The following is a 57,671-nucleotide window of genomic DNA, read 5'->3' on the forward strand; positions in this document are numbered from 1 at the left end:
GAATATCAGCCATAGCCAATAGATGGCAGGTTGCAGTGATAATACCAAACAGCACAACGACAACGATTAATGGCGTACCACCAGGCACTTTAAAACCTGTAGAGTCAGGATACAATTGACGCACTTTATACGCTAATAACGCTGGCACAATCACGGCCCAAACCGTTGCGGCTAGTGCGGCAAACCCAATGGCGATAATAAAACCATTTGGAAATAACAAACCTAAAATCGTTGGCGGTATAAACGTGATTGCAGCGGTTTTCATTCGCCCAGCACGAGAATCATCAAAGCCAAATAAATCAGCCAGGTAGTCAAATAACCCTAAGGTGACCCCTAAAAATGATGACGCTACCGCTAGGTTAGCAAATAAGGTCAGCATGCTATTTAACCATTGACTCGCCATCGCCCCTGACAACGCCTCAACCAACACGCCAATATTGCCACCTTTAGCAATAACATCGGTAAATTGACCACGAGGAATATTTCCCATGGTCGCGATAAGCCAACATACATAGATAACTAAGGCGATAGACGTGCCAACTAGCAGTGCTTTAACTATGGTGCTGGCATCTTTACCGTAATATTTCACTAGACTCGGCACATTACCGTGATAACCAAAGCTGGCTAATCCAAAAGGGATTGCAGCAAATAAATACGGTAGATAACGGGTTTCACCATCTGGCGAAAGTAATTTAGTGGTATCGATTTCAATCAGTAAATTGCCAATCGCTAAAAAGAAGGTAATCACCATACCACCGAGCATAATGGTGGTAATACGGTCAACCGCTTTAGTGCTAATTAAAACGATAAACGCCAACACAGCAGCAAAGACTAAACCAGCAACACTTTGAGGTAAAGTTACACCAAGCGCTGACAAGCTATGATTAACGATTGAACCACCACCACTGATGTAGGCGTAGGTTAAAATGTACAATACAAACGCAATGGATACGCCGTTAATCACTCGCCAAAATTGGCCTAATGTTTCACGGGTTAACGTATCAAAACTGGCGCCGGGCTCAAAATGCAAGTTAGCTTCAAGTAATAATAATCCCGACATTAACATGCAAAACCAAACACCTAGTAGCATGGCCATAGAATAACCAAACCACATGCCAGCACCCACAACCGGCAGTGAAAACATGCCTGCACCTACAGTCGTACCGGCAATAATCATGGCGCCGCCCAATAAAGATTTACTTTGTGGACGGTGCTTTGCCGCATTCATATGATTAGCCATTATTGTCCATGCTCCGCGTGCACACTATCAACAATGGTTTGTCTAACTGCTGAGCTTAATAATTGATTAGCATGATCACGAATTCGAATCACTTCTGCGCGGTGTTCAACACTGCATAGATACCCTAATTCTTTAAGCTTAACGCTTAGGGTATTGTAGAGTTTTTTATCGTAAAACTCTGGCGCAGTAATACCATGCAATGCACCTAAACGCTGGGCCAATAAGTGGCTGTCGGTTTCGAGTTCTGAGCGCTCTAAATCAGGCTTAATTGCCAGTAAGTTAAAGATAATGGCATAACGCTGTAACGTTTCACTGATGGTTTCAGCCATTAATAATAATTGCGCAGTGTAGTTGGGATTGACTTCAAATTGCGTGTCGCCACTGAGTAAACCTTGGTCCACCATAAAGTCTAAAATACTGTCGACATGTTGCTGCACATCTTCAATACCCATAAATAACTCAGCTTTAAGTAAAGGATAAAAGTCCTTAACAACGGCATGTATTGTATTACGGTCGCAAATATCATATTGCACCAAACAGCTAGCGACCAATGACGGCACAGCCATTAAATGAATGATATTGTTACGATAATAGCTCATGGTGATGGCAATTTTTTCATCAACAGAAATAATCTCACCAATCGCATCTTTGGTGCTAACAAACTTATTGAGCGATAAACAATGATCAACAATGGTTTTACCATCGCCTTCGGCAACCGAAGCATAATTGGTATAAGGTACTGCTTTAAGCAATGCTAAATACAAATCTAATTGACGCTCTAACAAGCTGCGCTCTAATGCATTACGCTCAGAAGCAAGCAACACTAAGCTGGTTAAGGTAACTGAACTGGCAGCAGCAGCCCCGTTAATATTGGTCATCACGCGATTAGCCAGCAAATTAACAGACGGTGTAAACCAGGTTGGTTTTTGCTCGGGGTCGTTGGCCACTTCTTCACGCCAATCTGGTGCTTGTTGGTTTAAAAAATTTTGTAAGTTAATAGGCTCACCAAAATTAACATAACCTTGGCCAAAATTACCTAATTTACGAATAGCGCCAAACACTTGCCAAACAGACTCTTTTTGCTTTTTCTTACCGCTGAGCTCTTTGTGATAGGTTGCCACTTCCATAACATGGTCATACCCTAAATACACAGGCACTAGGGTTACAGGGCGTTCAATTCCGCGCAGTACGCTATTGATGGTCATGGCTAACATGCCGGTTTTAGGCGCAAGTAAACGCCCAGTACGCGAACGGCCACCTTCGGTGAAGTATTCAACCGAGTAACCTTTAGCAAATAATTGGTCCAAATATTCACGAAATACTGCGGTGTAAAGCTTATTACCATTAAAGCTGCGACGAATAAAAAACGCCCCACCTCGGCGGAACATAGGGCCAGCAGGCCAAAAGTTTAGATTAATCCCCGCTGCAATATGCGGTGGCACCATGCCCTGGTAATACAAAATGTATGACAGTAATAAGTAGTCCATGTGACTACGATGACAAGGCACGTAGACAATTTCATGGCCATCATGATGGAGCTGACGAATTTGTTCAGCACCTTTAATGTTGATACCACTGTATAATTTGTTCCACAACCAAGTTAAAAAGCGTTCTGCAATACGGACTAAGCTGTCAGAATAATCTGCGGCAATTTCATCTAAATACTCAATGGCTGTTTCGCGCGCTTTTTCTGGCGACACTTTTTTACTAACAGCTTCTTCTTCAATGGCTTTTTTAATTGAATCCGACTTAAGTAACGAAGCAAAAAACATCTGTCTATTGGGTAATTGCGGGCCGGTCATCACTTTACGTTGGCGACTAAAATGCACCCGAGCAACTCGGGTGAGCTTATGAGCTATACGCTTATCGGAACCATGTTCATCGGCCATATAACGCAATGATAATGCATTAGAAAACTGCACAAAGTTATGGCGACCTAAAAACAAAATCATTAGCCATTTACGTAACCACGTAGGGCTTTCACGCTCAAAAACAGCCGCTTTCATGCTGTCGTCTTCTTTGCCGGGTGTGCGCCCCCAATATAAGCTAACAGGCACCAGCTGAATGTCTAAATCCGGACGCTGACGATGAAGTGCCAGTAAGCTGATAAAACAATTGATAAACTTTTCGCCACTTTCGCGTTTGCCAAAAAGAGGTTTACGTCCCTCAAGGCAAACAATACGCGGTACTTTTAATCCATCGACGATTAAAGGCTCATATGGGCTAGGCATACCAAAGCCTTCGGTGATTTCGCTTAAAGCCGCAGCATCACTAATTGACTCTGTTTTCATGACATAAACCAGTGGCTTAGTCGGGTCTAAATTAAGATCATCAAATGGGTCATGCGGCACAACAATGGTATGCACCATCCATTTTTGCACCCATTTTAATGTCCGTAAAAATATTGAATTTGGTTTTGACATGGTTAATTTCGCAATATAAGCCACTGTAATATTGCTGCATAGGATACCAGAAACCACCCTTGTTACACTATCTGGCTGTTTTATCTTTACTTTGTGAACTATCGCCAATGACAGTTCTCAAATAATAAAACCAATAAAACACTTACAAAACATATGGATAACAGCATAACTGCTAGCAAAGAATAAAAAACAGTTGGTTAATACTTGCGCGAACAAAAACACTGTATATAATGACAGTCACTGTATAAAAAGACAGGAATCATCATGAGACCGTTAACGCCACGCCAAGCAGAAATTTTAGACCTAATTAAAAACAATATCGCCGAAACCGGTATGCCACCGACTCGCGCTGAAATTGCCAACCGTCTTGGGTTTAAAAGTGCAAATGCTGCCGAAGAGCATTTAAAAGCATTAGCCAAAAAAGGCTTTATCGAGATCATGCCTGGCACTTCTAGGGGGATCAGATTACCCCAAGAAGACGAACAAGAATCTGGCTTACCGCTTATTGGCCAAGTGGCTGCAGGCGAGCCTATTTTAGCGCAAGAACATGTTGAGCAATATTATCAAGTTGACCCAAGCATGTTTAAACCTGCCGCTGATTTTTTATTACGGGTTCGTGGTGACAGTATGAAAGATATTGGCATTTTAGAAGGTGATTTACTGGCCGTACATAAAATGCAGCAAGCACGAAATGGCCAGGTTGTTGTGGCCCGCGTTGAAGACGATGTTACGGTTAAACGTTTCGAGAAAAAAGGCAATGTGGTGTATCTACATGCTGAAAACGAAGCCTATAACCCAATTAAAGTAGACTTAAGTTGCCAAAGCCTAACCATTGAAGGGCTTGCAGTTGGCGTTATCCGTAATGGAGATTGGTTATGAATAAACTAATGGGCACAGCCCCACGCCACCCAGGCTTATGGGTCGATTTAACCGAAGCTGATATGTACGGCAGCCAAACCATTCAAACATTACAAACCGTGACTCAAGGTGAGTCTGAATTGGGTCAGTTGTGCAGCCAATTAGCTAGCTTGAGCCAACAAGGACGCTGGATTGTACTCATTAGTCCACCACACATTGGCTATAAGCATATGCTTGCTAGCGCTGGCGTAAGAATGGACCGTATTTTATTAGTGCACACTAAAGATGAAGTCGAAACCTTATGGGCCATGGAAAAAGCGCTAACCAGTGGCACGTCAAGTGCGGTTATAACCTGGACCAGCTCATTAGATGCCCGTGACAGCCGCCGTTTAGAAATCGTTGCTAAAAGTGCCCGAGCATTAGGAGTTGTAATCGAAGATGTGAATACTCACTCACAAGAAAAGCACCAAATGGTTAATCCTTCGATGACAACAGCTTCAAGTAATTTTTCAGCATTTCATTAACAACGAACCCATAAACACCAAGCCCTGCATTCAATTCAGGGCTTTTTTTTACATTTTTTCAGACGATTAGCGAACAAAGTGATCTTGATCAAAGTTTGATCTACAAGTAATGTTGTTAACAAGGATGAAACATTGTCTATCCTTAATATGACGTGTATTGGCCGACACAATAGCCATCGATGGGAACACGTCAACATAAATTGATTAGTTCAGTCGTAGGTACAGGTGTGGTGTTCAGCTAACAATAAATGCATAGGCTTAAATGTCTACAACCACCAGTGTACTTTGAAGTCATCAAACTTTTTTGGGAATCGAAGAGTTTGCATAGAGCAGAGACTTACTGTGTGACTCTTCTTTGTAATTGCGGTTTGCAATTAGCAGAGGAGAAGTCTTGTGAAGCAAAGGTGGTATTGTTTATTGGTAGTGCTGTTAGCACTCCCGTTAGGGGCAGCAGAAATGCCCCTCAACATGACTCAAGGTGTGACAGATATCAGTGGTAGGGTTTACGACCTCCATATGACTATTTTATATATCTGTTGTGCAATTGGGTTAGTGGTATTTGGGATCATGATTTACTCAATGATCTATCACCGCAAATCAAAAGGCGCTGTTGCGGCCAATTTTCACGAAAGTACTAAAGTAGAAATTGCCTGGACAGTCATTCCATTTATCATCTTAATTGCGATGGCAATTCCTGCCACCAAAACCTTAATTGCAATGGAAGATCCTAGCAATGCTGATCTGACCATTAAAATTACCGGGTCGCAATGGAAATGGCATTACAGTTATTTCGATAAAGATATCGAATTTTACAGCACACTTTCAACGCCAAGAGAGCAAATCGATGGCGACCAAACCAAAGGTGAAAATTACCTACTTGAAGTAGATAAACCATTAGTGTTGCCGATAAACCGAAAAGTCCGCTTTTTGATGACTTCAGATGATGTAATTCACTCTTGGTGGGTGCCCGCATTTGCCGTGAAAAAAGACGCTAACCCAGGTTTTATTAACGAAGCCTGGACACGTATCGACAAGCCCGGCATTTACCGCGGCCAATGTGCAGAACTGTGCGGCAAAGACCATGGGTTTATGCCCATTGTGGTTAATGCACTGTCTGAAGCGGACTTTGAAAACTGGCTAGTAGAACAAAAACAACTTGCCGAAACCGAAGCCGCAGCAGCGGCTGCCTCCATGTCACAAACCTTATCACTTGCAGAATTAAATCAGCAAGGTGAGCAAGTATACCTTGCCCGCTGTGCAGCGTGTCACCAACCTAATGGAGCAGGCCTTCCTGGTGTATTTCCATCACTTATTGGTAGCCCAATGATTAAAGGCCCTGTGCAAGGTCACCTTGATATAGTGATCAACGGTAAACCCGGTACAGCAATGCAAGCCTTTGCCAAACAGCTATCTGCACAAGAAATTGCCGCAGTTATTACCTATGAGCGTAATGCGTGGGGTAATAACAGTGGCGATGCCGTGCAAACAGCAGATGTTGGCCAATTTTTAAATAGTGGTGCGGCGGTGTCTGAGCCTGTTACAACACAGGTCGCCGACACGGCAACTGCGGTTACTAATTCTGTCACTGATGCGCTAACCGAAACAGTCAACCAGGCCGAAGAAGTGATAGCGCAAGTGGTAGAGCCAAAAGACTTACCCACTCTCACCATGGAACAGCTCATGGCAGAAGGTGAACAAGTTTATGCTACAACCTGTGCAGCGTGTCACCAACCTACTGGCGCAGGTTTACCTGGCGCTTTCCCCTCACTCATTGGCAGTCCTTTAATAACAGGACCGGTTAGCGGGCATATCGATATTGTTATGCACGGTAAACCGGGCACTGCAATGCAGGCATTTAGTAGTCAGCTCAGCCCTCAACAAATGGCTGCGGTGATTACCTATGAGCGTAATGCATGGGGTAATAATTCTGGCGAGGCAGTGCAACCTGCCGATGTCGCAAGCCATGGACAGTAGGGGAAAACCAATGAGCACAACAACGCACGATACACTCGACAATGCGCATGATGAGCATCACCACGGTGCCCCTAAAGGGCTTATGCGCTGGGTACTAACCACTAACCACAAAGACATAGGCACTCTGTATTTATGGTTTAGTTTCATTATGTTTTTAACCGGTGGTGCCATGGCTATGGTCATACGCGCCGAACTATTTCAACCCGGATTACAGTTAGTTGAACCAAACTTTTTTAATCAAATGACTACGGTTCATGGATTAATTATGGTGTTTGGAGCCGTTATGCCGGCCTTTACCGGTTTAGCCAACTGGTTAATTCCTATGATGATTGGTGCCCCTGATATGGCACTGCCGCGAATGAATAACTGGAGCTTTTGGATTTTACCTTTCGCCTTCACCATATTGCTGGCTTCATTATTTATGGAAGGCGGCGGCCCCAACTTTGGCTGGACATTCTACGCACCGTTATCAACGACTTACAGCCCTGATTCAACAGCATTATTTGTCTTTTCTATCCATATTATGGGTATTAGCTCAATTATGGGCGCAATTAACGTGGTGGTTACCATTGTCAATATGCGCGCGCCCGGCATGACATGGATGAAACTACCACTATTTGTATGGACCTGGTTAATCACGGCATTTTTACTCATTGCCGTAATGCCAGTACTTGCAGGTGTCGTAACCATGGTACTGACCGATAAGTTTTTTGGTACTAGCTTTTTTGATGCTGCAGGTGGTGGCGATCCTGTGATGTTCCAACATATTTTTTGGTTCTTTGGGCACCCAGAAGTGTACATCATGATTTTGCCGTCTTTTGGCATTATCTCAGCAATTGTACCTACCTTTAGTCGTAAGCCATTATTTGGCTATTCGTCAATGGTTTATGCAACTGCAAGTATTGCTATTTTGTCATTTTTGGTTTGGGCACACCATATGTTTACTACCGGTATGCCGGTATTTGCTGAGCTGTTTTTCATGTATTGCACCATGCTCATAGCGGTGCCGACAGGGGTAAAAGTGTTTAACTGGGTTGCCACAATGTGGCGAGGCTCTATGACCTTTGAAACTCCAATGTTATTTGCTGTCGCCTTTATCATTTTATTCACTATTGGTGGGTTTTCTGGATTGATGCTCGCCATTACCCCGGCGGATTTCCAATACCATGACACCTATTTTGTGGTAGCTCATTTCCATTATGTACTGGTGACGGGTGCCATTTTCTCCATTATGGCAGCAGCGTATTACTGGCTGCCAAAATGGACTGGCAATATGTACAGCGAAACCTTAGGAAAATGGCACTTTTGGTGCTCGGTAATATCGGTAAATGTGTTGTTTTTCCCGATGCACTTTTTAGGTTTAGCCGGAATGCCACGCCGTATACCTGACTATGCGATTCAATTTGCTGACGTTAATCAAATTGTCTCCATAGGCGGCTTTGCTTTTGGCTTATCACAATTGATCTTTCTAGCGGTCGTTCTTAAGTGCATTAAGGGTGGTAAGCCTGCGGGAGACAATCCTTGGCAAGCCGCCGATGGCTTAGAATGGTCAATTCCTAGCCCTGCGCCTTATCACTCATTTACTACCCCACCGGAGATTAAGTGATATGAGCCCAACGCAAAAATCAAACCGTAAATTACTCACCATGCTTATTTTAGGTTCTATAGGCATGTTTGGGTTTGGTTTTGCCTTGGTACCGCTTTATGACGTGCTGTGCGACACCTTGGGAATTAACGGCAAAACCCAAAATAGCGCCAGCACTTATGACTCGGTAGTTGTTGATAAAAAACGCACAGTGACCATTGAATTTGTTACCCAGGTGCAATCGGGTATGCCATGGGAATTTTCGCCTAAAGTGAACCAAATCACCGTTCACCCTGGTGAGCTAACCCATGCTAAATTTGAAGTTAAAAACCTGTCGGCAAAAAATATTATTGGCCAGGCAATTCCATCGGTTTCGCCTGGTCAAGGCGCGGCATATTTTAACAAAACAGAGTGCTTTTGCTTTAATCAACAACCTCTCGCCGCTGACGCAAGCGCTGAACTACCACTGATATTTTATGTGGACGCTGATTTACCCGCGTCCATTAATACTTTGACTCTCTCTTATACCCTTTACGATATCACCGACAAACAAGCGGTATCGGCAAAGCAAGGAGCAGCAAGATGACAACAAAGCATCAAACTTATTACGTACCAGCCCAAAGTGGTTGGCCTATTATTGGCGCCATTGGTTTATTTTTAATTGCCTTTGGCGCGGGTAATTATATTCAACAACTAGCCACTGAAAAAACCTCTGGCGGTTACATATTATTAGCCGGTATTGCAGTGATAATTTTCATGATATTTGGCTGGTTTAAAACTGTCATTGACGAGTCAATGGCAGGCTTATACTCACCACAAATGGACCGGTCGTTTAGACAAGGCATGAGCTGGTTTATTTTTTCTGAGATAATGTTTTTCGGCGCATTTTTTGGCGCTTTATTCTATGCACGTATGATTTCAGTACCCTGGTTAGGTGGCGCGTCAAACAATGCCATGACCCAGGAAGTATTATGGCCAGCATTTGAAGCCGCATGGCCGCTACTTAAAACCCCAGATGGCACCACAACCGAAGCCATGCCATGGACAGGCTTACCACTCATTAACACCATTATCTTACTGACATCTTCAGTCACCTTACACTTTGCACATGTCAGTTTAGAAAAAGCCAAGCGTAAACCATTAATTATTTGGCTCAGTTTAACGGTGATACTAGGCGCGGCGTTTCTTGCCTTACAGGTAGAAGAATACAGCCATGCTTACCAAGAAATGGGCCTCACACTCACCTCGGGCGTTTACGGCAACACCTTTTTCTTGCTCACGGGTTTCCATGGCATGCACGTCACCATAGGCACCCTATTTTTGATTATTTTGTTGCTCAGAATTATCAAAGGCCATTTTTCCCCAGACAAGCATTTTGCTTTTCAAGCCGGTAGTTGGTATTGGCACTTTGTCGATGTGGTGTGGTTATGCTTATTTATTTTTGTGTACGTGTTGTAATTGCAGATTAATAAGGCCGAGTGTTGGGTTGAATATAGCCCAACCCTAAGGCCACCAGCAGTACCACAATAACCACCACAGAAAATAAAACACGACGACCTAAATACTGACTCATTGATTGCTGATGCTGTCCTTTAACCATAATAAACAAAGCTCTACCCAGGTTAAAAATTATGAATACGAGCAACGAGACTAAAACTAACTTAACGATCAATGGTGTTGTCACGGGCAATCCTTTTGGTGGAGTGAGTGTGTCTCGGGTGTTATTGGTATTGATTACTTTGGTCGTGTTTACCCTTTTGGTCAAGTTAGGGTTTTGGCAACTATCACGCGCGGAGTTTAAACAACAATGGCAACAAACTTTAGTTTTACGAGAGCAGCAAGCCGCCATCAACTACACGCAATTGCTGTCACTAACCCAAACTGAACCAACAGATGCTGAAGAAGCCGCTTTACTGACGGGCTATCGCTTGTCGATAAATGCAACCCCTGTAAAGCAACCCTTATTACTACTCGATAATCAGGTGTATCAAGGTCAGGTTGGGTACCTTGCCTACCAATTATTTGAAGTTACACCCGATAGCCCATGGATTCTAGTGGAGTTAGGATTCGTATCTGCAGGTAAAGATCGTCAAATATTGCCAGCGTTAACGCCTATCACAGCAGGACAATATCAATTAACAGGTCGGGTATATCAAAAACAAGCCAATCCATTAAGTGACGGACTCCACCCAGAAATGCAAGTTGATAAACCTATACGGTTTCAAAATTTAGCCATGCCAGCGTTAGCAAAACTACTACACCATGACATTGCCGCAGCGGTATTACAGCCCGACAGCGTACCGCAATACTCACTGCCGCAACCTTGGGTACCCATTCCGCTGTCGGCGCAAAAACATCAAGGCTACGCATTGCAATGGTTCACCATGGCAGCAGTATTTTTAGGGCTGATGATCTGGGTCGCCTTAAGGCAATTTAGACATCAATAACAACCGTAACACACTAAAATTAAAACGATACGAGGAGATACAATGAACTCCCAACCTAAAAAAAAGAATAACGCATTACTCATATTGCTGGCGGTATTTGTGTTACCCATTGCCGTCGCTAAGCTAGTATTAAGCTTTGATCTTTACAACGGTGGTGCCACAAATAAAGGAATATTGCTACCTAGTGATATTAACTACTCAAATTTAGCCATGCCCAATCCCAAGCCGCACACATGGCAAATGCTGTACTTGTTGCCAAAACGCTGCGAACAAACATGTCAGGACCAATTATATGTGCTGCACCAAAGTTATATCGCTTTGGGTAAAGATCGCGACAGAGTGGTACCTATCATATTAATTAACCATGATAGCGATACTCGCACACTCAACAACTTAAACATGGCTTTTGAACAGGTCACTGCCAATAAAGCCCTAGCAGACTTATTAACGCAACAACAATTAGTGATTGTCGACCCACTTGGTAGCTTAATAATGCAATATAACCAAGTTGCCGGACGCGATGCCAACATAGCACAAGGCAAAGCCATGATTGCCGATTTACGCAAAATGCTTAAATTATCGAGGGTTGGCTAATGGCAGTAAAAAGGCTTATTAAGTTCACCTTAGTATTCACCCTTGCGGTGATTTTAATGGGTGCCTACACCCGCCTATCAGATGCTGGATTAGGTTGTCCTGACTGGCCGGGGTGCTATGGTCATTTAGCTGTACCCAGCGCAAGCCATGAACTGGCAAAAGTAGAGCAGCATTTCCCAGAGATGACTATTGAGCCAGAAAAAGCCTGGCTTGAAATGATCCACCGCTACATAGCTGGCACATTAGGGTTAATGGTATTAGCGATTCTTATTTTGTGCCTTAAGCAGCCGCAGGCGCCTAAAAAATTACCCAGCTTTATTGCCATACTCATTATCTTTCAAGCCGCTCTCGGTATGTGGACAGTCACCATGAAGCTTATGCCAATTGTAGTGATGGCACACCTTATCGGCGGCTTTAGCTTATTTGCCTTACTGTTACTACTGTATTTACGCCTTAAGCCGCTGCGGATCCCCAACGGCGACAATCAAGCACGTAAACTTATGCCATTAGCATTAGTGTGTTTAGGCGTGTTGGTGGTGCAGATTATGTTAGGCGGTTGGACATCATCAAATTACGCCGCACTCGCCTGCACAACATTACCCATTTGCGAAGGCAACTGGGTTGATAACCTCCGTTTTGCCGATGCATTTTCGCCCTTTCAAGGTGAACACCCCAGTTTTGAATATGGCGTATTGGACTACCCAACGCGGATGACAATTCATATTACTCATCGCATTTGGGCTGTCGTCACCGCCGTCATGTTAATTTGGCTTGCATTAAAATTACGTTATTCGCATTCGCAAATCATGCGTAACAGCGGCTATTTATTACTGCTGTTAGTCATAGTGCAAGTCGGCCTTGGGATCAGTAATGTGGTAATGAATTTACCCTTAGGTATTGCGGTCTCCCACAACGCAGGGGCAGCATTTTTACTGCTCAACTTAGTCTTTATTAATTACGCCCTGTGGCGTAAAGCATAAGCGAGGATTGACCATGACAAAACCTCTTACCCTAAGCCAACCACAACAAAAATTATCTTTGTCTTGGCGAGCCTATTTTGAAATGACCAAACCCAAAGTGGTTGCCTTAATGCTACTCACGGTGTTAGTGGGCATGTGCCTAGCGGTGCCAGGAATAGTGCCATTGCAGCCGCTCGTAGCAGGAATGGCAGGGATTGCCATGATGGCCGGTGCAGCTGCAGCTTTTAATCACTTAATCGACCGTAAAATTGATGCCTTAATGGCGCGCACTTACAATAGACCACTCCCTAAGGGTAAAGTCTCCACCACCAAAGCCGCGGTGTTTGCCGTTATGCTAGGGCTCGTTGGTTTTGTCGTATTGTATACCTTGGTTAATCCACTCACCGCCTGGCTCACATTTGCCAGCCTAATCGGTTATGCCCTTGTGTATACCGCTTATCTTAAACGCGCAACGTCGCAAAATATTGTCATTGGCGGGTTAGCCGGCGCAATGCCACCGCTACTTGGCTGGACCGCTGTCACTAACGAGTTACATGGTTATGCCTTACTGTTAGTGATTATTATCTTTACCTGGACCCCACCGCACTTTTGGGCGTTAGCGATACATCGCCGTAAAGAATACGCCAAAGTCGACATTCCTATGCTCCCCGTTACCCATGGGGTAGAATTTACCAAAACCTGTATTTTGCTATACACTATTTTACTGGCCATTGCCTGCTTATTGCCGGTGTTAGTTGGTATGTGCGGGCCGGTATATTTAGTCGGTTCAACGATTCTTAGTTGCGGGTTTATTTATAAAGCGTGGCAACTTAAATACCATGACTATCCAGGCTTGGCGATGAAGGTGTTTACCTTTTCAATCTACCATTTGATGGTGTTATTTATTGTGCTATTGGTCGATCATTATTTTTGGGTTGCATAGAAAGGATTTTGCATTGAAAAAACGTATTGCTGCAGGTGTATTCATATTGCTGGCTGCCGGAGTTATGGCCTATCAAATGACCCAACAACGGCCACTTGATTTGGCCACCAGCTATGTATTTGAAACCCCTAGAGCATTGGCACCTTTTACCCTTGAAGATCAATACGGTAATCAATTTACTAATCAGTCTTTACAGGGTAAGTGGAGTTTATTTTTTATTGGCTATACTGCCTGCCCTGATGTGTGCCCAACAACACTCAACAAACTCGCAGCGGCATACCCTGAGTTGCAAAAAATATCTGATTCATTTCAGGTGGTATTTGTGTCAGCCGACCCTAAACGAGACACGCAAATTAAGCGCCTCGATTACATTAACTTTTTCAATAAAGAGTTCAAAGCGGTCAGTGCAGAGCACGCTGCACTATTTCCGTTTAGTCGTGACTTAGGGTTTGTTTATGCCATGGTCGGTGAAGACAGTGACTATCAGGTAGACCACAGTGCTTCGTATGTGTTGGTGTCCCCTCGAGGCGAGAAAACTGCCGTGTTTAAAACTAAGCCCGCTCCTGGGCAACTGCCGCAAATTATCAATAACGAATTGATTAGCGATGTGGATAAGATTGTTAGCGCTTGGCACTAACAATCTATTTTGATCATCGCAATAGGCTTACTCTTGTGGCCACTTGCCATCATCTTTAGGCCGAATCCACATTTGCGAAAACCAGTAATAGCCTGTACGGGTTTTACTGGGCACGGTGCAATTATATCTTGAACGACCTGGCGCCATATCAGCAGTAGCCTGAATGCTAAAGGTATCTTCTTCGAGCCAAATTGGTTTTTTTGCGCCCTGGCCTTGAATAAAGCACATCAATTGATGTGGATATAAATCAGAAGTGTCTAAGGTAACGACTAACTTAGGTCTAAATTTGTCAGAGGTTAACACAGGCTCACTGATATTCTGCTTTAACACTGGCATCGGCAAGCTTGAAAATTTCACCGTTAAGCTAGATAAATCGGCATAAGCATTTGCCACCGGGAAACGCGGCAACGCAGTGATAGACGAATACTCACCAGCAGCGCCAGATTGCTGCCCAAAACCTACAAAGCCATGCTTAACTAAAATAGCCTCTAACGCTGCGGTATACTCACCATAAGGATAAGCAAAAAACTTCACGCTTTGGCCAGTGTGCTTTAGTAATTCCGCCTCGGTTGATAAAATATTATTTTCAACCCTATCATGCCATTGTTCTGAGGTTTCTTTAGGTAGACGACGGATTAAATGTTCATGCCCCCAACTGTGGTTTGCAACCGTAGCGCCTTGTTTGGCTAACGTTTTAATCTCGTCCCAGCTCATCATGCCGTCATAGCCTGCAATAATTGGCGCAGGCGACACAAATACCGTAAAAGGAAAGTGATGCGATGCTAAAATGGGCGCAGCATTTTCAATGATGCTTTCGTATGCATCATCAAAGGTGATCACAATGCTGTTATTGGCAATTGCCGTGTTATTCTTAATGGCATCAACGGCATCCGTTAACGACATCACAGTAAAGTTATTGTCTACTAAATACTGCATTTGCTCGGTAAATTGAGCGGGAGTCACGCTCGTGCTTTTGGGCGTACTGTCAGATACATGATGATATTGCAAAATCACCACCGCGTTAGCGTTAAGGTGAATAAAACTAAAACAGATAACCATCAAGCCTAAAACGATTTTTTTAACCATGATTACTCATACCTATGTCAGTTAGCGCATTACTATTAAATCGCCATAAGCATCGTCAATTATTGGCATTAGCGACACCAATGATACTGTCGAATATCACTATCCCACTTTTGGGGTTAGTAGATACCGCAGTAATAGGCCATTTAGGTCAAGCTTATTATCTTGGTGGGGTTGCGCTAGGCAGCACAATTATCACCTTGATGATTTGGTTGCTCGGATTTTTAAGAATGTCGACAACCGGACTCGTTGCCCAAGCTTACGGAGCAAACGATAGAATAACTCAGCAACAATTATTGTTACAAGGTTGTATCTTAGCATTAACACTGGGGTTTGCCTGCGTGATGTTGCAGTCTCCCATCGTAAATTTTGCATTAAGCCTTAGTGATGCAAGTGAACAAGTCATATTTTACTGTCGTCAATATGTCGATATTCGTATTTGGTCCCTGCCGTTTGCCTTAGTCAATTTAGTATTATTAGGCTGGTTACTCGGCCGCCAAGCTCCTAAAGCCGCCATGTGGCAACTGATCATCGCCAATGGCGCCAATATTATTCTCGATGTAGTGTTTGTTATTGGTTTTCAATGGGATGTACAAGGCGCAGCGCTTGCCTCTGTTATTGCCGATATTTGCGCCTTTTCTGTTGCTTTTATTATGGTTAAACGCCAATTGACTAAAATGGGCGACGTTCATTTAACACGCAGTCTTAGCCAATTATCCTTGCGCGGTTTTAGCCGCTTATTGTCGCTAAATCGTGACATTTTTATTCGTAGTTTGTGCTTACAAGCGGCGTTTAGCTTTATGACATTCCATGGCGCAGGGTTAGGCGACAACATCATTGCGGCTAATGCGGTATTACTTAATCTGTTAATGCTGATCTCATATGCCCTCGACGGAATTGCCTATTATGCCGAAGCTGAAGTTGGCCGAGCATTTGGACAAAAAAACCAAGTATTACTTCAAGATAGTGTTCATCTTGCCTTTTATTGGTCGGCTGCAATTGCCGTGTTGTTTAGCCTGTTATTTTGGGGCGCAGGAGGTGAAATCATTCAATTGCTCACCAATGTAGAACCTGTACAACAAGCAGCAAACCAGTATCTTATTTGGCTAATCTTTATGCCCATTTTAGCATTCGGCTGCTATCTATTTGACGGAGTATATATTGGCGCAGCACAAGGCCAGATTATGCGTAACAGTATGATTATTGCTACCTTTGGAGTGTATTTCCCGTGCTGGTACTTATTACAAACATGGGGGAATCACAGCTTATGGGCGGCAATGTCTGTGTTTATGCTATGCCGCAGTATGACATTAGGCTGGCATTATTTTTATCAGCTTAGATACAGACTAGCTTTGGCATAATAATCATTGATAGCTACAATGCAAATATGTAACATGCTGACAACATTATTATTTTTAACGGACTGTTAATGAAACGGATTTTATGGCTCATCGCCTTTATGTTTGTGCAACTCCCAAACATTATTCAAGCTAACTCCCTACCTGTTGACGCTTTTGCCAGCCTACCTGATGTAAGCTTTGTAACCTTATCGCCTGATGGTACAAAAATCGCGTCGTTAATTAGGATTAACAGTGACACAGTCGACGGGCAAATATTGGGCATTCGCGACATTAACACCAATAAAGATATCTTCCCGGTACAAACCGACAATCAAAAATTTGTTATCTTGTCGCTCACCTGGGCAAACAACGATATTGTCTTAATCAAAGCCAAATACCCTGCTATCCGTCGCGGCGTACCCACAACAGAAACACGCTTAATGAAATACAGCTTAAGCGACGATAAAATCTCTAGTGTGTTTTCTAAGCGGACCTTTTCCCGCTTCCAATTTGTGCCGCAAATACAATCGTCTATTATAGATTATCTTGAAAACGATCCTGACCATATTCTTATGGAAATAAGCGGTTTAGGCTCACAAGCACAATATGAAAGTGTGGTTCAAGTCAGCTTAAAAAGCGGTGGAATCAAGCAAAAGCAATACGCAGAAAAATACATTGAAGATTGGATAACCGATAGACAACATCAGGTACGCATTGGCATTTATCGCGACGATACAAGCTACCGTATTTATGAACAACAAAAAGCCAATGGTGACCTGCGATTATTATGGGAATTTGAAGCCTTTGATGAAAACGCCATCTGGCCAATGGGCTTTGACCATGACCCCAACATCCTTTATGTCAGCGCTTATCATCAAGGCTTAAAAGCCATTTTTAAAGTCAATTTAACCGACCCCGATCTCACCAAAGAGTTGGTATATCAAAACGAGAATTATGACGTAGAAGGCCAACTCATTTATTCCAAGTTAAAACAAAAAGTCATCGGCATTGATACCAATATTGAAGGTGAATTCCTATTTTGGGACCAAGACTATATCAAGCTCAATAATGGATTAAACCAAGTATTGCCAGAGTCACATAATGTCATCAATCAACTCAGCGATGATGAGCGTCGTTACCTCGTTTATAGCACAGGCCCCATTGAATCTGGCACCTACTTTTATGGCGACCGGGACAAAGGAGAGCTTTACCCAATTGCCTATCGTTATAGTCAATTAACACCAGAAGTGTTATCTAAACCTAAAAAAGTGAATTACAACGCCCGTGACGGTTTGGCTATCGAAGCGTTTTTAACTACTCCTAAAAACACAGAAGCCAAACACCTCCCAACCATTATTTTCCCGCATGGCGGTCCGATTAGTTACGACTCAACTTCATTTGATTATTGGGCGCAGTTTTTCGCTAATCGCGGCTATGCCGTGTTGCAAATGAACTTTCGAGGATCAGCAGGCTACGGCTATCAGTTTATGACCTCAGGGCTAAAAAACTGGGGCCTTGAAATGCAAAATGATGTTGAAGATGGTGCTCACTGGCTTATTGAACAAGGTATTACTGACCCTAAACGTATCTGTATTGTTGGCGCCAGTTATGGTGGCTACGCAGCATTAATGGGGGTAGCTAAAACACCCGATTTGTATAGATGTGCTATTAGCGTAGCAGGTGTGACAGACCTTGAATATTTAATTAAATCATCACGTAGATACGACAACAGTAAAATTGTTAAAAAACAAATTGGCGATGACTATGACGATTTATATCAACGCTCACCAATAAGTAAAGCCGCCAGTATAAAAGTGCCTGTATTGTTAATCCACGGCACAAAAGATCGCGTCGTAAAAGTAGACCATAGCGAAGAAATGTACGATGAGCTTAAAGGATTAAATAAAGCCGTAAAGTACGTTGAATTAGAAAATGGCGATCATTATCTCAGTAACAATGAACACCGCCTAACCACATTTATTGAAATAGAGCGCTTCCTGGCAACCCATATTGGGGTAAAATAACCGCACATTTTTTAAAGGCCAATTAGCCCAAGATGAGTAGAGAAAACGATGACCCAAGAATTGATAATAACCGATCTTGAAGTCGGCACGGGCAAAACCGCAGTAAAAGGCGCGCTAATAACGACCCGCTACAGTGGGCGATTAGCAAATGGAACACAGTTTGATGCATCTGATGCCTTTCAATGTGTCATCGGTACTGGCCGAGTCATTAAAGGCTGGGATCAAGGCATTATTGGCATGAATGTCGGCGGTAAAAGGCAATTATCAGTACCGGCGCACCTAGCTTACGGCGAGCGACAAATTGGCGATCGTATTCCGGCTAATTCAGATTTGTTTTTTGAAATCGAATTACTTGAAGTGCTCACACGAGACGATTAACCCATCTATATATAAACAAAAACGCGACTCAAAAGTCGCGTTTTTATTTGCTCACACTCAACACTCTTAAGCGTAAGAATGCTCACCATGTTGGTGATCCGTCACGTCACGCACACCGGTTAACTCACCAGGGAACATATCTAATAACTGCTTTTCGATACCATCTTTTAGGGTGATATCAACTTGCGAACAACCGTTACATCCACCGCCAAACTGCAACACAGCAACACCCGCATCGGTAATTTCAACCAACATAATGTTACCGCCGTGGCTGGCTAATTGTGGGTTAATTTCTGACTGAATTACATATTCAATACGTTCAACTAATGGTGCATCACCCGCCACTTTACGCATTTTAGCGTTAGGTGCTTTTAGGGTTAATTGTGAACCTAACTGATCGGTAACAAAGTCAATGCTAGCATCATCTAAAAATGGTGCGCTTTTTTCATCAACCATGGCGCTAAAGCCATTAAATGGTAACTCAATATCGTCAGCTTCTACTGCATCTGGCGGGCAGTAAGACACACCGCACTCAGCTTGTGCAGTACCTGGGCTGATAACAAAAACACGAATATGAGTGCCTTCTGGCTGATCGGCCAATAATTTAACGAAATGGGCCTGAGCTGTATCGGAAATGGTGATCATGAAAACCTGCTCCCTCAGGGTATACCCGAGTAATTTAGTAAGAATTAAGCACATGATACTCCGACTTGGATTTGCTTTGTAGTCTCTGAATGATTTGATCTTGAAAAAATGATCCACTGCAAAGTTTTTAAGCACAAAAACCATCTAGCTAAGACTAAAATAAATACATGCAATGCACTGATTTTATAACAAAATAAAACCGTTATTACTCAAATCGAATTAATCTAATAACCCTGGGGCCTCAGCACGCGCTAAACACCAGGTTTGCACATAAACATGTTGTTGAGTAAACAGCCTCGCAATTTCTTCCACTGTGGTACCCGTTGTCACCACATCATCAATAAGTGCGATACGCTGATAAGGAAAATGCGCACTTAATGAAAATGCATTACGGCAATTTTTACGCCGCTGCTTGCCCGATAAGTCAGCCTGTGGGGCGGTATCTACCATCCTAGTTAAACTACCATCATCAATAGGGATACCTAATAATTGGCTCAACCTATGCGCGATTAACCAGGCTTGATTAAACCCACGCTCACGCAAACGATTAGGGTGTAAAGGAACGGGGACTAACACTTGTGGCGCGCGGATGAGTTTATGCTCTATTAACTGACTCACTCTTGTTGCGAGTTGTTGAGTTATGGCATTAATTGGCGCGCACTGTTGCTGATATTTTATCGCCGCAATCAACGGCCCTAACCCCTGATGATAACTGCACGGCGCCACCACCAACATCGGTGTATGTTTTAAGCATTTACCGCAATACGCTTGTAACTGTGAAATTTCACGACCACAGCCCAAACACACTTCATGTTGATATAAACTGGCTGCCAAGCACACCTGACAAATACCGCTCAACACCTGGTTAGGAAATAACCTTTGATAGTCAAGCTGCTCAACTCGGTGCTGGCACAGCTGGCAACGGTTGGGTAAACTGCTCAGCAATGCCACACTTGCAAACTGATAAACAGATTTACTGCGCCTCACTAAGCCGGACATCTTACGTTTAAATACAGTTACAGACATAGGCAATTCATTCCATTAAAAAGAGAGATTAATGTGAGCTTTCCTGCACTGCATATCGAGATTGTTGGCACCCAAGGGCCAGATGTTGTCCTACTGCATGGATGGGGGGTCAATAACGCCGTATTCAGTCCATTAAAAAACGCATTACATCAGTATAGAGTGCATTATGTTGACCTGCCGGGTTTTGGCCTAAGCCCAAATATAGACGGTGATATCAATCAATGGGTGCAAGCACTGGCGCAGCAGCTACCGAAAAATGCCATATGGATAGGTTGGTCGTTAGGGGGATTGCTCGCCACTAAAGTAGCGATAGATTTTCCAGATTCAGTCTCAACGTTAGTCACCCTCGCCTCATCACCCTGCTTTATGGCCAGAGAGGCCACCGAAACAACCCCTGCCTGGCCAGGAATATTACCAGCGGTATTAGGGCAATTTTCAACACAACTCAATCGCGACTTACCACGCACAGTTGAGCGCTTTTTAGCAATTCAAGCCATGGGCAGTGATAACGCTAAAGCTGATATTAGCCAAATAAAACAGCTGGTACTGAGTAAACCCATGCCAAGTAGACAGGCATTAGCACAGGGATTAACTATGTTGGAAGAGGTTGACCTGCGCGGCCTGTTAAGCCAGCTACAACAACCCTGGTTGCGCGTTTGGGGTAAACTCGATGGCCTCGTTCCACAACGCGTCATTAAACACATGCCACAGGCTAGTCATATTACCGATGCGATCATCCCAAAAGCATCTCACGCGCCGTTTATTTCGCATCAAGATGAATTTTTGCACAATTTATTGCCTTGGATCATAAAATATCAGCAATAGCACTTTAGCTAATGAACGAGTTTGGCTATAATTTAGCCACGGTTAAATACAATAGCGACTGCGATGATCATTAACACTCATTATCCGCAAGTGCCTTTAGCAACATCGAATGTTGCGACGGATCTTGCACGAGTGGACAATCAACAAAAACCGCCGATTATTCCACCTCAAGAACCCAGCAAAGGCCACGAAGAACGCGCGTTTAATCCACAAAATGAACGGGCTCAAGCTTTTGTCGTGGCTGAAAAAAAACAGCAACAAGATCAATCTCAGCGCCAACAGCAAAACCTAACCCAACAGTCTGTTGACCCAAAAGCATTGTTGCAACAAGCCACACGACCACAAACTGTGCGCATCATGGCAAGCAACACACCAGCTCTGCAACGCAAAGACATTCAAATTAAATCACAATCGGCCACGACAAAAAGCTACATAGAGTCAACGCCACGCCAAGCCGATAGCAGCATGACCAACGCTACCGCTCAACAGTTTGGCATGCGAATTGGCCAGTTTTATCAGCAACAATCCGCACCCAATCTCGAGTCGCAATTACAAATATTAGCGTGACACTTTCTTTAAATTTTTGCCTGTTTCAACAGTGCTTTTTTCTGGTTTAAATAGCATTTTGTTGTACGCCAAACTCCCCCACAATGCCCAACCCAAAGCCGTTTCAGCTTGTTTACTATCGAGTTCTTTAGGGATTAAATGCTCACTGGCAAAGTCATACGTAAAGCTTTCTGCTGGTAATTCTGGCTGTAAAATAGTGACCAGGTTACCCTCTAATAAGCCAAAGTTTTTGTCATATTGCATCATCGCCCGCCCCTTCCAATCGCTTGGAACCTGGGTTAAATCTCGACCTAACATTGGATAACTGTCAGACACGCCCATCAGCGACAATAATGTGGGTGCCATATCGATTTGGCTTGTCACCCGTGAGTCACGTTTGACGTCAATACCTTCGCCTAAAATCAGCCCTGGGATCCTAAAGCGAGAAACTGGCACTAAGTCTGAACCACTGACACGGCTGTCATGATCTGCCACAACTAAAAATATTGTGTCTTTCCAATACTCTGATTTTTTTGCTTTTTTGAAAAACTCGCCCACAGCATAATCGGCATATTTTACTGCGTTATGCATGGTGTATTGTGGTTGCTCATAAAGCTCAATCCGATTATCAGGAAACTCAAATGGATCATGATTACTTGAGCTAAACACTAAACTAAAGAAAGGTTTACCTTGTTTATGCATTCGCGAAAACTCTTCATCAGCTCTGAATAACAAGTCTTCGTCTGACACTCCCCAAGACGCAATAAATGCAGGATTTTTATAATCACCTTGATCAACAATATTGGTGAAACCATTACCTAAAAAGAAACTGCGCATATTATCGAAATGACTTTCGCCACCATAAATAAATTGGGTTTCATAACCATGTTGCTTTAATAAATCTGCAATCGTAAAAAAGCCTGTCTGACTCTTACCTAGCTTAACCACTGCACGCGCTGGTGTTGGTGTAAAACCAGTAGTAATCGCTTCAATCCCACGTACAGAGCGAGTACCTGTGGCGTAAAGGTTTTCAAAAAACCAGCCTTCCTGCGACAACTTATCGATATTGGGTGTTAACGGTAACCCACCTAAACTTCCCACAAAACGTGCGCCTAAGCTCTCTTGTAAAATAATCACCAAGTTTTTAGGTTTACCACTATAGCTTGCTTGATTGAAAGACAACGTCGGTATTTCGGTTGAGGTAAACGCCTCCATGGGGCGGCCACTTTCACGGCGCACAATATCAATAATTTTATCGGCAGATAGTTTGCCATACACTTTTGAAGCATCTTCTTCGTTATTCATTTGCGAAATTGCAAACATTAATGAAAACGATGAATTAAGCACTAATGAATTGACTAATGGGTCATTGGAAAACGCCACTAACGAAGGGTTTAACGGGCGGTGTCCTAAAGATGAACGCGCGCCTAATAAAATCACGACTATGACTAATATGGTTAATACAGGCCGCCAATACCATTTTGGGTATGTAATTTGTTGCGTTAAACGGCCACCGAGCCACCAACCACCAGCTAACGTACCAATTGTGATAAGTGAAGATAAAATAAGCTCAGCTTTGCGCCCAGCCCATAACATCGATAAGACTTCTTTTGGATATATCAGATATTCAACATATAAACGGTTTGGCCTAAAACCATATTCGGCGATAAAAGACGGCGTAGACACTTCTAAAAATACCAGTACCCATAAACCGAGCGTAAGCCACACACGTAAAATGACTAACCAGACACGGCCAACAATATGTTCACCCGAAAAAATAACAGTACCCAGTGCTGCAATGCCAAAAACCCAGCAGATAGAAGCAATATCAACCCGTAACCCCTGGCTTAAAATATAACCCCAACCTTGCGCATCGGTGACACGCTCGGCTTGCCATATCGACAAACCTATACGGCTTAAACTCATCACGATAAGCGAAATAATGCTAAAAGCGAAAATGGCTTTGAATAAACTGGGTGAGAAGTATTGTTTTTGTGGATTATGATTAACACCCACACCTGAGAAGCTAGTCGTCATTTAGACTCCATTATTATTATTTTTTATGCTCTTAACCAAATTTTGTGCGCAAAAAGCTAACCCTAAATAACAATGGTTATTAGGAAAATCTCATCAGCGACTATTAAAAAGGCAAAAACGTTAACAGTACCAACAACTTTATTTTTAACGGCAAAACAAGTTCATTTTTATCGTTAAAAAAGTCTACTGGGTAAATTTCAATATTTTTATGTATTTCAATTGCTAAAAAGAATGTGACCCTTTTTAACGATATACTCATAAAAAATTGGCACCAAAAGTAGTTAAACTTAAGACTTACGTTTAGGTAAAAAGTTCACTCTCAAGGCCATTTTTATTAACATTTAAGCTGGGGCTGGTTTTATTGTAAATACCATGGTTTGCGCCTATAAGTGACTTAATCTACATTGGGAATGTGAACAGTAAACTTAATCCGGTCTTCTGCCATTAACCCAAAACTAAATACAAAACCATTTACCTTGGCGATATTTTCCACAATCGCCAAGCCTAATCCATGACGCTCGGTATTAGTACGCGACTGTTCAGCCTGGAATAACGGTTGAGTTAGGCGCTCTAAATCATCGGTTTTTAAACTGGTTAGAAGTTGATTTTCTACACTCAGGGTTACGCCGTTAGCGTCACTGCTTAATCGAACGGTTATTACCGACTTTGGTGGACTGTAATACAACGCGTTATCAAATAAATTAGTAAGAATAAGATGTAATGAAAACTCATCGACCAAAACACTGCTATTACGCAGATAATTTTCCACCTGCATACGCTCAGTTATGGTGTTGTACTTAAATGTTAAGGCTTCAATAATTCGATCGACTAAATCGGTAACATCAAGCTGCTGTCGATGCAGATGCATATTTTCAGACGAAGCTTGCTGCAGCAGTAATAAGTTACTCACAATGGTCTTCATCCGCAGACTAATATTAAGCACATCTTGTTTATAGGTAGCACCAATACGCTGATCATCCGGGTAGCGAATATAAATCTCACTTAAACTAATAAGCTCACTAATGGGTGTTTTCAGCTCATGGGCAATATCGGCGGTGATCCGCTTTTCAGTTTGCAAATATTGCTGGCTAATTTTAACGAACTTATTCAATTCATTACGTATCGGTTCAATCTCAAGATAACGCTCAGACTCAGTTGATAACGGAATATATTTTTGGGTGACATCAACACTTTTTAATGCGTTATTAAGTTCATTTAACGGCACTAAACCCCGAGATATCACCTTGACCACCGCCCAGCGCATCAACACAATTACCAGTAACAAACCAATGGCTAAACTGGAATCAATTATCACCAAAATTTGAGTTAAATCTTCAGAACTAATTGCCACGGTTAACCACATTGGCTCAACCGAGTACCCCACCACATTACGTAATGAATTTGGCACTTGAGGTTCAAAATATGACACCATTGCACGCCCTGAACGGCCGTCGGGTAATTCTACGTCAGCAAAAACAGCACTATTAATTGGTATGTCTTTTTTGAGTAAATCAATACCCGGAAAATGACCCAACGACTCCGATCGCTCAAATACGGCATCACCTTGCCATAGTTGGAAAAAGCTGGCTTTAGTTGAGGTGCCAAATTCAGGCATAAATTCGCCCGCAAAATCAAATTCAGTACCTTCAGGGGTTACTTTTACTAACGTTTTTAAATAATTAGATTTATCAGTGAGTGCATTATCAAACTCAACATCAACCCAATTATCGATACTGATATCAATCGCCAAAAATACAATAATTAAAATTGCTGTCACCACATAGGTCATGGTGTTCATTAGTTTAGTGGTTAAAGACTTCATGCTTGCGTATCCACAAAATAGCCAAAACCACGTTTATTTTTAATCGGTAACATTGCCCCTACAGCTTTGGCTTTTTTACGCACCGACGATAAATGCGCTTCAATCGTATTTTTAGATAAGTGACTAAACGATCCCACCACTGCCTCGCTGATTTGTTCAGGATTTAACACTTGTTTAGGGTTGTTAAATAAGTATTCCACTATCTTAAATTCGTTTTTAGTCAGATCGATAAAATGACCATTAACCCGCAAAGACTTATTGCTACTATCAAGCACAAAATCGGCGATGCTAATTGTTTTTGCTTGTTGATTTAACTCACCACGGCGCCCCATGGTAATTAATCGGGCCTGGAGCTCATCAAACGAAAATGGTTTGGTTAAATAGTCATCCGCGCCAGACAATAATCCGTTAACGCGGTCTTCCGCCTGAGATTTAGCCGATAAAATAATGACCTTAGCTTGATTACCTAGCTTACGGATACTTTTCAATAAGCTAATGCCATCGACATTAGGCAGCATTAAATCCAAAATAATAAAGTCATATTGATTGGTGAGCGCCATGCTCAAGCCTTCAGAACCGTCACCGGTTTCATCAACGGTATAACCCAAATGGTCTAACCCAACCCGAATACCACGGCGAAGTGCCTCAGAGTCTTCAATTAACAACACTTTCATTGAGCATCCTTTATCATTTTTATGCTTTATCCATGAAACTAACCACTATTTTGGCACATCGGTGTTCAGCCGTTACGAATAGTTTATGGCCATAAAACCGCCCACCAAATAATCGCAGCCATCAGCATGCTCACAAATACAAACGCTGATGAGATGTCCTTGGCCAAACCTGATAACGTATGAAACTCAAGGCCAATTCGATCGACAACGACCTCTATAGCAGTGTTAACCAGTTCGGCAAACAATACAAACAGTAGCGCTAAAACTAACATAGTAGTTTGTACTGCTGTGATATTTGCCATACATGCAAACACTGTCAATGGCACAAACAGCATCAACTCTTGTTGAAAAGCCGCCTCGTTACGACACATCCACTTTAAGCCGTTAAAGGTATGTTTACAGGTATATAGTAAGCGCATTAGCCCTTGGCGCTTAACCACTATTTTAGGCGATTCAGTTGATTGAGCTTTATTTGCCGAGCTTGATGATGTCATGGAGCGTTCCTAATTCAATTTACAGTTGCTGGTGATATCTAATTTAGCATCACGCGCCGAGGTATTTACGCCATAGAGGCCTAGCAAGCTGTGAAACAAGTTGTCGTGTGAGTAGCTTGCTGTTTGGGCATGATCAGCAATACATTCACGGTCGACACCTTTGGCTTGGGTGTATTCTTGCGGCAACCACATAAACCAAGGCACATGTGTTTGCTGGCTAGGCGCAATACTGTAAGGCGTGCCGTGTAAGTACATGCCACTTTCACCTAACGATTCACCATGATCAGACAGGTAAACCAATGCCACATTATAGTTGTCTTGGTATTGCTCAAGCACCTTAATGGTTTTAGCTAACACAAAGTCGGTATAGGCAATGGTATTGTCGTATACGTTGATGATTTCTTGGTCACTGCAATTTTCAATATCACTGCGGCTACACTCAGGGGTAAATGAAGCTTTGTCTGCGGGGTATCGTTGCCAGTAAGTTGGCCCATGGCTGCCAATAGTATGTAACGCAATAAATTGGTTAGTTAACCCTTTACCCGACGCAGCACTTGTCTGAGCATCTTGTTGTAATTTTTGCGTGAGCTTTTCAACTAAAATTTCGTCATAACAACTTAAACCATCACACAATGGGTTGTTTTCATTAGGTGATATGTCAATGGTGTTAATCCGTGCACCCACCGCTTTATCGCCACCGTCATTGTCAAACCAGGTCACTTCAACGCCTGCCGCTTTAATGACATCAAGCACATTATTTTGCGCCTCTGCGGCTTCGCGGTTGTAGCTATTGTGAGTCAAGTTAGAAAACATACACGGCAGAGAGTGCGCCGTTGCCGTGCCGCACGACGACACATTTTGCAATGCAATAATGCTTAAGTCTTGGGTGTATGGGTTGGTATTACGCTGATAACCGTTATAAGCCATGTTTTGCGCTCGCGCCGTTTCGCCAACCACCAATACCATTAAGGTAGGCTTGCCATTGGCAACTGGCACTAACTGCGCATCTTGGCCTATAGGGTTAAACGTCAACTTCTCGCTAAAAAAACGCTGATTAATATACTTAGCTGTGTTGTAAATGTGCGCAGGAATAATCATCTTATTCAGGTATTGATTATTGCGTCCTACAGAGGCGTAATCCTTGTAAAAAAACACAATCATTGCACCAATAACGGCCAAACCTAATACCACAAAGCCAACGCGACGAATTACGGTTTTAGCCACCGAAGCGCGATCTGTTACATTCGTGCTCAATAACCAAATCGATGGCAATACGCCAAACGCCAACACATAACCCACTGAGTAGGCATTAATGTATGAGTATGCCTCGCCAGAGTTAGTCTCAAAAATATTTTCAATCATGCTGTAATCAATCATCACGTTGTACTTGAGCATCGCATACATCGCCGCAGATGAGGTCAGCAGTAACACAACCATAACGGGCTTAAACACAAATCTAATCGTAAATAAACTGAAAATAACCATAAAGCAGCCACTGAGCAAAATAGCTGGAGAGAGCGAAAATAGCACATGGCCCTCTGTCGATAATTGGTAAATTTTACGAATAATAGGGAAGTTTAATACCAGGCCAAAATACACCGCAATAATGAGCGTCATCACTTCATAACTGATGCTTTTGGGGGTAATGCGTGAAAGTGTTTGGGTTAATAATTTCAAAATTGCCACTCGCGTTAAACTCAACTGGCGCTGATATTCAACTAAAACACTTAAGATCCACTGAATAAAAACTGAATTATTGCTGACTGTAGAAGTTCAGTTTTCTAAGGCAATAAAAAAGCCCCTGCATAGCAATGCAAGGGCTTATTAATCAATAGTTTAATTCAGCTCAATCTTGTGTAAGCATAGGCAAATTATTTCTTCAGTTTGGCAAAGGCATCAGCAAACGCATTACCCATTGCGGCATTCTGAACTGGTTTAGCTGGCTTGTTTTGCTGTTTTTGCTGCCCACCTTGTTTAGGTTTACCGCTAAATGAAGTTTTTTGAGGTGCAGATTTAGCTTGGCCCGTTTTGGCAGGTGCTGGTTTTTCATCGAGGCGCATACTTAAGGCAATGCGGCGACGCTCAACGTCCACTTCCATCACCTTCACTTTAACTACATCACCTGCTTTGACCACGGTATGTGGGTCGCTCACAAACTTGTCAGTTAATGATGAAATATGCACTAAACCGTCTTGGTGCACACCAATATCCACAAAGGCACCAAAGTTAGTCACGTTGGTCACCACGCCTTCTAAAATCATTTCAAGCTTAAGGTCATTTAAGTCTTCAACACCGTCTTTAAAGCTGGCTGTTTTAAACTCTCCACGCGGATCTCGTCCTGGCTTATCAAGTTCTGCCAAAATGTCGTTAATGGTTGGCACACCAAAGCTGTCGGTCACAAAGTCAGCGGCGCTAATACTGCGCAGTAAATCTGTGTTACCTATCAACTGTGCAACCGGTTGCTGCTTAGCTGCAGCAATCGATTCAACTAAGCTATAGGCTTCAGGGTGAACCGATGAGGCATCAAGTGGGTTGTCGCCATTGCGGATACGTAAAAAACCTGCTGCTTGCTCAAATGCCTTTGGCCCAACACGCGGCACACTCAATACTTGCTTACGGTTAGTAAACTGCCCATTGGCGTCGCGGTAATCAACAATATTTTTGGCGAGGGTTTTATTTAACCCAGCAACTTGAGCCAGTAACGGTGCAGACGCCATGTTTAAATCAACACCCACGCCGTTTACACAATCTTCAACAACAGCCTCAAGCGATTGCGACAACATGCTTTGGCTCACATCATGTTGATATTGGCCAACGCCGATGGCTTTCGGTTCAATTTTAACCAGCTCAGCTAATGGGTCTTGTAAACGACGAGCAATCGATACTGCGCCGCGAATAGACACATCTAAATCCGGAAATTCATTGGCAGCAAACTCAGATGCTGAATACACCGATGCACCCGCTTCGCTTACCATCACTTTGGTTAAGTTGGGTTGCGAGTCTTTAACAGCCGCAATCAGCTCACCAGCTAACTTATCGGTTTCACGCGAGCCCGTACCGTTACCAATAGCAATAATTTCAACCTTGTGCATAGTGACAAGGTTGCTTAGCGTACGAATGGATTTGTCCCACAGGTTTTGTGGCGCATGTGGGAATATCGTTGTGTGTGCCACCAGCTTGCCAGTGTTATCAACAATGGCCACTTTAACGCCAGTGCGGATCCCAGGGTCAAGGCCCATGGTGGCTTTCGCGCCCGCAGGAGCTGCCATTAACAAATCGCCTAGGTTGCGGGCAAACACTTTAATAGCTTCTTCTTCTGCGCTTTCACGCATTTTGGCAATAAACTCGGTTTCCATTTGCAAGGCCACTTTAATGCGCCATGTTGAGGTAACAACCGTTTTTAGCCAGCTATCAACGCTAGAGTCAGTCAGCGCTAACTTAAAGTGATCGCTAATGATCACTTCACAATAGCTGCCCTGGGTGGCTTCGGTATCTGGGTCGGCATTCATCGACAAGCTCAACACGCCTTCGTTACGGCCACGCAGCATGGCTAATGCGCGATGAGATGGGATTTTGCTCATCAGCTCGTTGTGTTCAAAATAGTCGCGGAACTTAGCGCCTTCTTTCTCTTTGCCTTTGACCACACGGCTCTCAAGCACAGCTTGTTGGCTTAAGTGTTGGCGAACTTTACGCAACAGCTCAGCATCTTCTGCAAAGCGTTCCATTAAAATATAACGCGCGCCATCTAACACGGCTTTTGCATCGGCAAAGCCTGCATCTGCATTAACAAACTCAAGGGCTTTGCTGTCAATATCTAATGTGCGATCAGCTAAAACTGCTTCAACTAAAGGTTCGATACCGGCTTCGATAGCAATTTGCCCTTTAGTACGGCGCTTAGGTTTGTATGGTAGGTATAAATCTTCAAGGCGGGTTTTACTGTCGGCTTCATTAATCGCTTGCGACAGGGCTGGGGTTAACTTACCTTGCGCTTCGATGCTCGACAACACCACCTGGCGGCGGTCATGTAACTCACGTAAATAGCCAAGGCGTGAAAACAAGTTACGCAATTGGGTATCATCTAAGCCACCAGTGGCTTCTTTACGATAACGGGCCACAAACGGTACGGTAGCACCATCATCTAACAGCGCTATGGTCGCAGTGACCTGTTGTTCACGAACGTTCAGTTCTTGAGCGATAATCTGGGCAATATTATGCATAATCAGTAGAATTCGGCATGGTTTAAAATAAAATTATGCCAAAGATACCATAAAGACTACTAATTCGCTGCTAGTACTAAAAGCTTTATGATCCTTAGCAGACAATGCGCAGCCTACATACTGATGATATGCTTCACGCAAATACTGTCTTAAAAATAATACACAGATAAAAGAGTAGCAAAAGTGAAAACCAAGTTAATCACCCTCGAAGGTTACAACAAGCTCAGACTTGAGCACGATTACCTCTGGAAAGAAAAGCGCCCTGAAGTGACCAAAATTGTTACCTGGGCGGCCAGCCTTGGCGACCGCTCAGAAAACGCCGACTACACCTTTAATAAGCGTTTATTAAGGCAAATCGACCGTCGAGTACGCTACTTACGTAAGCTATTACCTGAGCTAAAAATCGTTTATTACGCCCCAGAGCAAGAGGGAAAAGTGTTTTTTGGTGCCACAGTTGAAATTGAAAACGACGCCGGCGACATCAAAACCTTTAAAATTGTTGGCCCAGAGGAAATCTACGACGAACGTAAAGATTACATCTCTATCGACTCCCCAATGGCGCGTGCACTGCTCAAAAAAGAAGTCGACGACGAAGCGGTGGTCAGCACGCCTCAAGGCGATAAAACCTGGTACATTAATAAAATTACCTATACCAAAGACTAAAAGTGCATTAGCGTTGGGCATATTTATATTCGGTGAAACGCCAGACACCATGACGCTACTTGGCAGCCTACTCGTGGTGGTCAGCGGCGTTTACACGCTCAGCCAAACACGTAAAAAAGTCAGTTCTAGAGTGGTGAATAGTGAAGCTTAATGGGCCGTGGGATTAAGATATGGCCTGCAAGCATTAAGGCCGTCTGCCTTAAATAATACCAATCAGCACAACCAAGTCATAAACAAAAAACCACCCCGACACACATTGCCGGAGTGGCTTTTAACTCGCATGATTACTATTTAGCTTTTAACTGTCTGCTATCTGCTATCTGCTATCTGCTACCAGCAATCCAATATGACTAGCGCAATAGTAATAACGGGATTTTGCTTTTGCTGATCATTCTGGTGGTGTTGCTTCCGACAAAAAATTCACGAATACGTGAATGGCCGTAAGCGCCCATAACCATTAAGTCGATGTTATGCTCAACTTGATAGGCTTCTAAAGCCGCTTGCACTTCACCCTGACACACTGCGGTGCTTACGTTAAAATCTGCACTGCTTAAGGTGTCTGCTGCCGCGGCCAATTCTGCACTGGCTTGCGTCAGATTGTCTGACACCATCACTAAGTGACACGCTAAACCTTTAAGCAAAGGGCTGGCTGCCACGCGAGCTAGGGCTTTTTTCGCCGTTGCACTGGCGTCGTAAGCAAAGATAAAACGCTTAGGTGCGGTAAACTCAGGCATAACCACTAAAATAGGTTGCTTAAGCGTGCGGATAACACTCTCAATATGGCTACCAATCGGTTGGTCTTGGTGCTGTTCACCTTGGCGTCCCATCACCACTAAGCGTGCATTAGGCTCTTGTTCTAATAAGGTTTCAATTAAGTCGCCGTGGCGCTGTAAAGTATCAACTGACACTGTCGCTTGTTGGTCAGAAACACGCTTTTTAGCATCTTCGAGCATATATTTACCTTGCTCAAGTGCCAGTTTGCTTCTGCGGCCTTCAAGCTCAACCATTTCGTCGAGTAGGTGTTCACGCGTACCTAAACCAATGCTGCCAGATAAATTCAACTGTGTTGGATACACAGATTTATCTAACACATGTAACAAGGTCACTGGCGCAGCCATTTGAGTTGCGGCCCACACGCTGGCATCACATACCGCTAAGGTGGCTTTTGAACCGTCGATACAAGCAATCACATTTGTCATTATTGTTCTCCTTTATGGTGTTGCTCAGGATTAGTGACCCGACATCATTTTTTCGACTTCTTCAGGTTTATCGTGCACCCCAAATTTATCAACGATGGTTGCACTGGCTTCATTTAAGCCAATTAACTCAACCTCGGTACCATCACGGCGGAATTTAATCACCACTTTATCGAGCGCCGATACTGCGGTGATATCCCAAAAATGCGCTAATGATAAGTCGATAGTGACTTTATCAACCACTTCTTTAAAATCAAATGATTGGCTAAACTTATCTGCCGAGGCAAAAAACACCTGGCCAACAATTTTATAATGACGGCCAGTTTCAGCGGTAATCTCTGAACTTTTAACCACCATGAATTGACCCACTTTATTAGCAAAGAATAACGAAGCCAACAACACCCCTACAAATACCCCAATCGCCAGGTTATGGGTAGCAACAACAACCACAACCGTGGCCACCATCACAAGGTTTGTCGACATTGGGTGATGTTTAAGGTTACGGATTGAATCCCAAGAGAAAGTACCGATAGACACCATGATCATTACCGCAACCAAAGCGGCCATAGGGATAAGCTTTAACCAGTCACCTAAAAATACGATTAGAATCAGCAAAAACAATCCGGCAGAAAACGTAGATAAACGCCCACGACCGCCCGATTTAACGTTAATAATCGACTGCCCAATCATGGCACAACCTGCCATGCCGCCCATTAAGCCGGCACCAATGTTGGCAATACCTTGGCCTTTACACTCACGGTTTTTATCACTTTGCGTGTCGGTTAAATCATCAACAATGGTGGCTGTCATCATTGATTCTAGCAAACCAACCACCGCAAGGCCTGCTGAATAAGGCAAGATGATCATCAGGGTTTCAAGGGTTAATGGCACTTCTGGCCATAAGAAGATAGGTAAGGTGTCAGGCAGCTGGCCCATATCGCCTACAGTGCGCACATCAATGCCCATAAATACCGCAAAAATGGTTAAACCAACGATGCACACTAACGGTGACGGTAATGATTTACCAATAACCGGGATCAGTGGGAATAAGTAAATAATCCCAAGGCCTGTAGCGGTCATGGCGTACACATGCCAGGTCACGTCAATCAGCTCAGGCACTTGCGCCATAAAGATTAAAATTGCCAATGCGTTCACAAAACCAGTCACCACCGAGCGCGACACAAAACGCATTAAGTTACCCAGTTTTAAGTAACCTGCTGCAATTTGGAATACACCGGTTAATAAGGTGGCGGCCAGTAAGTATTCAAGGCCGTGCTCTTTGACTAAGGTCACCATTAACAGTGCCATTGCACCCGTTGCCGCAGAGATCATCCCTGGGCGACCACCGGTAAATGCAATCACTACCGCAATACAGAACGAAGCATAAAGCCCCACTTTAGGGTCAACACCAGCAATAATAGAAAAGGCAATGGCCTCAGGAATTAACGCCAGCGCAACCACAAGACCGGCTAAAAGGTCTCCGCGGATGTTAGAGAACCATTCTTTTTTCATGGTTTGTATCATGTTATTCACTCTGTTTAAAATTCAATCAATTATTTCAATAGTACGTGCTTATTTGAAACTGCAATGTCGCTACAGCTTCTAATGTGTCGATCCGTCATGCAACGAGATGCTATCAAATATGAGGTAAAGCAAACTGCCACTACAAATGGATTGTCATAATCCAATTAGGAAGGGGTTAACGAATGCAGCTTATGTTCATGACATGCAAGACTTTACATGCATAAGATTTCGCTTTGACTACACAGGTGCAACTCAAAGCAGCGACACAGAATATAGTTCAGCCCGTTGAAAGTCAAAATCTGTCACTAAAATAGTCCACGTTTTGTTATTTAAAACCACCTGAAACTTTGGCGTTAATTTGATTTACCAGCATTGTTGACTACAGTTAAACCTCGTTCAAATTACCGTACGTGGTGCTATTTCTTTTCGCATTCAACCTAAAACATAAAGGGACATTATGTTTATTGCATTAACAGGCATGTTGCCCACACAACAATTTATTCAAATTATCAGTTTGTTACGATTACGCCCATTGTATCTTGTGCTGTATTTATTGCCGCTCAGCCCACTGCAAGCCACATCACAATCAATCCCGTCCACTTCACTCAAGCCTATTGTGGGCAACTGGATAATAGACACGCCTGAGCGGATTAGCTTATTACAGCTAAACCCAAACCAAAGCTACTTACACATTGAATTTAACTTGCTAGCACCACACCAAAGCGTGGCCGAATGGGGCCGACTCGCTATTGCGCCTAATAGCGTGCGCTTTATTGCCAGTTATACTAATAATCCACGCGAGGGTTTCGTGGCTCACCACTTTACTCATCCCACACACCAAATGACACTCACAAAAAGCAATACGACTTTACTGCTCGATGTCGATAGCAATGCCGATAGCGTTACTGATAAACAATATCGTTATAACCGCAACACAACCCACCCCGTCTATGGCGTGTGGCACCAATTGTCGACTCCCGCGTTGAGTAGCTTAGTACTGCTAAACAACGGTTATTACGCCACAGTGCACATTAACTTGCATCAGGATCCACATACCGATGCCCACATTACTCACCTACAATGGGGCCGCTTTGAAGGACTACAAGGGTTTGGTGAACCCATTTTTGATAGCCATCCACAACTTACATTAAACCCAGTAAATGCTATTACCAGAGTTATTTACCACCCACAAAGTCAACAACTGGCATTATCTTTTGACCAAGATATCGACCACACCACTGATCATTTGCCGCTTTTTAAGCAATAAAGCGGTATTTACAGCTATTTAGTTACAATTTCTGCTGCAATCAGCTATTCAAATTCAAGTGATTACACTTCATACTGAGCCATTGCTGGTATCAATTTAGTGTTTAAAGGATATTCCATGGGCCAAGAAACCTCTAAAATCCTCGTTGTCGATGACGACATGAGATTACGTTCATTATTAGAACGTTACCTAATTGAGCAAGGCTTTCAGGTGCGAAGCGCAGCCAATGCTGAACAAATGGACAGGTTACTTGAGCGCGAAAACTTTCACCTTTTAGTACTCGACTTAATGCTACCCGGTGAAGATGGCTTATCAATTTGCCGCCGTTTACGCCAGCAAGAAAACCCAATTCCTATTGTGATGCTCACCGCGAAAGGCGATGAAGTCGATCGGATTATTGGCCTTGAACTGGGCGCCGATGACTACTTACCTAAGCCCTTTAACCCACGTGAGTTATTAGCACGGATTAAAGCGGTAATGCGCCGCCAAACTGCTGAGGTACCGGGCGCGCCTGCACAGCAAGAAGAAATGATTGAATTTGGTGAGTTTTCACTAAATTTGGCCACGCGTGAGATGTTTCATGGTGACGAAAGCATTGCCCTCACTAGCGGCGAGTTTGCCGTATTAAAAGTGCTGGTTAACCACCCTCGAGAGCCATTATCGCGCGATAAGTTAATGAACCTTGCTCGCGGCCGCGACTACTCAGCCCTTGAGCGCTCTATTGATGTGCAAGTGTCACGTCTACGTCGTTTAATTGAAAAAGATGCCGCCAACCCACGTTACATTCAAACGGTTTGGGGTTTAGGTTATGTGTTTGTACCCGACGGCACTTCGCGTAAATAATTGATGGAACTCAAGTTAAAATGGTGGCAGCGCTTCTTACCTCGAAGCGCGTTTAGCCAAACGGTATTGCTGATTGGCAGCTTATTGCTGATTAATCAATTAGTGTCGTATTGGTCAGTCGCCGTTTACTTTATCAAACCCAGTTACGAGCAAATTAACCAACTGATTGCCCGCCAAATCAACATATTATTTGTTGATGGTGTTGATGTGGGCCGCGAACATCTCACCATGGTTGATGCTTTAAATGCCAAGGTACGTGACGATGGCATGACAGTGTACAATCAAAAACAAGCCCAGGAGGCCGGACTCGGCCAGGCCACCTATTACAGTTTTTTATCTGAACAGATGTCAGTGTATTTGGGCGGTGAAGCAGAAGTACGCTTTTCTCAGGGCGAAAATCTCGACGTGTGGATTAAGCCACCGCAAGCTCCTACATTATGGATTAAAGTGCCGTTAACCGGCATTAACGAGTCTGACTTATCACCTTTAACCTTATATTTATTAGTGATTGGTGCGCTTAGTGTTGCTGGCGGCTGGTTATTTGCCCGTAGGCAAAACAGGCCATTAAAACGCTTACAAAAAGCCGCCGTTGCGGTATCTCAAGGCGACTTTCCGCAGACATTGCCGTTAAGTGGTTCAACTGAAATTGTTGAAGTAACCCATGCGTTTAATCAAATGGCGCATAGCATGAAGCAACTTGAGCAAGACCGCGCATTATTAATGGCCGGTATCTCCCACGACTTGCGCACGCCACTGACACGTATTCGCTTAGCGTCTGAAATGATGGTAGAAGAAGACCAATATTTAAAAGAAGGCATCGTTACCGACATTGAAGACATGGATGCCATTATTAACCAATTTATCGCCTATATTCGCAACGACCGTGAAGGTGTGCGCGAACCTGATCAGATTAACCGCTTGATCCAAGAGATCAGCCAACAAGAATCGCACCGCGCAGAAACCATTGAGTTGTCGCTCGGCAATTGCCCAGACATTGCCATGAATAGTGTTGCCATTAAACGTGTGTTGAGTAACCTAGTAGAAAACGCGTTTAGATACGGTAACGGCTGGATAAAAATCAGCTCTTACCAGCAAGGCAATACGGTATGCTTTTGCGTAGAAGACAATGGTCCAGGCATTGATGAGTCTAAAGTTGAGCAGTTATTTCAACCGTTTACTCAAGGCGACTCTGCTCGCGGCAGTGTAGGCTCTGGCCTAGGGCTGGCGATAATTAAGCGAATTATTGACCGCCACCACGGCAAAGTAAAACTGTCTAACCGCCCTCAAGGTGGTTTAAAAGCCCAAGTTTGGCTACCACTAACCGACAACAACGTCGTCGACAATTAATGTTACCAAAGAATGAAAATAGATTAACTTTCATCCAAAACCTACACTGTATTACACATAATTTAATCACATTAGATTAGCTTTTCATCAATCAAAATTTACTAAATCATTGATTAAAATCAAAAATAAACAAAATACTTATCATGGCATCAGTTCAGGTGCACACGACAAACTGTCATATTAGTGCCATAAAATACTCACAATGAAAATTGCCTGAGTTTAGATTGAATGAAAATATCAACCTTATCGCTAGGAGCTTCTGCGCTGTTACTAATCCTTGCAGCATCACTTGCTGGCACAGTGCTATGGAGCAATCAGCAACGGCAAGTCAGTGAACAACTCAACCAAAGTTTGCAACGTATTCAGCATACATTTCAATATGATGTACGCCGTAATATCGATAAGTATTTGCAAACAGGCCAAAGCAATTATCTAGAACAGGCTCGTGCAGATATCAATAGCATTACGGGCAATATCAGTGCATTACAACAGGCACACCCGCAACTCGACAGCTCATCGTTAATCCAATTAATGGAGCAGCTCACGCAAGATTTAGACACAAAATATCGCGCTGCAGGTAAATTAGCCGGTAATCCACGGCAATTGCTGGCGTTTGCCGAATCTGAAATGCTCAGTTACAGCCGCAGCTTAAGCCGTTACGCACAATCGGCGCCGCAAGATAATAGCGTGGCACAACAATATCTTGCTCTTAGCACAGAGTTACCCAGCCTGGTGTATCAGTTATCGCAGCTCACTCAATCCTTATTAATTGATAAAGATACCGGTGTTAGCAACAGCGTAAATTTCACCATAGAAACACTCAACACCTGGCACGATCAATTGCAGCAACTGCCTTTACTCGGTATTTATCGCACCGAAGAAGTCGACGAGTTTGCGCTAGGTAACGATGAACCAGAGCAAATTGAAATAGGCGAAACACCTCGAGCTGAGCTACTAAGTTTAAGCCTGCGCTACAGTAAAGAAGTGAATAACACCGAGAACATGCTCAGCGAAAACCAGGCGGTACAAAACGCCCTTATTAATGCCACTAGCCAAGTAGAGCAACAACTCGTGGCATTAGCCGACATGCAAAACCAAACAGACCAACAATTAAAACTCAACTTACAATGGTTACTGTATGGCATGGTGGGCTTACTGGCACTGTTTGCCATAAGTTACTTTGTGTTACAACAGCGTCGTGTGGTCACGCCATTACGGCGCTTAAACCGCGCATTTGCGATGTTAAGCGAATCGAATCAACGTGAACCGATTGCGGTTACCAGCCAATGTGAAACGGGGCAAATTGCCGCGCATTTTAATCGTTTATTACAACGTTTTGATCAAGAGGACGAGCAGCAAAAACACAATATGGCTGTGGTCTCTAAGTCATTACGCGACTTAGTCATTCAAATTGGCTCGCTGTCAAATAGTACCCAAAAAACACAAACCGTAGTACAACAGGCTCAAGGGCAAACAACTGATTTAATTGAATTAGCCAACCAAGTAAACCAGTCGTCTAGTGAGCTGACCGTTCGCGCTCAACAAACCATGACCGACATGTTAGCCAGTCAGCAAGAAGCTCAGGGTGTATTAACGGCAACCGAACATACATTGTCTACGGTAAATCAATGTAACCACTCACTTAACCAGCTAAGCACCTCGGTGAATGACGCGGCTAAAATTGTTGACGTGATAGGCAATATTGCCGAACAAACCAACTTACTGGCACTAAACGCGGCCATTGAAGCGGCCAGAGCTGGCGAACAAGGTCGCGGCTTTGCGGTAGTTGCTGATGAAGTGCGTAATTTATCGCAACGCACCCAGTTGTCGCTCAAAGATATTATGGCGATATTAACTCAGCTCACCAGTTCAAATGAGGCACTAAGCCAAAGCGTCAATGACATTAGCGCCGCCTCTGAGCAACAAAAAACACGTGCCCAAAGCCTGCTAACCGTGGCTAAACAGGTACAGCAACAAGCCAGTGACATGGCAAACAGTGCCAGCCAGGGCAGCGAACACGCTAAGCAGCAAGTGCATTATCTCGATGAGTTCGTACAGGCGATGGACAGCTTAATGCACCGCGCTAAAGATGCGTTTGAACAAAGCGAAACCATTGCTCACGAGGTGAGTAACAGCGTCGACAATATTGAACAAAACCTCGGCATTGGCGAAACCAAAGCGCCATTCTCTACGCCATAAAAATGGGCGCCACATTGGGCGCCCATTTTGATTCAATCAAGTTAAAATCTGGCTTACAGTGCAGCCATTACCGCTTCTGCGGTGCTCACTTCAAATGATTTGGGTGCTTCAACATTCAATAATGTCACCACGCCGTTGTCGATAATCATCGCGTAACGTTGTGAACGCACGCCGCCAAAACCTGCGGTGTCCATTTCTAGACCAAGTGCTTTAGTAAAGCTTGCATCGCCGTCGGCTAGCATCATTAACTCAGAGGCATTTTGCGCTTCGCCCCATGCTTTCATTACAAATGCATCGTTTACTGACACGCAGGCAATCAGGTCAACACCTTTGGCTTTAAACTCGTCAGCTTGTACAACAAAGCCTGGTAAATGCGCTTCTGAACAGGTTGGCGTAAAGGCACCAGGTACGGCAAATAACACCACTTTTTTACCGGCAAATAATTCAGTTACATCGTGGTTCACCATACCGTCTTTTGTCAGTTGGCTTAATGTAGCTTTTGGTAGAGATTGTCCTTTAGCGATCATAATCATATTTCCTTAAGGGTGAATAAATGGGTTATTTGGGTGCCAATACTTTACGGCAACCCACGTAAAAAATTGATAATACTGACTCACATAAAATTGCGATCAACAGCCCAAGTAACATACCTATAGCAATGGCTTCGGGCTTTAATAAAATCACATGGGAATAATTTTTCCAAACCTCTAGTTGAATGTCTGTTTGCGGTGAAAAAATTAACTGCTGGTATGGGCTGTAACTGTGCTGACGAAAACGCGTTAGTGCATCGGTTAACGCCATGTAACGCTGGTAAATAGATTCAATGCTTTCACCGCCAGAGCTGAAAACCGGATCATTATTTTGGCGATAATGGTAGATGAGCTTGCTGATATCGCCACCGAAAAAACGGTCGGCGTCGTGTTGAAACTCGGCCAAATTTTGCTTAGCTTCTAGCTGATGTGCTTCAAGGCGCTGACCGTATTGGTCAACAAAACCAGGAACTTGAATACCAATCAATACGCCACAAACAAACAGCACTAAGCGCAGGTAGTCCATTAAATGTTTAATCATGATGTCATCGGCTGAGATAGAGAGAAATTCACAAACGCCACAATATCACCAATCAGTAAACTACGCATCTTGTATAAACTGATGTTAATTTATTGCCGCTGATTACAAGGTTAATCTGGGCTGAATAAACTCAATAAATGCCGAGATCCTGCGTGCCACAGTAGATGATTTGTAATACATCGCACTCACTTGCTCGCGTTCGGCAACATTAATTTTGTCGTGATTTAGCAAGGTGACTAATCGCCCAGCGGCTAAATCGTCATTAATCATAAAGCCCGACAAACACGCAATACCGTTGCCACTCAATGCCAATTGGCGCAGCGTTTCACCATTACTGCTACTGATCGTCGGCGTAATATCCTCACCGCCTTTTAGTGGCCATTGGTTAAGCACTTTGGGCTCGGTAAACCCTAACAACTCATGGCCGCTTAAGTCGGCCACCTTTTGCGGCGCGCCTCGTCGGGCAATGTAATCTGGTGAAGCAACGATGTGTAAAGCACTTTTACCTAATGGCCTGGCATATAAAGTAGAGTCGTTTAATTTACCAATACGGATCGCTACATCAGTGCGTTTCTCTAGTAAGTCGACATAACCCTCGTTAGAGGTGAGTTCTAGCATAATATCTGGATACGCTTGCCTAAAATCGTTCATGAGTGGCACTAACTGATGAAACACAAATGGGCTTGCGGCATCAACACGCAATCGCCCTTGCGGTAATTCACCTCGGCTCACTAGCTCATCTTCTGCCCGTTGTAATTGCAGTAAGCCCGTTCTCACTGACTCGACAAATTGCCGGCCTTCGTCGGTCAGCTCAATCCGCCGAGTGGTACGGTTTAATATGGTCACCCCAAGTTGCTGCTCAATTTTACTCACAGCCCGCGACACGCGCGCCACCTGAATATTTAACGTATCAGCCGCCGCAGAAAAGCCGCCACTGTCGACCACAGTTAATAAAATATCAAGATCATCTGAGCGAGTAAGCATACACACCTCGGGTTAACGCACTGCTTTATTACATTCATTTTACACAAATATCATTTGCTAAAGACACTGTTTTTTACAACTAAATTACCGTGAATAATAGCCAGCATTAAGCAACACCCATCCATATTATTGAAACCGAGGAACACATCATGCCGTTAGCCCTACTCGCATTGACGCTAAGCGCCTTTGCCATCGGAACCACAGAATTTGTCATTGTGGGATTACTGCCCACCATGGCACACGACCTTAATGTTTCATTACCCTCAGCAGGCTTACTGGTTAGCTTGTATGCTCTAGGTGTTGCCATTGGTGCACCGGTATTAACGGCATTAACAGGTAAATGGAATCGTAAACATGTGTTATTAACCGTTATGGCGCTGTTTGTGGCAGGTAATGTATTGGCCTGGCAAGCCCCCGGTTATGAAACCTTAATTGTCGCGCGCATTATTACCGGGTTGGCTCACGGGGTGTTTTTCTCTATTGGCTCAACGATTGCGACCGGATTAGTGCCCAAAGAAAAAGCCGCCAGCGCTATCGCCATTATGTTTACTGGTTTAACCGTGGCATTGGTGACAGGCGTGCCATTAGGTACCTATATTGGGCAAACATTTGGTTGGCAAGCCACCTTTTTAACGGTAGCGCTGTTAGGCCTTATTGCACTGATAGGCAGCAGTTTATTGGTGCCAAACAATTTACAGCAACCTGCGGCCACTAAAATATCAGCTCAACTTAACGTGTTAACTCAACCACGCTTATTATTAGTGTATGCCATTACCGCCTTAGGCTACGGTGGCACCTTTGTCGCGTTTACCTTTCTAGCGCCCATTTTAGAGCAAGTGTCTGGTTTTGAGTCTAACGCGATTGGTCTAATTATGTTGGTTTACGGCGTGTCGGTGGCTATCGGTAATATTTGGGGTGGCAAAATGGCCGACAAGTTAGGCCCAATCAAAGCGCTAAGTATTATCTTTATCGGTTTAGCCGCTATTTTACTGGTATTTAACTTTACTGCGGTTAACCCTATTGCAGCGGTTATCACCATTTTGGTGTGGGGCGCCTTTGCATTTGGTAATGTACCGGGTTTACAAGTTTATGTGGTTAAACTAGCACAAGAACATACACCTAATGCGGTGGATGTGGCATCTGGCCTTAACATTGCCGCGTTTAATGTGGGCATAGCATTAGGCGCATGGGGCGGCGGAATCATTGTTGAACAAGCTGGCTTAATGCATACACCATGGGTCGGCGCTGTGATTGTATTGTTGGCATTAGCATTAACCCGCTACAGTGGCTCACTAGACAATAAAACCAATAGCGCTGCGGTATCTCGGGCAGCAGCATAAGCTAGAAATCATTAAATCAAGGGTATAAGTCTATGCCCTTGAGTATTTTCAACACTGCCTAGCTCAAGCCCCAATCAATGTTAGGCAAGTGCTCAATAAACCACTCAAATCCGCGGCCTTGATGCTCTTTATGCCAGGCAAGATACAAGCTCTGGTTAGGTCGTGGAATTGAGCATTGTTTTTCAATCAACTCGCCGCTATCAAAGTAACCTTGCACCATGTGCCGAGGTAAAAAACCAATCCCCAAACCTTGGCGCTGGGCCGCTATTTTAGTTTCCATGGTGTTTACTTTAATCACTTGCTTGCTTTTAAACAGACCACTGCTGCGGGTGGGTAACACTTGCGCCGTATCGGCTACCACCACCGAGGCATATTCTGTCAGCTTGTCGGCTTCTAATACACCATCGACAAATGCCAATGGATGATGTGGTGCTACCGCAAACACAAACTCGATTTCACCTATTTTATGGGTTTTAAATACACCTCGAGGTAACTCGCCAGAAGCGCCAATGACAATGTCGGCACGGCGACTGTGCAACGCATCCCAGCCACCACCTACCGCTTCAACATCAATCGTAATGTCTACCGAGTGTTCGAGCTGATTAAATTGCTCGATTAACTGAAACAGCGGTGCTTGTGGGATCACCGTATCACGTGAAAGCCTGATTTCACGCTCCCAGCCAGACTCTAACTGCTGCACAGAGTCAATCAACCGATTTGTGGCCAATAAAATATCGCGGCCATGCTCTAACACCAACTTACCTGCAGGGGTAAGCTGCGCCCGTTGTTTGCTGCGGTCAAACAACGCGGTACCCATGTCGTCTTCAAGTTTTTTGATGGTATAGGTTAATGCTGATGGCACGCGGTACAGTGATGCCGCCGCGGCAGCAAAACTGCCCTTGCGCTCAATGGCGTCCAAGGCCCGTAGTGCATCGATGGTAATCGCATGGTGCATGAATTTTCCTTATTCAAATAATTTGAACTATTAACTCAGTTTATTCCGATTTTTTATTCAATCAAGTCTCAATATACTCATTATCAATCGGTGAGGCAGACTCACTAAACGATATTCACACTGTTTAAATTTATTGAGGTTAATTATCATGAAAGCACTAATCAACAACATCACTCGTTCTACCGCTGGTTTTAGTACATTGGCATTACGTGTACCTGTAGGGATTATTTTTATGGCTCACGGCGCCCAAAAATTATTTGGTTGGTTTGGCGGTTACGGTTTAGAAGGCACTGGGCAATGGATGGCATCAATGGGGATGGAACCTGGGGTGTTAATGGCCTTTATGGCTGGCAGTGCTGAGTTTTTTGGGGGCTTATTTATTCTACTGGGTTTACTGACTCGTCCAGCGGCTGTTGCACTGGCCTTTACTATGGTAGCTGCCATTGCCAGTGTTCACCTAAGTAACGGTTTATTTATGTCTAACAACGGTTATGAGTATGCTTTAGCATTATTAGCCGCTAGCGTGTCATTGGCTTTATCTGGCTCAGGGAAAGCGGCACTAGATAACGCGCTTACCCGTCGATTAGCTAAATAATTTCAGCTCAAATTAACAAACCTGCATTTCGATAATACCAATCAGATCCAAACACACATCTGATTGGTATCAAGCTACATTATGCGTTAGGAGAACACCATGATCACTTTACGTCCTGCAAACGAGCGTGGCACCGCCAATTTTGGCTGGTTAGACAGTAAGCACAGTTTCTCATTTGGCAGTTATTACGATCCGGAGAAAATGGGGTTTTCTGCCCTGCGAGTTATTAACGATGACACAGTAGCCCCCGGCGCAGGTTTTGCCACTCATGGTCATCGTGACATGGAAATTATTAGCTATGTGCTGCAAGGCTCAATTGCCCATAAAGACAGTGAAGGTAATGTTGAGATATTGCCCGCAGGAGAGTTCCAGCTGATGTCGGCGGGTAGCGGCATTAGCCACAGTGAATACAATGCATCTAAAACCGACCCATTGACCTTTTTACAGATTTGGATCCAGCCTAACACCTTAGGGAATCCACCTGGCTATCAGCAAAAAAACTTTGGCCAGGCTATAGGATTAACCACTATTGCCACGCCAACGGGTGCAAATGGTACCTTGCACATAAAGCAAAATGCGACCTTATCGCAATTGATTTTAGCACCGCATTCAGAGTTAACGTACACCATTGCACCAGGGCGAAAAGTGTATGTACATCAAGTTGCTGGTAAGCTAATGGTCGAGTCTCAAATACTCAGTGGCGGTGATGGTGCTAAAATTACTGACCTACAAACTATTACGTTAAAAAACACGCTAGACGACCAGTCTACTGCACTAATATTCGATTTACCTTAACACCAACACTCGTGATGCCTGCAATAATGACATTGCAGGCACTTAAGCTGTTAATTCACAAGCGGATTGCTCAGGTTATCAAAAGTAGCCATCGGCTTTGGATCTTTTAGCTTTAACGCACTAAACACGCCAATTGCAGCCATAAAACCCATTGACACTTGCACCCCAATCACCGCAGTAAAGCCGTCTTGCCACAGGGTAATAATCTGCTCGGCAAACATCAGCCAATCGGCCACTATGGTGATGATAAGCAGCAAACTGGTGAGCAGTAATAAGCGGCTAATATGACGTTTAATATTGCTAATGTTAATACTCACTAACATGGTCGCTAACAACGCCAGCACAAAACTGGCAATAAGCCAGTCACCGCGAGCAGCTAAGGTTGCAGGCAGCAGTCGCTCGCATAAAAACCCCACAGCAGTAGCCACAATAATGCCGCCACATCCTCCAATGGTAATGGCGCCTGCAATGGCAATGCTGCGCGGTGATGACTGACGCTGCGCACGACGCTTATTTATCCACAACATGTTACCGGCAACAATCATCGCACTAATGGCAATGGCTAAAATAAAATATAAAATCCTTACATCCATGCCGGCAAAGTTACCAAAATGCAGGGTTACTAGCACATCACGCCCCTGACGAAATACATTGTACTGCTCAGCATTAACCTTATCGACTACATCACCATTGGCCACCCGATAAGTCACTTCGTCACGCTGGGCAAAACTGGCAGTATCAGTACCGCGCACTTGCACTAATGCATTTTCAGCGCCGAAATGATGAAAAATCACATTACGTAACTCAAAATTGGCTTGTTGTTTGGTTTGCTCAATCAAGGTAAACGCATTGTCCATTGCCATCGGTGTTTTACTGCGCGGCTCAACCACCCGCTTAAAGCCTGCATCATTAAACAAAGCCTGTTGATCGCCCTGATAAATAAACGTCGCAAATGCCAATTGAAACACAATGGCTAAATTGAGCACTAATCCACTTAAGGCATACATTAAGGTAAACGGCAGCGACATGACGCCCACCACAGTATGTAAATCCAATAGATGATCGCGCCGCTGCTTATCGACCCGATACTGAAAAAAGTGTTTAAACAGTTTACGTGCATGAATAAATACCCCTGAGACAAGGGCAAACAAAAACACTAATGTGACCATCCCGATGAGGTAACTTCCACCGGGTAAATGCAAGTTGTAATGTAATCGGTAGATAAATTGCGATAGTAAGAAGTCATCTTTACCGGCAACTGTTTCTCCGGTTTTAGGGTCAACCAAGATTGGAAAAGACAGACGACCGCTTTCAGCCGTTTGGTCTACAACCTCTAGATAAAAAATATAGTAAGGCACTAATGCTGTGGGCATGTTTATCCTAAAGCGACCATCTTCAGCGACAGGATATTCAGCCATTTTTTGTTCAACTAAGTTGCCAAGTGGCAAATCTTGCTGGCTGCTTTGCACCGGATGATGTGGGGTAATGGCCCACTGCGCTATCTCATCATGGAACAGCGTGATCGCACCCGCCCAAAATACGATAAACAGTAATGGCGAAATGATCAGCCCAAGCCAGCTGTGGGCTTCGACGAGGTTTTTAATCACTTTATGGGGAGCGTTAGTGCGAGGATTCATTGAAAACTTCATTAATAGACAGGAATATAAAACAACAACACATTGGCTGCGGCTGTGACGGCAAACCATCTACCACAGACTACACTGGCCGCTTTGGCATTATTGCGGCTGTAGCAATAAATCATCACCGCAACCCATAAGCAAAAACCCAGCATCATTCCGACAAATAGTTTGATATCAGCTGCAACAGGCAATAAACGAAAAAGCAACAACGCTAAGCAGACGGCCAGCAATAAGCCCCAAATAAAGGCTGCAAAAGACTTTAACCACATTTGATTAACCTTACCGAGCCTTACTTAACACCAACCAGCATAATGCTGACAAATAAGACAAAACCGAATGAGCTCACCCACATACTCCGGCCTTTAAAATGTGCGGCGAGTAATACCATCATTATCCACATGGTCATCACACAAATAATCACCAACAAACAAGACACCAGTACACTGTATGTATGGCTAAAACCCCACACAGAAAATGACATGGCAACACAGCCTAAGCTCCAGGCAAGTAATTTAGGAAACGGTAGGCTGATAAGTTGTTGTTTGTCTGAGGCTAAATAAGCAAACAAACACCCTAGCCACAAAGAAGACACGCTAATAAGTTCCATTTTACCGACCAGCAAATACAAATGATAATGATTACCATTAATTATCGTGGATCGTGACAATAAATACAAGCCTGCAGACTGTAATATCATCGGGCTTTTTATTAAAAATAAAGCACCATAGTTAAAGTTGGCTTGTCATTGGCTATAAAAAAGCAAGATAAAACCACAGAATAAAAACAAAACAAATCAGAACATTATGATCAACAGCAAGGTGTAAAAAACCGCGAGTTAACAAAAAGTAAACATTTTGACTTATAATACCCCTCAACCATCGCAGTATTTATGGGTGTATTCATGTCAAAAAGCACAAACGTTTGTTTAGAGTCTATTTTCCTCGAAGGGTTAGAAATCACCCCTAACTGCTTTGGTGTGCTCGATGATAATCGAACCGTCATTTATTGTAATAACCACTTTGCCAGCATATTTGGCGTCACAAAAGAACAAGCAATTGGACAAGATACAGGCACGCTATTACGCCATGCGTGGGAAAGTAAACAAGGTGTAATTATTAATACCGATGACTTTGAGCAATGGCTAGCCAACCTCAATAAGCTCCATGATGAAGTGGCTTTAAATGAGTTTGAAACCGATTTGATCGATGGTCGCTGGTTTAAAATGACCCGAGTAAACCTCGACAGTGGCCATGTTATGCTGTTGGGAGTTGATATTACCCAGCTTAAAAATGCGCAAAAGTCGTTAGAAGAAGCCCACCAACATATTGAAAATCTTGTTAATACCGATCAGCTAACTGGCGTACACAACCGCCGGGCCTATCATCAAATCGCTAAACAAGAATGCGCACGCGCCATTCGGTTTAATCAGCCACTGTCTCTGCTGGTGATCGACATCGATTATTTTAAAGCAATTAATGACAATTATGGGCATATCGGCGGCGACGAAATACTCAAAGAATTTGCCCAAAATTGCGATAAATTATTGCGCCAATCTGACTCGTTATCGCGCATCGGAGGAGAAGAGTTTACCGCGATTTTACCCATGACCGACAACAATGACGCCAGGTTAATTGCCGAACGAATTCGAGCCCAAATAGCCCAACATCCTTTTTATATATCAAAAACCTGTACTGGGGTGAATATTACAGTGTCGATTGGGTGCAGCTCGCTCACAAAGGAAGATAACTCAATGCATGATCTCTTTTGCCGTGCAGACAAAGCCTTATATCTCGCCAAACATAGCGGCCGCAACCAAGTGCTTTAAAAGCACAGAAACAGTTAAGCAGCCGTTTAATAAAAGCAAAACGTATTTTTAGCAAAGTAAGCTGATAATAATCCGATCATAACGCTTATTCGTTGGCCATTTTTTGCAAAAACTCCAAACGCTGCATTTCTTGCTCCTCAGGCTGCCATGGCTCATCGGACAGTTGATCAATAGCGAAGACACCTAACTCATAACTAGCCTCATTACTGCGACCATAACGCGTTAACTCACCTGGCACAGCTGGGCGACGCTCTAGCACAAAGCTACCCAAAGTAAACTCTCCATCTTGCTTAGGCAGTACACCTTTATAAGCTTTAAGCTCCATTTGGACAGCCCCTTCAGATAATTTTTCAGACTGCGTTAACAAGGCAACTGGCTGTTGATTAGCGTCATACAAGTTAGCTCGTAAGCGATAGTATCCTGCTTTTTCAACATCAAGCTTTAGCGGAATTATCATATCATGCCCTTCAGCTCGCACCTCACCGACTCCGGTGATCGTCGCTGTTGGGTAGCTATATTCAATGCCCGTCGTTAAAGTCTGCTTTTTACCTTTAGCACTAAAGGTAACATTGACCGACATAGGGCCATCCCACTCTTCTGTGGCATCGAGTTGCACCGTCCAGCGCCCGTTTTGCCCTAACATCTCACCTTCAACCAACACCTGACTTGCATCGGTTTCACTGATGATCGCGGTGCTAACCTCACTAACCGATAGTCCATTAACCTCTAACGTCACCGTGACAGGCTCAGGAAAGCTAAAGCGATATTTAGGCATAACAATACTCGCACTTGCGCCGCCCTCTAGCATCACTGGCTGTGGTACATAACGATTAGGGTTTAGCAAATGAACATCCTCTACCCCAAGCGGCACCGAATATGCGGGCAAAGATAGTTCTTGTGCATAAGCTTTAGCAAGCATTGAAAAACGCTCGTTCACCGTCTCAGGTACGGTTTCTTTGACAGTAGCTTGCTTAGACTGCATCGGCTTTACCGCGCTGGATTGATGATTCACGATTGGAGTTTGTTGTTTTGGAACAACCACCTTAGCCAGCGAGGGAGATGGCTCAGGTAATAAATACCAATATCCTGCACATCCACCAAGCAGGGCAACAATACTGATAATTTTTTTATGCTTCATAATAGCTAAACCCGCATTGAGTTGGGACTAATTTGCAGCCTGGTAAACCAATGACGACATGCTGGTTCGACTAGAGTTACTCACCACTCTATAACGCGAACTAAAAATCCACCAGCCACGTTTTTCGTCATAGGTCGTAAACTTGATGTTGTCACCATTTAAGAAAACTGAGCTATTATTAGCGGTAGTCACTTCATCTTTAGCACTACTGCCAATGGTGTCATTGTGGCTGTAGCCTTCACTCATCAACATCGGATAATGGTAAGGCATAAATGCAGTTGGCCCACTAACCGTGGTTAACTTGCCGTCAAATGCCACACTGCGTGAGCAACTGTCATAACTGGTTGCTGAGGCTGCCCCACAACTTGAATGGCTCGCCACCACGCCGTCATCTTCGCCCGGTAAAAAAGCCCCAGTCGAGCCTAAAAAGTCAGAACCTGCACCAGCAAAACGTAAACGCGGCACTCGACTGTCTGGAAAAGAAGCTAATTGACGTGCCGTATTCACCCGTAAATCATTTAACACCCCAATGTTAGATGATGTTGGCGTAGCACCAAGCCATAACGACACAGCAAGCTTAACCGCTGAATTAATTAAACCTGAACCATTAGCCACATTGACCGCTAAGTCAGCAAGCTCAACACCGCCGCCCGCCCCCGCGAAGTCGAACGTTGCCACAATATTAAGCGGCTGTAGACCAGCATTTTGTAACCACAATGCCTGGTTATCGATAATATATCGTGTTACTAAGTCGCCTGTTGAATGGCTCACAAACACACAGCCATTAACACAGGTGCCGTCGCGCGACATTTGCTGTAGTTTTGGCCATACATACTGGCTGGTGATCTTATTGGCTATACGCTCTTGCGACGGCCAATCAATCCGCTCGTCAGCTCTATCGCGCCAGTATTGCGCCCAATAATCAGCACCATTATTGCTCACCTGTGCCCCAACAGGTTTGCTTTGTAAGTTATCCGGCTGAAAGCCATGTACTAATACAACTGGGTAACCGCCGACAGCGGCCTGTGCTGCACAACTGAATAAACCAGCTAACAGCAAAAAAATCGACTTTTTCATGAGTTGTCCTCTTTTTTATCTGCCACAGTATCAAGTTTACTGTTAGCAATTATTTATATTTTTGTTAATGCATCCATGCATTTTTTTACAACTGAGCACTCAACATAGAGCAGATAAAAAACAATGCAAGTCTAAAAAAAGGCCTGTTTACCTGCTTAACAGACTCATTATTTAACGGTTTGTTTAAATAACTCATAAACAAGAATGTCGATATCCACAATAGGATAGATGGCAGAAGAATCGATAAGCTGGACAACAAACGGTTTACTGTACACAAACGTTTTAAGCATTTACTCCAACTTTTTTATCTTTAGTGATTTTTATTTACGATAACCCGAAAGCTTAGCAACTGATTTATATAGTAATCTGTTCCGTATAAAAGTCTTATTACAGCAATACATTTATGCCTATACTGAATTGTGTTAATGCTTACTCATTAGGGTCTGTTGAAAGATGATGATTACGGTATCGATGAAACTGAAAAATTTATGTCTATGTACCTTGATTGCATTGTGCTTACCAGGTGAGCTTGTCGCCGACACATTAGAGCTGTCAACGCTCGAGTGGCCGCCATTTTCAGGCAGTAACCTACCCGAACAAGGCATCAACAGTAAAATCATTAGCCAAGCATTAAGCTTTGAAAACCACACACTTGCCATCTCCGTGTTACCCTGGAACCGTGCTGCTCGAACAGTCACCACCGGCCAAACTGTGGGGTATTACCCTACTTATTTTAATCCCGCCAATGGATTGCTGTTTTCAAACCCAATAGGTGCAAGCCCAATAGTATTAATTGAGCGTAAAAATAATCCGATAATCTGGGACCAGGTGAGTGATTTAAATCAGTATGAATTAGGCGTACTAAAAGGCTATATCAATACGGTAGAAATAGATGAAATGATTGCCAATGGCAGCCAAAAATTTGAAACGGGCATCGATGAAAAACAAAATATCCTAAAACTTGCAAAAGGCCGAATTGACGCCATCATCATGGATATAAACGTATTTGAATACCTAAAGTCTGATCCGCAAGTCGCCAAAATAGCTCACCAGCTACAAGTAAACCCCAAAACATTGCAAAACAAAACCTTGCATATCACGTTTAATAATACTCCCGAAGGTAAAAAGTGGTGCGACATTATCAATAATGGTTTAGCTCAATTTGATGCTATGGCCATCCAAGATGCTTTATTACCCGCTGTGGAATAGCAATGTAACAAACACTATCGTTGATATTTCATCCACAGTTTATAAAACACCGCATTGCACTCTGGGTTGCTGTCCATTTTACCGTCTCTGTCACAGTCAGAGCCGGTTAGGGTTTTCATCACATCGCTGCCGTATTGTTCTATATCATCAGCTTCAGGCGCCACAAACACAGTGACTTTAGGCGAGTGCTCAATAAAGTCTGCAACATTGTCATAAGACAAAAACTCCGCTTTAGAGATAATCTCACTGATATCGCGCTTGAGTAATTCAGACGCTGCGACAGAAACAGACATCAGCAATAACACACCACTTAAACACACAGTTAACACTTGCACTTGTTTCTCCATCACCTTGCCAGGCAAAACCTGAGACCAACACTAAACCGCCGATAAGTGAGTATAAATTAACGGCCCCAATCTTCATCCAATATATCTTTTCTTTTAGCTTCATACTCTGCGGTGGTGAGTAAACCATCAAGATATAGTTGCTCCAAATCTCGTAACTTTACAGCGAAATCGTTACCTTTTTTAACGTTTACAGGTGAACGATGGTGAACATCTTCTAGCTGTAAATCGTGATCAGTCTCTTCATGATGCAGACTTTTATTTGAAAATATGGAGTTCCGGTAAGATTGATATACTTGAGCACAAACACCACCTACCCAAAAAATCATAAACACTTTACCCGCACCATGCATTTCAGAAAAATCAAATGCCATGAACACAACAAGCAACATACCGAGACTAATAAATAGCCCCACAGTCGAATTATACTTAGACTCTTTAGTTTTTGACGTTCCGCTCAATCTCATTTAACACTCCAATTAAATGGTCTATCGATATTATTGGTGTTCAGCTGGGACCTATAAATTAGGCAAAGTTAAGGTTTAGAGTATTGTTTGGTCAAGCTAGAGGCTCTAGAGGTGATTTAATCACACTAATGAGGATGAGCAACAAGCGATACATGTTATTCCTTTAACCATGATTTAACCTTTATGTATCATAACCTTTCGGGCATAAAAATAAAGTAGGGCAAAATACCATTTAAAAGAAGCCCCCTCTGGAGCGTCACTTTAATAAAACCATTCACGCGTACATATCGACAAAATTGATACTGCTTATCACGCTATGCATTCACGACATCAAATATGGCTTTAAAAGCCAATAGTTAATCAAAAAAACTGTCGGTTCTCTTTTGGTAAAGCAAGTACTCATTAAACAACAGCAAAAGAAAGCCCTTTAGTCTTAACACCCATCAGTTTTATTGATACTGAGCTTCATAAACACTCAATATTATTTAACTTTTAAATGTGTAATCTGAAGATAACTCGACAATTCAGAAACCACATTAAGGAGTTATCAATGCATGTAAGTCATAGCCTATCGCCACAACTAAGTGCCTGTAATATTTTACAGGGGGCGTCATGAAATCGTTTAACGCCCATGAGGCGACTCGAACTGTTAGCCATCTTGCCGTTGTTAATAACACTGCCGAGATGAGCCCATTTGAAAAAGCCGCCGAATATGGCCACGCCAAAGTGACAAAGCATATTGCCCAATCATTTGGCTTATCTGTATTTGCTGGCGCCTTCATAGCACTGGCCTTTGTGTTTTATCTCACCGTGACCACAGGAGCGGCACCTGGCTCGTGGGGGCTGGTGCGGTTTAGCGGTGGTATCGCGTTTAGCTTAGGCTTAATTCTGGTTGTGGTGCTCGGAGGAGAATTGTTTACCAGCACCGTATTAAGCGCAATTGCCTGGGCGCAAAAACGCGTCACCACCAAACAATTATTAGCTTGTTGGACAAGGGTTTATTTAGGCAACCTTTGTGGCGCAATGTTGATATTGCTATTAGTGATGATGTCTAAGATGTATGACCTAAACGGCAGCGCTTGGGGTCTCAACGCATTGCATGTCGCACAACATAAAATTCACCATGATTGGAGCCAAGCCTTCGCACTAGGCACCTTATGTAATTTATTGGTGTGCCTAGGGGTGTGGATGACCTTTAGCTGCAAAGACGCCTTAGCCAAATCAATATTATTGATATTGCCAGTGGCGATGTTTGTATCAAGCGGCTTTGAACATAGCATTGCTAACCTATTTATGGTGCCGCTGGGGATTGCTATTGAGCACTTTATTGGCAGCGAATACTTCATGGCATTAGGCGTGGTTCCCCAAGCCTTTTCCGACCTCACCATCAGCAATTTTATAGCGCACAACTTAATTCCGGTCACCCTTGGCAACATTGTTGGCGGCGCGGTGTTTGTTGGCCTTGGGTATTTTTGGATTAACGATCGCAATCCAGGCAGCGATCACATAACACAACTACACATTAGCCCTATTAGGCAAGACAGTACCCGCCAACAAGACTGGACTCAAGCGCAGCAACAGCTTTTATCGGCATCTTCGCAGTTTCAGTCAGCAACCATTACATCAACTCACTCTTATACCAGTCATAAGGACTTAACCATGGAAACCAAAATTGACAAACTTATCGTTAGCGAATTAATGGACACTAACCCTGACACACTTAACCTTGATAACACGATTTACCAAGCACTTGATTTACTCGCAGCCAAAAGTATTCGCAGTGCGCCGGTTGTTGACCAAAATAATCAGTTATTGGGCTTTGTTTCAGAGCAAGATTTACTGCGTTCACTGTGGTCAGAAGAGTTTTCTGCCACCTTACCCACTACAATCAAAGAGGTGATGCAAACTAAAATGCTCACCGTAGCGCCAACTGAAAACGTCGCCCAATTGCTTGAGTTTATGGTGGTCGATAAGAAAAAGCTTTTCCCTGTAACCGACTCAGGCATGTATATCAGTGGTGGTTATCAGAGTTATGAAGAGCGCCTACGTGAAGCTTCTGCTGCGGTTCCGAGTGTTTACCCTGTAGTTGAAAACGGCCGTTTATGTGGTGTTATCCGCCGCGAATCACTCATGAAGATGTTTGCTAAGCTTTATCATCCAAAACATGATGGTAACGCCCATCCAGTAGAGCAGTCTGTCGCGTAACAGTGGTGACTTGAGAGTTTGCTAACAAGCTATGATTAAATCCATAGCTTGTTACATTTTATCAATACGTTGAATTAGGCGTACTTTCAGGATTAATGTCGCCGTACACCTCTTCTGGGTCGACATCATTGATCAATAACATCTCCCTGACGGTTTCAATATGATCTAATGTTTTTTGGTAATTATCGCCATACTCATACTTAGTGACTTCAATTGCTTTAGGCATATAAGTAAACGCAATTTTTAATGCCTGCAATGCAGACTCACTCATTTTGTCACTCATGTTGCACTCCTTAATATCGACACATCACCATACTGCAAAACTTAGACTTAAACCATGTCTTACAAAGACTCAACCTAACAAAATCTTTCCATCTTTTTGCGTCTTTAAGCATGCTCTCTCGTCATAATGCTATTGGACAACGTACAACCGAGTAAAACGATTTCTACCACGTTATATATGAAAGTGATTCTGTTATCGATTGATAAGTGGATCTCTGTATAGGTTAACCATTTAAAATAGTGAGAATACTGTGATAGCACAACAAGTCATTGAAGATACCTGCGAGTAGCCAAAAGCGAGCCACCCATTTTTAACATCAAGATATACCAATCTTAAACTCGTTTTGGGGCAGAAATGTGCTGGCCATACTAACTTGAAAATGGATAAAGGCATGTTAGCTACTGTCTCATGGTCCTAACTTTAATATCGTCCTAACTCTAACGTCGTCCCGGCAATGCTTTTGAGCCGGGATCCAGGTGTTTGTTTTACCACTAGGTATCAATACTCAATGAAATCACTTCTATGACACGCGGTAAACCCATCCATGGGCGCTCTGCGAAAACATCCATGTTTTCGAAGGTCATAGCCGCGATTACATCCGCCGTATAGTTATCTTCGATTTAACCTTGTTTGTTATTTAAAGATTTGACGCATTTATGGGCAAAAGCTTGAAAACTAACTTCTTGTCGTCTCAACTCTAACGTCGTCCCGGCAATGCTCTTGAGCCGGGATCCAGGTGTTTGTTTTACCACTAGGTATCAATACTCAATGCAATCACTTCTATGACACGCGGTAACCCCATCCCTGGGCGCTCTACGAAAACATCCATGTTTTCGAAGGTCATAGCCGCGATTGCATCCGCCGTATGGGTATCTTCGATTCAACCTTGTTTGTTACTGAAAAATCTAACGCATTTATGGACATAAACGTTTTAAAAAATCAGGGTTTCAATTTACTTTTTATAAAAGTTTACCCTGACCCCACTAAATTTGGATAACAGCGCACGACATTGCCCATTTAGCATTGCGCCTATGACAATGAAGCGCAATGTATATCAGCATTTGCGCAACGTGACCCCGTTGGTGGCAAAACTCATTAATCGTGTGTCTGGAGACCATGATTTTTTGCAAGCCTCACTCAGTGATGTAGCTAAAGCTGATCCTTTTATTGGCCATTTAATCCAACTACATCATCAAGCACATGGTGATATTAATAACCAAAAGAGCGTTGTGCGTCAGCCACTACTGTTAATGCGTACCGACTATATGGATGATGAGCAACACGGCGCTAAAGTCGTTGAGTTCAATGGTATTGCCGCTGGCATGGCACCATTTGGCCAAAAAGCGGCAGAATTACACCTGTATATTCAACAGCAGTGGCCACACACTTATCAAGATTGGGCCGAAAAC

The 57,671-nt window shown here is 43.5% G+C and carries 56 protein-coding genes (2 of these 56 running past the window's edge); 29 read left to right on the forward strand and 27 right to left on the reverse strand.

What is annotated here, in order from left to right; translation table 11 throughout:
* Window positions 1-1,240, reverse strand: partial view of a tryptophan permease gene (gene mtr, locus K8B83_RS00570; protein ID WP_188735900.1) — the 5' portion only. It extends 17 nt beyond the left edge of the window; the window shows 1,240 of its 1,257 coding nt (coding positions 1-1,240); its start codon is at window positions 1,238-1,240; the stop codon falls past the left edge of the window.
* Window positions 1,240-3,663 (reverse strand): glycerol-3-phosphate 1-O-acyltransferase PlsB, encoded by a 2,424-nt coding sequence (gene plsB / locus K8B83_RS00575; protein WP_223418931.1) that lies wholly within the window; start codon window positions 3,661-3,663, stop codon window positions 1,240-1,242. Before plsB ends, mtr begins: the two co-directional genes overlap by 1 nt.
* Before the next feature lie 264 nt (window positions 3,664-3,927).
* Here plsB and lexA point away from each other — a divergent pair, with 264 nt between their 5' ends.
* The 6 genes from lexA to K8B83_RS00605 all read left to right on the forward strand — a co-directional run bounded on the left by lexA (window position 3,928) and on the right by K8B83_RS00605 (window position 10,062).
* Entirely contained in the window at window positions 3,928-4,542 is a 615-nt protein-coding gene (gene lexA, locus K8B83_RS00580; RefSeq protein WP_188735905.1) for a transcriptional repressor LexA, read from the forward strand.
* Window positions 4,539-5,045, forward strand: a complete 507-nt coding sequence (locus K8B83_RS00585; protein ID WP_188735907.1) for a cell division inhibitor SulA — start codon at window positions 4,539-4,541, stop codon at window positions 5,043-5,045. The genes lexA and K8B83_RS00585 overlap by 4 nt, the downstream gene beginning before the upstream one ends.
* Window positions 5,046-5,438: 393 nt before the next feature.
* Window positions 5,439-7,019 carry a cytochrome c oxidase subunit II gene (gene coxB / locus K8B83_RS00590; RefSeq protein ID WP_188735908.1) on the forward strand — a complete coding sequence of 527 codons (1,581 nt, stop codon included), beginning with the start codon at window positions 5,439-5,441 and terminating at the stop codon, window positions 7,017-7,019.
* 10 nt (window positions 7,020-7,029) lie between these two features.
* Complete coding sequence (gene ctaD / locus K8B83_RS00595; RefSeq protein ID WP_188735910.1) at window positions 7,030-8,625, forward strand: cytochrome c oxidase subunit I; 1,596 nt, start codon at window positions 7,030-7,032, stop codon at window positions 8,623-8,625.
* A gap of 1 nt (window position 8,626) precedes the next feature.
* Window positions 8,627-9,190 carry a cytochrome c oxidase assembly protein gene (locus tag K8B83_RS00600; protein ID WP_188735911.1) on the forward strand — a complete coding sequence of 188 codons (564 nt, stop codon included), beginning with the start codon at window positions 8,627-8,629 and terminating at the stop codon, window positions 9,188-9,190.
* Window positions 9,187-10,062 carry a cytochrome c oxidase subunit 3 gene (locus K8B83_RS00605; protein WP_188735913.1) on the forward strand — a complete coding sequence of 292 codons (876 nt, stop codon included), beginning with the start codon at window positions 9,187-9,189 and terminating at the stop codon, window positions 10,060-10,062. Before K8B83_RS00600 ends, K8B83_RS00605 begins: the two co-directional genes overlap by 4 nt.
* 7 nt (window positions 10,063-10,069) lie before the next feature.
* Here K8B83_RS00605 and K8B83_RS00610 read toward each other — a convergent pair whose 3' ends face one another.
* Window positions 10,070-10,288, reverse strand: coding sequence for a DUF2909 domain-containing protein (locus tag K8B83_RS00610; protein WP_223418933.1), 219 nt, complete (start codon window positions 10,286-10,288; stop codon window positions 10,070-10,072).
* Between K8B83_RS00610 and K8B83_RS00615 the strand changes: the two genes are divergently transcribed.
* Genes K8B83_RS00615 through K8B83_RS00635 form a run of 5 tightly spaced genes read left to right on the forward strand, consistent with a single transcriptional unit; the run spans window position 10,236 to window position 14,184 of the window.
* Window positions 10,236-11,051 (forward strand): SURF1 family protein, encoded by an 816-nt coding sequence (locus K8B83_RS00615; RefSeq protein WP_188735915.1) that lies wholly within the window; start codon window positions 10,236-10,238, stop codon window positions 11,049-11,051. The two genes, K8B83_RS00610 and K8B83_RS00615, sit on opposite strands and share 53 nt — an antisense overlap.
* 42 nt (window positions 11,052-11,093) lie before the next feature.
* Window positions 11,094-11,645: a hypothetical protein gene (locus K8B83_RS00620; protein WP_188735917.1), complete on the forward strand. Its 552-nt coding sequence runs from the start codon at window positions 11,094-11,096 to the stop codon at window positions 11,643-11,645.
* Complete coding sequence (locus K8B83_RS00625; RefSeq protein WP_188735919.1) at window positions 11,645-12,625, forward strand: COX15/CtaA family protein; 981 nt, start codon at window positions 11,645-11,647, stop codon at window positions 12,623-12,625. The genes K8B83_RS00620 and K8B83_RS00625 overlap by 1 nt, the downstream gene beginning before the upstream one ends.
* A 13-nt stretch (window positions 12,626-12,638) precedes the next feature.
* Window positions 12,639-13,547: a heme o synthase gene (gene cyoE, locus K8B83_RS00630; protein WP_188735921.1), complete on the forward strand. Its 909-nt coding sequence runs from the start codon at window positions 12,639-12,641 to the stop codon at window positions 13,545-13,547.
* A 13-nt stretch (window positions 13,548-13,560) separates the two neighbouring features.
* The gene (locus K8B83_RS00635; RefSeq protein WP_373284843.1) at window positions 13,561-14,184 is read left to right on the forward strand and encodes an SCO family protein; all 624 of its coding nucleotides are present in this window, start codon (window positions 13,561-13,563) and stop codon (window positions 14,182-14,184) included.
* 27 nt (window positions 14,185-14,211) lie between these two features.
* On the opposite strand, the gene K8B83_RS00640 is transcribed toward K8B83_RS00635, so the two are convergent.
* Window positions 14,212-15,270, reverse strand: coding sequence for a polysaccharide deacetylase family protein (locus tag K8B83_RS00640; protein ID WP_188735923.1), 1,059 nt, complete (start codon window positions 15,268-15,270; stop codon window positions 14,212-14,214).
* Window positions 15,271-15,284: 14 nt separating this feature from the next.
* Between K8B83_RS00640 and K8B83_RS00645 the strand changes: the two genes are divergently transcribed.
* From K8B83_RS00645 to K8B83_RS00655, 3 genes are all read left to right on the forward strand, one after another.
* A complete protein-coding gene (locus K8B83_RS00645) occupies window positions 15,285-16,628 on the forward strand; it encodes an MATE family efflux transporter (protein ID WP_188735925.1) in 1,344 nt (447 codons plus the stop codon).
* A gap of 68 nt (window positions 16,629-16,696) precedes the next feature.
* Complete coding sequence (locus K8B83_RS00650) at window positions 16,697-18,631, forward strand: alpha/beta hydrolase family protein (RefSeq protein ID WP_188735926.1); 1,935 nt, start codon at window positions 16,697-16,699, stop codon at window positions 18,629-18,631.
* Between the two features lie 48 nt (window positions 18,632-18,679).
* Window positions 18,680-19,009, forward strand: coding sequence for an FKBP-type peptidyl-prolyl cis-trans isomerase (locus K8B83_RS00655; protein ID WP_188735928.1), 330 nt, complete (start codon window positions 18,680-18,682; stop codon window positions 19,007-19,009).
* Between the two features lie 66 nt (window positions 19,010-19,075).
* Here K8B83_RS00655 and nfuA read toward each other — a convergent pair whose 3' ends face one another.
* Window positions 19,076-19,654 carry a Fe-S biogenesis protein NfuA gene (gene nfuA / locus K8B83_RS00660; protein WP_188735930.1) on the reverse strand — a complete coding sequence of 193 codons (579 nt, stop codon included), beginning with the start codon at window positions 19,652-19,654 and terminating at the stop codon, window positions 19,076-19,078.
* Window positions 19,655-19,873: 219 nt separating this feature from the next.
* Window positions 19,874-20,680 carry a ComF family protein gene (locus K8B83_RS00665; RefSeq protein ID WP_188735932.1) on the reverse strand — a complete coding sequence of 269 codons (807 nt, stop codon included), beginning with the start codon at window positions 20,678-20,680 and terminating at the stop codon, window positions 19,874-19,876.
* A 33-nt stretch (window positions 20,681-20,713) separates the two neighbouring features.
* On the opposite strand from K8B83_RS00665, the gene bioH reads away from it, so the two are divergent.
* Window positions 20,714-21,505, forward strand: a complete 792-nt coding sequence (bioH, locus tag K8B83_RS00670) for a pimeloyl-ACP methyl ester esterase BioH (RefSeq protein WP_188735934.1) — start codon at window positions 20,714-20,716, stop codon at window positions 21,503-21,505.
* A 63-nt stretch (window positions 21,506-21,568) separates the two neighbouring features.
* Window positions 21,569-22,072, forward strand: coding sequence for a hypothetical protein (locus tag K8B83_RS00675; protein WP_188735936.1), 504 nt, complete (start codon window positions 21,569-21,571; stop codon window positions 22,070-22,072).
* Here K8B83_RS00675 and K8B83_RS00680 read toward each other — a convergent pair.
* From K8B83_RS00680 to K8B83_RS00705, 6 genes are all read right to left on the reverse strand, one after another.
* On the reverse strand, window positions 22,064-24,088 hold the full coding sequence (locus tag K8B83_RS00680) for an LTA synthase family protein (RefSeq protein WP_188735938.1): 2,025 nt from the start codon (window positions 24,086-24,088) through the stop codon (window positions 22,064-22,066). The genes K8B83_RS00675 and K8B83_RS00680 overlap by 9 nt on opposite strands.
* A gap of 394 nt (window positions 24,089-24,482) precedes the next feature.
* Complete coding sequence (locus K8B83_RS00685; protein ID WP_188735940.1) at window positions 24,483-25,910, reverse strand: sensor histidine kinase; 1,428 nt, start codon at window positions 25,908-25,910, stop codon at window positions 24,483-24,485.
* Window positions 25,907-26,584 carry a response regulator transcription factor gene (locus K8B83_RS00690; RefSeq protein WP_188735942.1) on the reverse strand — a complete coding sequence of 226 codons (678 nt, stop codon included), beginning with the start codon at window positions 26,582-26,584 and terminating at the stop codon, window positions 25,907-25,909. The genes K8B83_RS00685 and K8B83_RS00690 overlap by 4 nt, the downstream gene beginning before the upstream one ends.
* Before the next feature lie 83 nt (window positions 26,585-26,667).
* Window positions 26,668-27,078, reverse strand: coding sequence for a diacylglycerol kinase (locus tag K8B83_RS00695; RefSeq protein ID WP_188735944.1), 411 nt, complete (start codon window positions 27,076-27,078; stop codon window positions 26,668-26,670).
* A 9-nt stretch (window positions 27,079-27,087) separates the two neighbouring features.
* Entirely contained in the window at window positions 27,088-28,755 is a 1,668-nt protein-coding gene (locus K8B83_RS00700; protein WP_188735946.1) for a phosphoethanolamine transferase, read from the reverse strand.
* Between the two features lie 194 nt (window positions 28,756-28,949).
* A complete protein-coding gene (locus tag K8B83_RS00705) occupies window positions 28,950-31,295 on the reverse strand; it encodes a Tex family protein (RefSeq protein ID WP_188735948.1) in 2,346 nt (781 codons plus the stop codon).
* Between the two features lie 183 nt (window positions 31,296-31,478).
* Between K8B83_RS00705 and greB the strand changes: the two genes are divergently transcribed.
* Window positions 31,479-31,958, forward strand: coding sequence for a transcription elongation factor GreB (gene greB / locus K8B83_RS00710; RefSeq protein ID WP_188735950.1), 480 nt, complete (start codon window positions 31,479-31,481; stop codon window positions 31,956-31,958).
* A 13-nt stretch (window positions 31,959-31,971) separates the two neighbouring features.
* Entirely contained in the window at window positions 31,972-32,109 is a 138-nt protein-coding gene (locus K8B83_RS00715) for a hypothetical protein (protein ID WP_223418935.1), read from the forward strand.
* A 199-nt stretch (window positions 32,110-32,308) separates the two neighbouring features.
* Here the strand turns inward: K8B83_RS00715 and K8B83_RS00720 are convergent, their stop codons facing one another.
* Both K8B83_RS00720 and K8B83_RS00725 read right to left on the reverse strand, forming a co-directional pair.
* Window positions 32,309-33,157 (reverse strand): universal stress protein, encoded by an 849-nt coding sequence (locus K8B83_RS00720; RefSeq protein ID WP_188735953.1) that lies wholly within the window; start codon window positions 33,155-33,157, stop codon window positions 32,309-32,311.
* 30 nt (window positions 33,158-33,187) lie between these two features.
* Window positions 33,188-34,678 (reverse strand): SulP family inorganic anion transporter, encoded by a 1,491-nt coding sequence (locus K8B83_RS00725; RefSeq protein WP_188735954.1) that lies wholly within the window; start codon window positions 34,676-34,678, stop codon window positions 33,188-33,190.
* Window positions 34,679-35,135: 457 nt separating this feature from the next.
* Here K8B83_RS00725 and K8B83_RS00730 point away from each other — a divergent pair, with 457 nt between their 5' ends.
* The 4 genes from K8B83_RS00730 to K8B83_RS00745 all read left to right on the forward strand — a co-directional run bounded on the left by K8B83_RS00730 (window position 35,136) and on the right by K8B83_RS00745 (window position 40,334).
* The gene (locus K8B83_RS00730; RefSeq protein ID WP_188735956.1) at window positions 35,136-35,945 is read left to right on the forward strand and encodes a C15 family peptidase; all 810 of its coding nucleotides are present in this window, start codon (window positions 35,136-35,138) and stop codon (window positions 35,943-35,945) included.
* Between the two features lie 117 nt (window positions 35,946-36,062).
* Window positions 36,063-36,788: an osmolarity response regulator transcription factor OmpR gene (gene ompR, locus K8B83_RS00735; RefSeq protein ID WP_188735958.1), complete on the forward strand. Its 726-nt coding sequence runs from the start codon at window positions 36,063-36,065 to the stop codon at window positions 36,786-36,788.
* 3 nt (window positions 36,789-36,791) lie between these two features.
* A complete protein-coding gene (envZ, locus tag K8B83_RS00740) occupies window positions 36,792-38,135 on the forward strand; it encodes a two-component system sensor histidine kinase EnvZ (RefSeq protein WP_188735961.1) in 1,344 nt (447 codons plus the stop codon).
* Between the two features lie 228 nt (window positions 38,136-38,363).
* A complete protein-coding gene (locus tag K8B83_RS00745; protein ID WP_188735963.1) occupies window positions 38,364-40,334 on the forward strand; it encodes a methyl-accepting chemotaxis protein in 1,971 nt (656 codons plus the stop codon).
* Window positions 40,335-40,387: 53 nt separating this feature from the next.
* On the opposite strand, the gene K8B83_RS00750 is transcribed toward K8B83_RS00745, so the two are convergent.
* From K8B83_RS00750 to K8B83_RS00760, 3 genes are all read right to left on the reverse strand, one after another.
* Window positions 40,388-40,861: a peroxiredoxin gene (locus K8B83_RS00750; RefSeq protein ID WP_188735965.1), complete on the reverse strand. Its 474-nt coding sequence runs from the start codon at window positions 40,859-40,861 to the stop codon at window positions 40,388-40,390.
* 31 nt (window positions 40,862-40,892) lie between these two features.
* Complete coding sequence (locus K8B83_RS00755) at window positions 40,893-41,405, reverse strand: DUF2937 family protein (protein ID WP_188735967.1); 513 nt, start codon at window positions 41,403-41,405, stop codon at window positions 40,893-40,895.
* A 102-nt stretch (window positions 41,406-41,507) separates the two neighbouring features.
* Entirely contained in the window at window positions 41,508-42,389 is an 882-nt protein-coding gene (locus tag K8B83_RS00760; RefSeq protein WP_188735969.1) for a LysR family transcriptional regulator, read from the reverse strand.
* A 149-nt stretch (window positions 42,390-42,538) separates the two neighbouring features.
* Between K8B83_RS00760 and K8B83_RS00765 the strand changes: the two genes are divergently transcribed.
* The gene (locus K8B83_RS00765; RefSeq protein WP_188735971.1) at window positions 42,539-43,729 is read left to right on the forward strand and encodes an MFS transporter; all 1,191 of its coding nucleotides are present in this window, start codon (window positions 42,539-42,541) and stop codon (window positions 43,727-43,729) included.
* 58 nt (window positions 43,730-43,787) lie between these two features.
* Here the strand turns inward: K8B83_RS00765 and K8B83_RS00770 are convergent, their stop codons facing one another.
* Complete coding sequence (locus K8B83_RS00770) at window positions 43,788-44,684, reverse strand: LysR family transcriptional regulator (protein WP_188735973.1); 897 nt, start codon at window positions 44,682-44,684, stop codon at window positions 43,788-43,790.
* A gap of 148 nt (window positions 44,685-44,832) precedes the next feature.
* Between K8B83_RS00770 and K8B83_RS00775 the strand changes: the two genes are divergently transcribed.
* Together K8B83_RS00775 and K8B83_RS00780 are read left to right on the forward strand one after the other, a co-directional pair.
* On the forward strand, window positions 44,833-45,279 hold the full coding sequence (locus K8B83_RS00775; RefSeq protein ID WP_188735975.1) for a DoxX family protein: 447 nt from the start codon (window positions 44,833-44,835) through the stop codon (window positions 45,277-45,279).
* Between the two features lie 99 nt (window positions 45,280-45,378).
* Window positions 45,379-46,074 carry a pirin family protein gene (locus K8B83_RS00780; RefSeq protein WP_188735977.1) on the forward strand — a complete coding sequence of 232 codons (696 nt, stop codon included), beginning with the start codon at window positions 45,379-45,381 and terminating at the stop codon, window positions 46,072-46,074.
* Between the two features lie 50 nt (window positions 46,075-46,124).
* Here K8B83_RS00780 and K8B83_RS00785 read toward each other — a convergent pair whose 3' ends face one another.
* From K8B83_RS00785 to K8B83_RS00795, 3 genes are read right to left on the reverse strand one after another with little or no spacing between them, the layout of a single operon-like run.
* Window positions 46,125-47,711, reverse strand: coding sequence for a PepSY-associated TM helix domain-containing protein (locus K8B83_RS00785; protein WP_188735979.1), 1,587 nt, complete (start codon window positions 47,709-47,711; stop codon window positions 46,125-46,127).
* Window positions 47,712-47,722: 11 nt separating this feature from the next.
* Window positions 47,723-47,983, reverse strand: a complete 261-nt coding sequence (locus tag K8B83_RS00790) for a hypothetical protein (RefSeq protein ID WP_188735981.1) — start codon at window positions 47,981-47,983, stop codon at window positions 47,723-47,725.
* A gap of 20 nt (window positions 47,984-48,003) precedes the next feature.
* Window positions 48,004-48,321 carry a hypothetical protein gene (locus K8B83_RS00795; protein ID WP_188735983.1) on the reverse strand — a complete coding sequence of 106 codons (318 nt, stop codon included), beginning with the start codon at window positions 48,319-48,321 and terminating at the stop codon, window positions 48,004-48,006.
* 294 nt (window positions 48,322-48,615) lie between these two features.
* Between K8B83_RS00795 and K8B83_RS00800 the strand changes: the two genes are divergently transcribed.
* Complete coding sequence (locus K8B83_RS00800) at window positions 48,616-49,539, forward strand: GGDEF domain-containing protein (protein WP_188735985.1); 924 nt, start codon at window positions 48,616-48,618, stop codon at window positions 49,537-49,539.
* Between the two features lie 85 nt (window positions 49,540-49,624).
* On the opposite strand, the gene K8B83_RS00805 is transcribed toward K8B83_RS00800, so the two are convergent.
* The 3 genes from K8B83_RS00805 to K8B83_RS21600 form a co-directional block, all read right to left on the reverse strand.
* Complete coding sequence (locus tag K8B83_RS00805) at window positions 49,625-50,677, reverse strand: hypothetical protein (RefSeq protein WP_188735987.1); 1,053 nt, start codon at window positions 50,675-50,677, stop codon at window positions 49,625-49,627.
* 27 nt (window positions 50,678-50,704) lie between these two features.
* On the reverse strand, window positions 50,705-51,754 hold the full coding sequence (locus K8B83_RS00810) for a hypothetical protein (protein ID WP_188735989.1): 1,050 nt from the start codon (window positions 51,752-51,754) through the stop codon (window positions 50,705-50,707).
* Between the two features lie 167 nt (window positions 51,755-51,921).
* Window positions 51,922-52,044 (reverse strand): hypothetical protein, encoded by a 123-nt coding sequence (locus tag K8B83_RS21600; RefSeq protein WP_263283567.1) that lies wholly within the window; start codon window positions 52,042-52,044, stop codon window positions 51,922-51,924.
* 181 nt (window positions 52,045-52,225) lie between these two features.
* Between K8B83_RS21600 and K8B83_RS00815 the strand changes: the two genes are divergently transcribed.
* Window positions 52,226-52,963 carry a substrate-binding periplasmic protein gene (locus K8B83_RS00815; protein ID WP_223418937.1) on the forward strand — a complete coding sequence of 246 codons (738 nt, stop codon included), beginning with the start codon at window positions 52,226-52,228 and terminating at the stop codon, window positions 52,961-52,963.
* A gap of 14 nt (window positions 52,964-52,977) precedes the next feature.
* Here K8B83_RS00815 and K8B83_RS00820 read toward each other — a convergent pair whose 3' ends face one another.
* Window positions 52,978-53,298 carry a hypothetical protein gene (locus K8B83_RS00820; protein ID WP_188735992.1) on the reverse strand — a complete coding sequence of 107 codons (321 nt, stop codon included), beginning with the start codon at window positions 53,296-53,298 and terminating at the stop codon, window positions 52,978-52,980.
* Between the two features lie 68 nt (window positions 53,299-53,366).
* Window positions 53,367-53,774, reverse strand: coding sequence for an SHOCT domain-containing protein (locus K8B83_RS00825; protein WP_188735994.1), 408 nt, complete (start codon window positions 53,772-53,774; stop codon window positions 53,367-53,369).
* A gap of 612 nt (window positions 53,775-54,386) precedes the next feature.
* Here K8B83_RS00825 and focA point away from each other — a divergent pair.
* A complete protein-coding gene (focA, locus tag K8B83_RS00830; RefSeq protein ID WP_188735996.1) occupies window positions 54,387-55,979 on the forward strand; it encodes a formate transporter FocA in 1,593 nt (530 codons plus the stop codon).
* A gap of 61 nt (window positions 55,980-56,040) precedes the next feature.
* Here the strand turns inward: focA and K8B83_RS00835 are convergent, their stop codons facing one another.
* Window positions 56,041-56,262, reverse strand: a complete 222-nt coding sequence (locus K8B83_RS00835; RefSeq protein WP_160052074.1) for a penicillin-binding protein — start codon at window positions 56,260-56,262, stop codon at window positions 56,041-56,043.
* Window positions 56,263-57,251: 989 nt separating this feature from the next.
* On the opposite strand from K8B83_RS00835, the gene K8B83_RS00840 reads away from it, so the two are divergent.
* Window positions 57,252-57,671 carry the start of a glutathione synthetase gene (locus tag K8B83_RS00840; RefSeq protein WP_223418938.1) on the forward strand. It continues 951 nt past the right edge of the window, so only the first 420 of its 1,371 coding nucleotides appear in the window; it begins with the start codon at window positions 57,252-57,254; its stop codon lies off the right edge, out of view.

This window comes from Shewanella inventionis (assembly GCF_019931735.1).
Lineage (GTDB): Bacteria > Pseudomonadota > Gammaproteobacteria > Enterobacterales > Shewanellaceae > Shewanella > Shewanella inventionis.

Bases quoted from the DNA above. Each gene is read 5' to 3' on its own strand.
- plsB (WP_223418931.1), bottom strand. From the start codon at position 3,663: ATGTCAAAACCAAATTCAATATTTTTACGGACATTAAAATGGGTGCAA.
- lexA (WP_188735905.1), top strand. From the start codon at position 3,928: ATGAGACCGTTAACGCCACGCCAAGCAGAAATTTTAGACCTAATTAAA.
- K8B83_RS00585 (WP_188735907.1), top strand. From the start codon at position 4,539: ATGAATAAACTAATGGGCACAGCCCCACGCCACCCAGGCTTATGGGTC.
- ctaD (WP_188735910.1), top strand. From the start codon at position 7,030: ATGAGCACAACAACGCACGATACACTCGACAATGCGCATGATGAGCAT.
- K8B83_RS00600 (WP_188735911.1), top strand. From the start codon at position 8,627: ATGAGCCCAACGCAAAAATCAAACCGTAAATTACTCACCATGCTTATT.
- K8B83_RS00605 (WP_188735913.1), top strand. From the start codon at position 9,187: ATGACAACAAAGCATCAAACTTATTACGTACCAGCCCAAAGTGGTTGG.
- K8B83_RS00615 (WP_188735915.1), top strand. From the start codon at position 10,236: ATGAATACGAGCAACGAGACTAAAACTAACTTAACGATCAATGGTGTT.
- K8B83_RS00620 (WP_188735917.1), top strand. From the start codon at position 11,094: ATGAACTCCCAACCTAAAAAAAAGAATAACGCATTACTCATATTGCTG.
- K8B83_RS00625 (WP_188735919.1), top strand. From the start codon at position 11,645: ATGGCAGTAAAAAGGCTTATTAAGTTCACCTTAGTATTCACCCTTGCG.
- cyoE (WP_188735921.1), top strand. From the start codon at position 12,639: ATGACAAAACCTCTTACCCTAAGCCAACCACAACAAAAATTATCTTTG.
- K8B83_RS00640 (WP_188735923.1), bottom strand. From the start codon at position 15,270: ATGGTTAAAAAAATCGTTTTAGGCTTGATGGTTATCTGTTTTAGTTTT.
- K8B83_RS00645 (WP_188735925.1), top strand. From the start codon at position 15,285: ATGTCAGTTAGCGCATTACTATTAAATCGCCATAAGCATCGTCAATTA.
- K8B83_RS00650 (WP_188735926.1), top strand. From the start codon at position 16,697: ATGAAACGGATTTTATGGCTCATCGCCTTTATGTTTGTGCAACTCCCA.
- K8B83_RS00655 (WP_188735928.1), top strand. From the start codon at position 18,680: ATGACCCAAGAATTGATAATAACCGATCTTGAAGTCGGCACGGGCAAA.
- nfuA (WP_188735930.1), bottom strand. From the start codon at position 19,654: ATGATCACCATTTCCGATACAGCTCAGGCCCATTTCGTTAAATTATTG.
- K8B83_RS00665 (WP_188735932.1), bottom strand. From the start codon at position 20,680: ATGTCTGTAACTGTATTTAAACGTAAGATGTCCGGCTTAGTGAGGCGC.
- K8B83_RS00675 (WP_188735936.1), top strand. From the start codon at position 21,569: ATGATCATTAACACTCATTATCCGCAAGTGCCTTTAGCAACATCGAAT.
- K8B83_RS00680 (WP_188735938.1), bottom strand. From the start codon at position 24,088: ATGACGACTAGCTTCTCAGGTGTGGGTGTTAATCATAATCCACAAAAA.
- K8B83_RS00685 (WP_188735940.1), bottom strand. From the start codon at position 25,910: ATGAAGTCTTTAACCACTAAACTAATGAACACCATGACCTATGTGGTG.
- K8B83_RS00690 (WP_188735942.1), bottom strand. From the start codon at position 26,584: ATGAAAGTGTTGTTAATTGAAGACTCTGAGGCACTTCGCCGTGGTATT.
- K8B83_RS00695 (WP_188735944.1), bottom strand. From the start codon at position 27,078: ATGACATCATCAAGCTCGGCAAATAAAGCTCAATCAACTGAATCGCCT.
- K8B83_RS00705 (WP_188735948.1), bottom strand. From the start codon at position 31,295: ATGCATAATATTGCCCAGATTATCGCTCAAGAACTGAACGTTCGTGAA.
- K8B83_RS00720 (WP_188735953.1), bottom strand. From the start codon at position 33,157: ATGACAAATGTGATTGCTTGTATCGACGGTTCAAAAGCCACCTTAGCG.
- K8B83_RS00725 (WP_188735954.1), bottom strand. From the start codon at position 34,678: ATGATACAAACCATGAAAAAAGAATGGTTCTCTAACATCCGCGGAGAC.
- K8B83_RS00730 (WP_188735956.1), top strand. From the start codon at position 35,136: ATGTTTATTGCATTAACAGGCATGTTGCCCACACAACAATTTATTCAA.
- ompR (WP_188735958.1), top strand. From the start codon at position 36,063: ATGGGCCAAGAAACCTCTAAAATCCTCGTTGTCGATGACGACATGAGA.
- envZ (WP_188735961.1), top strand. From the start codon at position 36,792: ATGGAACTCAAGTTAAAATGGTGGCAGCGCTTCTTACCTCGAAGCGCG.
- K8B83_RS00745 (WP_188735963.1), top strand. From the start codon at position 38,364: ATGAAAATATCAACCTTATCGCTAGGAGCTTCTGCGCTGTTACTAATC.
- K8B83_RS00750 (WP_188735965.1), bottom strand. From the start codon at position 40,861: ATGATCGCTAAAGGACAATCTCTACCAAAAGCTACATTAAGCCAACTG.
- K8B83_RS00755 (WP_188735967.1), bottom strand. From the start codon at position 41,405: ATGATTAAACATTTAATGGACTACCTGCGCTTAGTGCTGTTTGTTTGT.
- K8B83_RS00760 (WP_188735969.1), bottom strand. From the start codon at position 42,389: ATGCTTACTCGCTCAGATGATCTTGATATTTTATTAACTGTGGTCGAC.
- K8B83_RS00765 (WP_188735971.1), top strand. From the start codon at position 42,539: ATGCCGTTAGCCCTACTCGCATTGACGCTAAGCGCCTTTGCCATCGGA.
- K8B83_RS00770 (WP_188735973.1), bottom strand. From the start codon at position 44,684: ATGCACCATGCGATTACCATCGATGCACTACGGGCCTTGGACGCCATT.
- K8B83_RS00775 (WP_188735975.1), top strand. From the start codon at position 44,833: ATGAAAGCACTAATCAACAACATCACTCGTTCTACCGCTGGTTTTAGT.
- K8B83_RS00780 (WP_188735977.1), top strand. From the start codon at position 45,379: ATGATCACTTTACGTCCTGCAAACGAGCGTGGCACCGCCAATTTTGGC.
- K8B83_RS00785 (WP_188735979.1), bottom strand. From the start codon at position 47,711: ATGAATCCTCGCACTAACGCTCCCCATAAAGTGATTAAAAACCTCGTC.
- K8B83_RS00790 (WP_188735981.1), bottom strand. From the start codon at position 47,983: ATGTGGTTAAAGTCTTTTGCAGCCTTTATTTGGGGCTTATTGCTGGCC.
- K8B83_RS00795 (WP_188735983.1), bottom strand. From the start codon at position 48,321: ATGGAACTTATTAGCGTGTCTTCTTTGTGGCTAGGGTGTTTGTTTGCT.
- K8B83_RS00800 (WP_188735985.1), top strand. From the start codon at position 48,616: ATGTCAAAAAGCACAAACGTTTGTTTAGAGTCTATTTTCCTCGAAGGG.
- K8B83_RS00805 (WP_188735987.1), bottom strand. From the start codon at position 50,677: ATGAAGCATAAAAAAATTATCAGTATTGTTGCCCTGCTTGGTGGATGT.
- K8B83_RS00810 (WP_188735989.1), bottom strand. From the start codon at position 51,754: ATGAAAAAGTCGATTTTTTTGCTGTTAGCTGGTTTATTCAGTTGTGCA.
- K8B83_RS21600 (WP_263283567.1), bottom strand. From the start codon at position 52,044: ATGCTTAAAACGTTTGTGTACAGTAAACCGTTTGTTGTCCAGCTTATC.
- K8B83_RS00815 (WP_223418937.1), top strand. From the start codon at position 52,226: ATGAAACTGAAAAATTTATGTCTATGTACCTTGATTGCATTGTGCTTA.
- K8B83_RS00825 (WP_188735994.1), bottom strand. From the start codon at position 53,774: ATGAGATTGAGCGGAACGTCAAAAACTAAAGAGTCTAAGTATAATTCG.
- focA (WP_188735996.1), top strand. From the start codon at position 54,387: ATGAAATCGTTTAACGCCCATGAGGCGACTCGAACTGTTAGCCATCTT.
- K8B83_RS00835 (WP_160052074.1), bottom strand. From the start codon at position 56,262: ATGAGTGACAAAATGAGTGAGTCTGCATTGCAGGCATTAAAAATTGCG.